The organism is Okeania sp. SIO2C2 (assembly GCF_010692625.1).
GTDB classification, from domain to species: Bacteria; Cyanobacteriota; Cyanobacteriia; order Cyanobacteriales; family Microcoleaceae; genus Okeania; species Okeania hirsuta.
In genome coordinates, this window is the sequence record NZ_JAAHGM010000004.1 from 1 (window position 1) to 57,671 (window position 57,671).

Genomic DNA, 57,671 nt, shown 5'->3' on the forward strand with positions numbered 1-57,671 from the left:
CCTATGATTTTCAGGATGATAAATAATTTCAAAAACAAAGATAATTCCAGTATGAATTCGGTCTTTAAATCTTAATTTCAGTAGTTAGTGTAAATATTACGCTAACTTTTTTTGTCCAAAGTCCAATAATCATTCTAGCAATTGATTAATCCACAATCCAATTCAATCAAAATTCTCAAATCATTTGCATATTTGCATATAGTGTATAATTTGGTAATTATTGCTGATTTAATCAGTATGATTGATGCCGTTGCGTAAGTCCTGATAGTTTTAGATAGAGATGAGAATGCTGCAATTAACATATTAAATAAGGCATTAAATGAGGTGCGTATCATCTTGTCTGCTTGTGGAGGCTTAGATATTAATCAACCAGCACTCGCAAGAAACTTCTTTGTTTGAAAAGCTACCGTTATTATCTCCTATTTAACGAGAGAGAACTTCACAGTTTAGGATAATACTAATTAAGTTTGAGTGGGTGAAGCTAGCTCTCCGTTCTACTTGATTTATTAAGTACATTCCTCTTCTGATAATTTTCAGCAGAGGATTTAAACTATTGGGCAAGAAGTATACTTTCTTAAGTATAGATTTAAGTTCAAATTCAGCAAATTCATGGAACAGAGAAGTTTGAAAAATTACACAGGATTAGGAGATAAACTGCTAATATCCCTCAATCTCCGTTCTGAGGAAGTAGAGCGAACCTTGCTAATGTTTGCGGTATATACTCTTACTTCTGTCGGATTAATTTGGTTAGAACTAAGTACAGTTAGTTTATTTTTAGACCAGTATGGTGCTGACAAACTACCATGGATATATATTGCCAGTGCTGTTATAGGTTCAGGTCTGGGTTTTGTCTATTCTTGGCTACAAAAAATCATGCCTCTGCGTCGAGTAATAATAGTTATTCTATTACTAATGGCAGCACCTTTGTTTTTATTTCGGTTTGGTATTGGTATCGAAAATGTACAGATAACTGGTCTGAGTTTAGCTTTTCTGACTACCTTTATGATGTGGTTGTGGGTAGAAGCTTGTTATTTGCTCAACGATCTGAATACCTCAATCACAGCTAATCAGTTATTTAACATCAGAGAAATTAAGCGAACATATCCAATAATTAGTAGTGGTTTTTTAGTGGCAGGAGTAATTAGTGGATTTTCTCTACCTTTAATACTATACTTTGTTGGACTGAGTAATGTTACAATAATATCTGGATTAATGATAGTATGTGGTTCAGGAATACTGTTATTTTTGTCAGAAAAATATCAACAATCTTTTCCTGACTCTAGCCGTTGGATACCGGAAGAAGACGAACAAGAATTTTCTACAAGGAACATTCAAGGACCTCTACAAGGTTATATACTCCCATTAATCATCTTTTTTGTAATAGCAGAAGTTCTCTATGTATTAATAGACTTTCAATTCTTTTATCAACTAGAACTGCAAAACCCAACAACTGATGGAGCAAGTCAAATAGCAACTTTCTTAGGTTTATTTGAGGGAGTTTTGAGTACCTGCCAAGTAGCAACTCAATGGTTTGCCTCTAGTCGTCTAGTAGAAAGAATCGGAGTTTTTGGTACAGCGATGATACTACCACTAGGGGCAATAGCTTTAGGCTTACTTTCTTTTACAGGTGCAATAACAGGATTATTTTCAGTATTTATAGGATTAGTAATTCTGAGATTTTTAGATGAGTTATTACACTATACGTTGATTGAAACTACTGGACCTGTTTTATTCCAACCTCTGCCTGAAAATATTCGCAGCGATGTTCAAACAATGGTAAATGGGGTGGCAGAACCATTTTCTACAGGCTTGAGTGGATTAATAATACTAGCAATTCTCTGGTTATGTAGATTAATATTAAATCCTAGTCACAGTGGGTTTCAAGACCAGCAGGGTCTGATATTTGTAATAGCAATTCTGATATCTGGTTTCGTATGGTTGGGAGTAATATGGTTAATTAGAAGTCAATATATTGGCTTGCTAGTAAGAAGCGCTGGTAAAGGAAGACTTGGTGTCTTGGATGTAGATATGCGGGCATTGAAGCGCTCGGTAGTAGAAACTTTGCAAAAAGGTACAGCAGAAGAAGATAAACGTTCCTGCATTGAGTTACTTAGTCAAATAGATAAAAAAAATGTAGGGGAAATACTGGCTCCACTTTTGCCGGTTATGTCATCTGAATTACAACATCAAAGTCTCGAAGTAATGTTGAATCATCCTAACCCAACTTATCTCGAACAAGTACGTTCCCTAGTTCAGACATCTATACCACCAGAAGTATTGGCTTTGGCTTTACGCTATATTTGGCTGACAGAATCAGAGCCAGAGATTAATCAAATACGACCTTATTTACAACCTTCAGTCGATCCAGTGGTAAGAGGTACTGCCGCAGCTTTAATTATGCGTCGAGGCGATCGAGGACAAAAAGCTGAAGCTACTAATGTTTTACGCAGGATGATTACTTCCAAATTAGAAAAAGAAAGAGTTATGGGCGTTCGTGCTTTGGGGGAAGCAGATTATTTGCAAGGATTACGATTGTATGTCCCTAGTTTATTACAGGATGAATCGTTACGAGTGCGAAAGTATTGCATGGATGTAATTGCTGCTACTCGTTTGGAAAGCTACTACCCCTCTTTATTGCGAGGTTTGTCTTACAAATCTACTCGGGAAGCTGCGTTACAAGCATTGGTGAGGTTAGGTAATGATGGGATTCCGATGTTGGTAAAGTTGGCAGATGATTCTCATAAGTCAGATTTGGTCAGATTACAGGCTTGGAATGCTATTGGTGAAATTGGTACAATTGAAGCGCTGGATGCTCTGGTAAATAGAATGATGACTACCTGGGGTATAACACGCCGTAATATTCTGCGCAGATTGTTGACAATGCCAGGGGAAGTTGGAATTGAGGGGGTACTTGAACGGGTAGGTCGTAGCGGTGTAGAAATTTTAATTGAGCAAGAGTTGATGTTTATGGGGCAAGTTTATGCAGGTATAGTAGATTTGTCTGGAGTGGATATGACTTCTACTACTACTTTATCTCCTATCGTAGAGGAGGTTAATGGAAAACTGAGTACTGATTATACGCAAATGTTACTTCGGGCATTAAAATTGCTGGAGTTAGATGCTATAGAACGGTGTTTCTTATTAATGAAGTTTCTCTATCCATTGGGAGCTATTCAGGCAGCAGCTTTTAATATTAAGTCTGACTCACGTTCAAATTTAGCCCGTGGTTTAGAGATTTTAGATAATACTGTAGATATTTCCTGTAAGCGATCGCTGATTGATATTTTGGATCAAAACAGTTATGAGGAAAAGTTAAGTAGTTTGTCTGAGATGGTGGTTTATAAACTAATGGCTCCTAGCGAACGTTTACGGCATCTGTTAAATTTACGTCATTTTCTTTCTGATTGGGCTTTGGCTTGTTGTTTGCAGATGGCTCGTGCAGCTCGTTGGGGTTTAACTGCAGAGCAAACTTTAGTTTGTTTGCGTCATCCTACAGGTTTTGTGCGGGAGGCGGCTTTAGCTTATTTACGGATGGCATCTCAACGTGCTTTGGTTGAATTATTACCTAATTTGAGAAGTGACCCAGATCCTCTGGTAGCTGCTCAAGTAGAACAAATGATTGTTGAATTTGGTATTGGTTAACAATAGCAGGGTAGTTATCGTAATTTGGATAAGTAGATAGGCAAATTTGTTTGTATATCTACTATAAGAATACTCAATCTACTTGACTAAAATAATTTTCAAAAAAATCAAAGTCTCTCCCTAAAGTAGATTTGGTTATTGAGGTAATTAGCCTATAATCTACTAATAACTAGAGATACATTTTCTGTGCCGATTTTGCCTACTTCGGTTATGAATTATACCAATTTGGAAAAAGAATGTTACGAATAATCAGGGCAATTAAATGACTTTATAGGAGATGTCCCTTGAAGTAAAAATATCAATTCTGACCTAATAAATGGTATCAAAGCTATTTATTCTGTAAGTCGCCAATCTGACAGCTCCCCTACCTGACTCCTGACTTCCCCTCCTGGGAGGGGGAGGGGCGAGGGGTGGGTTGACTCCTAAGAAATAACCTATTTATTTGTAGCAAATATTTATCAATTTGGTATTATAAGGGTTTTCACATAGATAGACTACAGTAGCCAAAGCATTTTTCTACTGCCTCTGTTGGTGCGCATTCCCTCTCTTGGTTGACATTCTCATGGCGAGGAGACCTCGCCGGATTCCAACCGCTTGCGTCTGTCGCACCCCGTGGGGTCGCGCCGCTACTCCATTTTCTCTATCCCCTAAGCAAAAATAATTTTGTAGTCTACTTAAATGAAAAGCGCTGTAAATTAATTTTGTGGCGTTGTACAGTGACGAATAATACCAAATCCGGGTATAAAAAAAGGCTTGTCTTATCTCTCAATCCTATGTATCGTATAAAACTACCATTTTTTTTATACCCTCTTACTAGGGTAGATTTGGTATGATTTGAGATTTTTGATGAACAGGATTTTGGATTAATCAATTCCTGTAATGATTAATGTTAGGTTTTTTTTAGTCAAAGTCTAAACTATTTTTTGGCAATATCATTCCATAATATGCAACACCAATTTTGTATATATACCAGATACTTCTGATAACTTGCAGCAAGTATAAAAATTAAATCTCTTTTCCCTTTTTTTTCAAATACTTCTGTTTACCTTTTAGGTGACTTGTACAAAAAGTCTATTGATATGATTAATTTTAATTATGGGATAGTGTAAACTAAAGAAATGCAAGGTCATCTATCAAATGTTATCTGAACATTATTAACCATTAAAATTTGCTCAATAAAACGTGATTATTAAATTTGTTTATTCACCAAAGGGAAGGGTGTAAATGTTATGCTGACAAGTGTAGAGCGTCTTTTATTTATTAGAGCTGTCCCAATTTTTAGAGAATTAAGAGATGATTTCTTAGTACGTTTAGCTTCTGTTATGGATGAGCTATCTTTCCCTAGTAGTTATAGCATTTTTACTGAAGGGCAAGAGGGAAGGTCTCTTTATATTGTGGTATCTGGTAAAGTTAGAGTTCATTTGGCAGACAGGGAGTTAGCAAGGTTAGAACAAGGAGCTTGTTTTGGTGAAATGTCTTTGTTTGATGCTGAACCTCGTTCTGCTTCTGTAACTACTTTAGAAATTTGTGAATGTTTGATGTTAACTCAAATGCAACTTTATGATGCAATTGATGAAACACCAGATATTGCTATTAATATTATTCGTCTGTTGTCTCGTCGTATTCGTGAACTAAATCAAAAAATTAATGCCAGAGAAAATAGTATAGCTACTACTAAAGTAGCCGAGTTTCGTTAGTTCACCAAAATATTCAGTAAATTGGTTTTGTCTAAATAAAACCAACATCGCTTATGCTTACAGCACTTTTGAGGATGGTGAGGTACAGTAACAGCAATGAGTGAACCAATTTCTCATATCAGTTAAAGTCACTTGCTCAATTGCTTCCATTAATGCTATTTCGAGCATCATCTCTAGTACGAGCCGCAACCCCTCGCAAATATTCTTTAATTTTTGACCAACAATTTTCAATTGGGTTAAATTCAGGAGAATATGGAGAAAGATATAGCACTTTTATTCGGAGCTTCTTCAATTATATTTCTGATTTCCTCAACTTGATGAGCTGGTAAATTGTCCATTACCAAATATGCACCTGGCCATAAATTAGGTAATAAAACTTGTTCAATAAAAACTTGAAAAACATTTTTACCGAGAAATTGTGGGTATGCGCCTCCCCTTTTCAGGGGAAAAAAGAAAAAATTTTTCATGATTAGTCAATCCTCTTGTTTTCAAGGAGAGGTAATTATTAATAATTAATTGTTGAATTGTACCACTATCAATGGTGATCATCCCAGAAAAACCAGACAAAGAAATTGTACCAATTAATGTTAAGTTTGTTCCTCGCATCATCGGGACGAGTATCATAAACTCTATTTCCTTTGGCAGAACGGCCATAGGTTCTAGTCATGGCTAAATTTATAGCAGTTTCATCTAAAAAAACTAGGTTTTTTGCCTGGATATCTCGAACGTTTTCCCAATAATCAAGCCTTTTTTCCAGATTTTTTGTGGTTCCAGCTTGAGCTGTGCGAAAAGTTTTTTTTCGCGTCAAGTTGAATTTTTGAAGTTCAACACACAGAGTAGAGCTACTTACTGAGAAATTGTGGGTATGCGCTTCCCCTTTTCAGGGGATAATAAATAAAAATTTTCATGATTAGTCAATCCTCTTGTTTTCAAGGAGAGGTAATAATTAATAATTAATTATTAATTGTTGAACATAGTCTCCATCAATTCACACAATTTCTGGTTGGTCTCCTCTAGACAAACATTGATCTATTAGAGACATTGCTAAGTCTGGTTTCTTGACAAATTCTGGGTGTTTTTTTCCTTTGGGAAAAGAATCAGCTTTCTGATACAAAGCTATATCTCAAAGCAGACTTTTAACTCGATCATCAAGATTAGTTGTAACTACGACTACACCATTATCTGTTTTTCCTATTTCTCCTAATATATTGTCGCCCTACTCCTGCAGTTAAATTACCACTTCTTGCTCCGTCTTTACGCTGAGGAAACCTCAGCGCAGGCGGTGCGCTTTTTCTGTGGCCTGAATCGTCTATAATTAAAGCAAATAAACCAGAAGGTTTTGTTTGACGACATTCCCACATCACTTGAAGACAAAGCTGATTCACAACATCTACGGACCAATTTGCTCGAGCTAAAAAATGCCGTAATTTGTGGTAGGTGTGACCTACAGAGCATGTTCGCAATTTGAGACAAGTTTTTTAAGAGCCATTTAGCGGTTGATAGTCTCGACTTTCCCTTTTTTACCCATTGTACATGCATCATCAGTTTCTGATGATGTGGGATGAATAGAAATGTGATCAGACAACATCGACTACTTTAAATCCAAACCAGTCAACATTCCTAAAACTACTATATTACTTGATAATGGATACCACCCCGAAAAGATAATAGAGGAGTTAAAGAAAATTTATCCGGCAATTATGTATGACCAAGATTCGGCTTAAACTATCACCAAAGCCATCAAAGTTAGAGAAAGAGAATCTTGGAAAAAAAGGGTTTGTGCCAGTTAAAGCATTCCGGGGTCATAGAAAGAACCAACTCATGGATGGAAAGATGTAAAAGCTTGACCAAAAACTTTGTTTGCGCAGCATTCCGCAGGAAAAGGACTCTTAACAACGCTACAGTTAAGATTAATTTGTGCTTTATTCGACTGATGCTTAAGAGGTTGACATCACATATATACCACTCAGGGGTTCTATATACGCTCCAATGCTACCAGACATAATATCATACCTTGATTCAGCAACACCGTAATCATTTATTCCCAATTTTTAGGATATACCTAATATAAATACTTAATTATCCTCCTTTTTATCATACTATTTTTTCTATTACACAAGCTAGGCTGGGAATGTCGAAAATTATGACTAGAATAGACGAAAAATAAATGGATAACAATAAGGTTTATTAGGATTATTTATCACATTGAGAATGGCAATAATTGGCATGACAAAACTAATAATTGCTAACAAAACTAATAAAGGAATACCAATAAGCAACCAGATCAATATACCGAATATAATAGCGTAAATATAAATGTTAATATGAAAATTCAAAGATTCTTTAGCATTACTTTTTACAACCGAATCATTAGTTAAGAGTAAAATAGCTATTGGTATCCCAACAGATACAATAGTTGTACTCAAGAAAATTGCTCCATGACATAAAGCTGATAGAATTTTTCTTTTGTCAGCATCCATTAAATATTTCTCCTGATTCAAATTAGATATAGCAGGGAACAGAGAACAGGGAACAGTGGGAAAAATATTTCCCCTTATTAGGATCATTATCAGTCTATGTCCTAACCTACCTGTATATTCCTATATTTGTTTTTTCAAACCAAAAAATAATAGGCAGAGGCCAGTAATTTAGTGGTTATTAAATTGACTTAAGTCTAATTATAGCTCTGTTGTTTGTTTTGTTTTCTGGCGGATAGGAATTTCAATTAAAAATTCTGTTCCTTGTTTTGGTGTAGAAGTACAATTTAGTTTGCCTTGATGTTTTTCAATAATAACTTGTTAACATACGGATAATCCTAGACCAGTACCACTGCCTATAGGTTTCGTAGTAAAAAATGGGTCAAATATTTTCTGAAAAACTATTTCTGTCATACCTATACCATTATCCGAAATAATAATTGCTACTTGTTGAGAAGATATAGATTTTGCACTAATTTTAATAGCTGGTAAATTGTAAGCATTCAGCCGTCAGCTATTAGCTATTAATGGCTTTAATAGATAATGAGCGGAAAAATCTACTATTGTCCATGGAAAAAAAATCCCTTAGTAGACGATACTGGAGGTGTAGAAAAGTATAAAAACCTGGAAAAATTAAGATGGAGTGATGCCGAATTAGTATCAGGAAAAATTCTTAAGATTAAGGGTTTTCCTAGAGAGAAAAAAGTCAAGTTATTCTGGGGTACTGTTTCCACAAACACCAACAGAATATATAGTGACTAATGACTGGAAGCAATTCTCTACAGATGATGTAGAATTTGAGTGACTTGCCTAGATGGAAAATAGAAGAGTTTCACAGGGAAATCAAGCAATTAACAGGACTTGAGGAGTGCCAATGTCCTAGAGCCAGAATTCAAAAAAACCATATTGCTTGTGCCATGTTAGTTTGGAATTATTTAAAAATTCAAGGCAGGAAAAGAGGGAAAACTATTGATAAAATCCAAAATGAATTATGATCAAATTATTGAATAAATGAAATTAAGTATCCAGTAATAAAATTGTACATACTTTGAATTATAGAGTGGAGAAATGAAGTATAAAATCAACGGTTTTTAGGAAGATTTGATCGACAGAAAAACAGGAAGCGAACGCTACAATATTTAGTCCGATAGCATAGATTAGTATACGCTATATATAGTGTATTTGCGTAAGTCCTGTATGTTAATTTTATTGAGGTAATCGCCCTTTATTTTTAAGCGTTAGCGGAGCTTTGCGTCAGCAATCGTTCTGTTTACCATGCGCTATATGTAGTGTCTTTGCATAAGTCCTGAACTTATTGTTAATTGCCTTTAGTTTTTTAGGGCTAGAAAGTTCTAATAACTTGGATATTAATGGTATTAAAGTTCCTGCTGTGAATACTGATATTCCCGCAGTTATTGCTTTAACTATACCTGATAGCCAATAGGTGGGATGCTAGAGAGTCCAAATTGCCATTAAGTAGGTCATTCCATAGGGAACAATAAATGCACTAAACAAAACAAATATTTTTGGATAAGGTACATTCTGTCGCTTCTGAATCAAATAAATTAAAGAAATAGGGATTGAAAAGTAAGCTAAGATAATGAATAAATCTGATAGCCATACTAATCCTGATTGCCAAAGATAATAATGTCCGTGAGGAATATAGTTTCATGTACTCCAAATATTTGATAAGAATTCCATATAACTTGCCTCTCTTCATAAATTATTTAATTCTTGAGTTTTAACTTGTTTAATATTAGCTTTATTCTATTTATTTGTTTTTGATTTTAAAGTGATATATATAGTAGTTTTAGTGCGGATTATATGATAATTATAAATAGATAAAATATTATATAGCAATCCTATTTCATTTGTGAAAAATATCTTTTAATTTAGGGAACAGGCAACAAGGAATAGAAGTAAAAGTTTCAGAGTTTTGATATATCCTGATATTTTTTACAAATGATTTCTGATTGCTATAGTATAGATAAATATATAATATGATTAATTGTTGCCTATTTTAGGAGTTAAACTAAATAATGTCCATTGAAATTGAAACAGAATTGCAAACAGCCGTAGATAAACGGCGTAACTTTGCAATTATTTCCCATCCTGATGCGGGTAAAACTACTCTTACAGAAAAACTTTTGTTGTATGGAGGTGCTATTCACGAAGCTGGTGCAGTAAAGGCTAAAAGAGCGCAGCGTCATGCTACCTCTGACTGGATGGAAATGGAACAACAACGGGGTATTTCTATTACCTCAACAGTTTTACAATTTGAATATCAAAACTGTCAAATTAACCTTTTAGATACTCCCGGTCACCAAGATTTCAGCGAAGATACATATAGAACTTTAGCTGCAGCAGACAACGCTGTAATGTTAGAAGATTCTGCTAAAGGTTTAGAACCTCAAACTCGCAAATTATTTGAAGTATGTAAGATGCGAAAACTACCCATTTTTACATTTTTTAATAAGATGGATAGACCAGGGCGAGAACCTTTAGAACTCTTGGATGAAATAGAAAAGGAATTAGGTTTAAAAACATATCCTGTAAATTGGCCTATAGGTATGGGCGATCGCTTCAAGGGAGTTTTTGATAGGAGAAAGAAAGAAATTCATCTGTTTGAGCGTAGCGTTCATGGTAGTAAAGCTGCAAGAAATACGGTAGTAAATTTGGGCGACCCTCGCATCGAAGAATTACTGGAGCAAGACCTTTATTATCAACTTAAAGAAGACATAGAATTGCTGGAAGAATTAGGTTCAGATTTAGATTTGGAACAGATACATAAAGGTGAAATGACACCTGTATTTTTTGGCAGTGCTATGACTAATTTTGGGGTGCAATTATTCTTAGATGCTTTTTTAGAATATGCTCTAAAACCGGGTACTCATAAAAGTACAGTAGGTGAAATTTCTCCTACTTATCCAAATTTCACTGGATTTGTATTTAAATTGCAGGCGAATATGGACCCAAAACACCGAGATAGGGTGGCATTTATTCGGGTTTGTACGGGAAGATTTGAAAAAGATATGACTGTTAGTCATGCTAGAACAGGTAAAACAGTTCGATTATCTCGACCGCAAAAGTTATTTGCTCAAGATAGAGACTCTATTGAAATTGCTTATCCAGGAGATATAATTGGTTTAAATAATCCAGGGGTATTTGCTATTGGAGATACTATTTATAATGGCAAAAAATTAGAGTATGAAGGTATCCCTTGTTTTTCACCAGAAATATTTGCTTATTTAAGAAATCCTAATCCTTCTAAATTTAAGCAATTTCGGAAAGGAGTTAATGAGTTACGAGAAGAGGGTGCTGTACAAATTATGTACTCTGCAGATGAGGCAAAAAGAGACCCTATTTTAGCTGCTGTTGGGCAACTTCAATTAGAGGTTGTTCAGTTCCGAATGCAAAATGAATATGGAGTTGAAACTAATGTGGAAATGTTGCCTTTTAGTGTAGCGCGTTGGGTTAATTCTGGTTGGGATGTGCTGCGACAAGTTGGTAGGTTATTTAATACTGTAGCTGTAAAAGATAGCTGGGGGCGACCTGTTTTATTGTTCAAAAATGAGTGGAATTGTCAACAGGTAGAATCTGAGCATCCAGAGTTAAATTTGAATACTACAGCTCCAGTTGTTTCTGGTCAGGAACCGGAGTCTTTATAGAAACTATTTGATATCTATATAATTATGGTGGTCAAGTCTTTTCGCGCATCAATTTTGAGGAAAAATCATCTGAAAGAGTGTTGAATTTTTTGTATTATTTCTCTCCACATCTTACCTCCTGTCTCCTGTCTCCTGTCTCCTGACTCCTAGCTAAAAAAACGCGCATATTTATGAAGATGCCAAATTAGTTCTATAAGCAGAAGGAGGAAGAAGTTAGAAGAAAATGTTCAATTTCTCAGGTAATGTTTCACTCTATTTTTGATAGAGAGCTACCATTTTTCCAATTTGTTGAAATAATTCAAGTCAGGAGGAAGGAAGAAGTTAGAAGAAAATGTTCAATTTCTCAGGTAATGTTTCACTCTATTTTTGATAGAGAGCTACCATTTTTCCAATTTGTTGAAATAATTGGTAGTGCGTCAAGGAAGTGTGGGGAGAGCTGAGAAAGAAAGTAGGAGGAATAATTGTAGGGTGTATATTTATTGTGCTTGTCTTTATGCTGTCCTAATTTCTTGGTCCAACAAGCTTAACAACTCGCACTTTTTGGGCGACAAAAATGCGCTCAACCTTTATATATCACTGCTGACTGATTACATAAGCCTGCCCTACTTACTTATCCCACACTTTACGCTCTGCACAACCAAATAATTCAAGTCAGGAGGAAGGAAGAAGTTAGAAGAAAATGTTCAATTTGCTACTTAGTACTTTACTTTTATTCTTCTTCCTGATTGTAATTATAAGTTAGGTTAAAACACTATATAAATAAATATTAAAACTATAGTGCTACACAATATCACAATATATAGATATATTTTTTACTGAATAATTAAGGTTTAATATTATGTCCGGATAAGAGGGATATGGAAAAAACTTATCCTCTTGCTTAAACAGTAAATCTGTCTATTTTCCCTACTCCCCTACTCCCCTACTACCCCAGGGCTGTTTCAAAGTATTGTAGATTAACGATGAGCGGGAGAACGGGAGATGAGAAGTTCGTAGAACAGTGAAATTTACAAAAATTTGCAGATTTTTCAGCCAATAAGGGTTCGTTTTGCTCTTACTAAAATGGTGAAAAGTCAACTTTTAATCATAAATTAGAAGCCTCCATCCCCGTGTCTCGGTGTCTAGTGCGTCCCCGTGTCTGTCGAGAATGAAACAGCCCTGCCCTACTCCCCTACTCCCCCGCTCCCCCGCTACCCTACTATCTGAATAATAAGTATTCAACCGGACATGATATAAGGCTTCTTCTTTTTTGAATAAATCAAGGCAAACTATCCTATTTGTTTTCAGGAAAGGTAATTATTAATTATTAATTGTTCACAAATTTCTCAGTTATTTTAACCACATAATTATCGGGAGCAATATTAATGCTGTCCCCATTTTTTGAAGCACTATGGGTAAATGTGAGGCAAAACTAATTTCCCCTCTCTGTTGCGAATATCACAATAGTCATTTCATTTTTTGAAGCACTCGATGGTGAGTCTGAGGCAAAACTAATTTCTGCTTTCTGTTGCAAATATCGCAATAGTCATTTCATTTCCTGAAACACTCGACGGTGAGTCTGAGGTCAAACTAATTTCTGCTTTCTGTTGCGAATATCGCAATAGTCATCTCATTTCCTGAAGCACTCGACGGTGAGTCTGAGGTCAAACTAATTTCTGCTTTCTGTTGCGAATATCGCAATAGTCATCTCATTTCCTGAAGCACTCGACGGTGAGTCTGAGGCAAAACTAATAGAGTTAGTTTATGCAATTTTACCTAACCTATAACTGTAGGGTCTGACTCCCTATAATAGACTGTAAAAATCTTTTTTTTATCAGTTATTACGACAGCAAGATTGCTAAATTAAAATAATATAGCTTCTTCAAAATCAATATAACTGCAACTCTTTTGGTTTCAGGAAAGTTATTTGACAAATGATTTAAACTGGCTATAAATTTACTCAAATCTTGCCAATAATTAACAATGAAACGAAATAAAATTATTACTCTATCAACTATATGTTTACTAACTCTAGGAATTGCAGAATTTTCTAGACAAAAATTAATCACAGCAGATTTATCAGGAGATATTAGTATCACCCTAGACAATGCACTATTGAAACAAGCAGAAAAAAATATTAACTATCAAGACATTACCTTAGATTTAGTTTGTCAAAATTCTCAATGCGAAACAGAAATATGGGGTTTTGCTCCAACATTTAATCAAGCAGACCATGATGGTATTGTTGACATTATCAAAAAAGATAAAACCTGGCAGTTGGAAGTAAAAATCAATATTAATCCTGACCCTTGGATCGGCGGTGGAACAGCTAAATATTTAATCGAATTGCAAACTGATAAAAAAGATAAACAGCAGATAGTTGGTAATTATTCAGGTACCTTTAATCAACAACTTGTCAGTGGAAAAGTTACAGGAAATATTACGCCTTACTTGCCCAGAAAAATATCAAACCATACACCCATCTCTGCCAGAGAGCATCCACGACTAATTTTCCGTCAAAATCAACTTTCAGAATTACGAGAAAAAGCCAATACTCCTATAGGTAAAGCTATTTTGGCTAGGCTCGAAAATACTCTACAACAAAAAATATATTATGAAGCTTATGTTCCCAATGGTGGATATCATGCAGCAGGTCATTGTTTCCTATCCCTATTAAAGGATGACCCTCAAGCAGCAGAGACAGGATGGCAAATAGTAGAAAAATCCCTGAATAACCCTGGCCCACGATTGTTGGAACACGGCCCTATTGTGGCAGGTGTCGCTCTAGCCTACGACCTTTGTTATAACGCTTGGGATGAACAACGGGTACAAAAAATTACAGACTGGTTAGCCCAACAGACAAATCTCTTAATTTCAGGTACTCGTGGTAAAGGTTGGAACCCTACTGCTTGGAGTAATTGGAATGGCAGGGCGCGGGGGGCTGCGGGTTTGGCGGCATTGGCTATTTTATCTGAACCGGAACAGTTTTTTTCTCAACCTACTGATGTGAGACGACTGTTGAAAATTTCTGAACGGAATATTCAGCGTTATGTTGATACTGCGGTGGGCGATCGCTCTTTTGGTACTGAGGGAGACCTTTATACTATTGAACCTTGGAAATTAACGCTTCTACCATTTTTTCAAGCTTATGAAAATGTTCTGGGCAAAGATTTGGTGACAAATTCTAATGCGGAATGGTTTTTATCTCACTATGTAATGCGGATAGTTGGGGAAAAGGGTGATGTGTCGATGCCTACTTACGGACGTCATCGTCTGGCTCCGGTAAAGTCTCTATTTTCTCTTGGGTGGAATAGCGTACCGGAAGAATTTTTGCCTGGGGTGATGTGGTTTTTTAATCGTCATTTTGGTTGGGAGGGCGATCGCTCTTTTGGTATTGGTATGAATTTTCCTCACCAGGCTGCTTTTATTCTGGAGGCTTATCCTGAGAGTTTAATGGGTGTTTCGGATGGTTCGCCGGAAAATTTTGTGGAAAGGTTGTTGAATTTTAATTTCTTTACTGGTTTAAGACCAAAAAACCCCGCAAAGGTATTTGGGCGGGTATTGGTGGATGATGAAAAAGGTTTTTATCTGTTTCGTAACAAGTGGCAGGATAAAAATGATTTTGTGGCAAGTATTTATTTGAAGCAACAACCTTTGAAAAGTTCGTGGTCGTTTCCGGAGGCTGGTGGTTTTCGCATTTGGGGTTTGGGAGGACGTTGGGCGAGTGCTGGTCCTGATAATGCTAAAAGAGAGGATGAAAATGTTGTGGTTGTGGGGGAGATGGCTGGAAAAGGAGCTGCTCAACCAAGGTTTTTTGAGGGAGAGATGGATGGATCGGGGGTTGTGAGTATGGATATGGATAGTGTGTTTGAAAATAATGCTTTTGAGTCGTTGCGGTCTTTTGCTGTTGACTATAGTGGGGTGTCGGGTGTGCCTGGTTTGTTTGTGGTGGTGGATAGGTTTTCTGGGGATACGCTGGAGAAGGTTTGGGTAATGCATACTCAAGAGCAGGTGGTTGTTGAGGATAATGGTTTTCTGTTAAAAGCTGATTCTGGGGCGACAATGAGGGCAACTTTTGTTACGCCTGCTGAGGTTAAGGTTGATGTTGAGGAAACGGAGAGAGGTAGAAAAATATTAGCAAGTGGGGGCGATAATTTTTTTGTGGTTATGACTGTGCAAAATGGTATTGCTCCGGAGATTGAGATTTCGGGTAGTCGTTTAGATGCTGAGGTCAGGGTCGGGGAAAGGATGATTTTGTTTGGTGAGGATAGAGTAATTTTCGGGAAGTAATCCCAGAACTATTAGATCCCACATTTTGTACTTCAAATTGTAACATTGAAAGTCGCATAAAGACCGGTAGCTTGGTAGGTATTTATACTATACAAATCATCTCAATTACTTTTTTCGTTCATCAAATTCTGAGTAAACAATTACAGCGGTTTTCATTTAAGTAGGGTTTGCGCTCAAAAGTCTTTTGGTAGGGGTGGGTTGACTCCTGACTCCTTCTTCTATACTACATTTTGTGGTGCGGAATGTGGGTTAGATATCTCCAGAAAAGAGGGAACAGGGAACACTTAACTGGGAAGAGATAGAAATAATTGATAATTTACAGATAAGAATTGATTTTATTTTTTGGCGTTGGTAATTTGAGGTATGATACCATGTCCAGATAAGAGCGCGATAGAACTCCGTCACCTTTACGCTCCCCGAAAAACTTTATCTTTATACTCGGGGTTTCTTCTTCTTTCTTTGCTCCTGACTCCTGAGTTCTGACTCCTGACTCCTAAAGAATTAAGATTCATATCATACAGTAATTTACCAACGCCTATTTTTTATTCTTGGAGATGTCTATTTAAAAAAGTTTTCCTAAGCATTGCACACCGACAATAAACAAAATTATAAAAGCAATGGATGCAATTAGTCCTATCATATCTATCTGATAATCTGAAAGCTTTGCTTGACCAGAACCGATCAACTTGGGTATCCTTAACAAATCAACCAGTATTAGTCGCCCCGATGTCTGGCGATCGCTCTCATCAACATATACTACCTCATCATCCAACTCTTCCAAATCATCTTCATGGAATCCCCTATCGCGTAGCTTATACTCTAAACCCAACGGTGTATCTAAACGTGCATAATACTCAGCAACAGCACGCTGATTATGCTGTTTCGTCAAATAAGATACTACTATCATTACCAGAATGCCTGGAATCAGATATAACGGGTAGCTTATTTCTATCGGCAGAAACACACCTTCACCCGAAGATATAGCCAGTTCATATCCAATAGCACTGTAACCTTTTTGCATTAACTCCGCTGCATATCCGATACCCCATGGCAGAGAAGCTAATCCATCAACAAGTTCTATCTTTTGTACAATGTAAAATAGCGGAAACATTGTCAAAACAGATGACACAGCTCCCCACTTAGTAAGTCTACGCCAGAATATAGAGAAAAATACCGCCACACCACACAGACTTCCTAAAGGCTCAACCAGCGTTATATAATCAATCAAATTTCTGTTCGCAGATGCTCCAATACAAGCTAAAACCATCACCAACATTGCAAAAATCTGAGTGACAATCAAATAATGTTGAGCTGAAGCATTCTTAACCAAGTATTCTTTATAAAAGTTCTTTGTCAGAATACCTGATAAACCGATCAGAATACCATCCAAAGAAGACATAACCGCACCGAGGACTGATGCTACCATCAGACCTTTTAACACAACTGGTAGTAAATCTCCTGCTGCGTATGGGAATACCTTATCCGGAGATACACTTAACATTTCATTACCACCATAAAGAGCAATGGCAAACAATCCAGTAAGTCCCCAACCCACAGTACAGAAACGTTTGATTAAACTGCCAATAACCGACAAACGCGCATACATCTCGTTACGAGCAGTAAGTGAACCTCCCATGCTAACCAGTGGTGCCGACATCAGACTAGCTATTAGAAACCATATAACCCACCAAATACCAAATCCCTGTCCGCCTTCTGTAGATATTAACTCGGTAAAGCGATCGCTAATTCCGGCATCTAATGCAGCAATACCGCCAGCTTTATTTATGGCAAAAGGTATCATCAGAAAAGAAAGAATTACTATCAGCACTCCCTGAAAAATATCTGTAGCGTATGCTGCTACAATACCACCCATTAGTGTGTATATCAGTGTAGGAATTGCTATAACATAAATAGCTGCTGTTTCACTAATCCCACCACCTGTCATTACTTCTATGACGATTGCTGCCGACTTCAGACCTAATCCCATTGATATCGGCCCAGTGAGAATAATTATTGTTTTGAAAAGAACCCCCATTAAACGCCCAAATCGCAGGTTGAACATATCAACAACAGTAACAACCCGAAGACGACGAGCAACCGGTGGATAAATCCAGAAAAAAGGTGTTAGAAGAATCCATGTCAGACTAAGCCACATTCCCGACATACCACCTTTAAAAGTAGCTGTAGCAACACCCATTGGATGATTGGCACTGGTTCCGCCAGCAAAACCACTTGCTATCAGCATCCATAAACCGATTTTCCTTTTACCCAGCAAAAATCCTCCAGAATCTTTAATCCTGCCCATTGCCCAGATTGCTATCCCAAACATTACGACCGCGTAGATACCTACAACTACCCAATCCTGCCACAGAAGTTCAATTACAGCTTGTGATTGAGATATTATACTCATAGTTAAGGTTGGCATTTGACTATTTTAGAGATGTCTAATAGTATTATCCTGTAAGATAGGGAAAATTTTACCGAAAGATTAAGGTATAAAGCCTCTCCATTCATGAAGAAAAGACAAAACAATTCCTTTTAGTCAATCCTCTTATTTATTAAGAAGAGGTAATTATTAATTATTAATTGTTGAACCCTCTTTGGTAGAATTATCAATCACATTTTTGATTGTATCTCCCTGCATTTCCAGATCCATTTCTGTCATAAGTTTGGCAATCTGTTTGGCAAAATAATATACTCGTTTCAAATACTCAATAAAATCTGATTCAAGGCCAAACGTAACCAAGCGATTCGGTTGGTCAGCGGTTAAACGCATAGCCAGATGAGTATGTGCTTGGCTAGCCAACTCGTTAATTTGTGGTTTCATTGCCACTACCTGGGCAGCTAACTGCGGATCGGAGGAAACTACTGATTTGAGCGCCTGGTCTACAGCAAAACAAACTTCCTCATGCAGAGACTTTAAAACCGTTTGGGTAGCATCACTAAACTGAAGCTCATGGTGTAGCCGATGATTGCCAATTTCAACCACATTAGTCTCAATAGTATCCCCGATATTTTCAATATAGTTGGCAATCTTCAGGTACATAGATAAAAGTTCAGATTGTTGGGTCACTAGGGTTTCCAAACTCAACTGACCAAGGTAAGTTACAATCGCCCCATAAAGTCGATCAACCTCATCATCCATTGCTCGTAGTGCTGCCACCTCATCACTGGTCCCATCCTCCACGACTGGCAGACAACCGCGCACCATCTTCAGGGCAATATTTCCCACTTGCCCTAACTCCAAACGAACCAGATCTAAGGCCAAGGTGGGAGTAGTCAGTAACATCTTATCGAGATATTTAGGTTGGCTTTGCCGAACTGTGGGAGATTTTGCCGGCACCAAATGTTGCACCAACTTGGCCAACAGGGGAGCAAACCCAATAAAAATGAAAGCATTGGCCACATTAAATAAAGTATGAGCATTAGCAATTTGGCGTGGGGTTTCCACTGCTAGCTTGGACATACCTTCGAGGGAAGATGAAACAGGTGTCAGCCAACGTACCGTATCGGCTAACTGAGCAATCAACCCAACCCAAAGCAGAACACCCAAGATATTAAATAAAACATGAGCGATCGCTGCCTGAACCGCTTCTGAAGGTTTGCCGATCGCCGCCAACATCGCCGTAATGCAAGTACCAATATTTGCACCAAAGACCAGAGCAATTCCAGCTTCGAGATTCAATAAGCCTTGACTTGCCAAAACAATCACTAAGCCAGTGGTGACAGCAGAACTTTGTACCAAAGCAGTAAACACCGTGGCAATAGTAATCCCCAGTAAAGGATTTTCTACCTGCTGCATCAAGCTAATAAAAGGAGGATAAGTTTGTAGGGGACTGGTGGCAATCTTCATTAACTCCATGCCATAAAACATCAGACCCAACCCCATCAACAGCACACCATACTGGCGGGAGTATCTTCGCTGGGAAATTAGTTGCAAGACAAAGCCAATGGCAAAAAGAACTAGGGCCGATCGAGTAATTTTAAAGGCAATAATCTGAGCAGTAATGGTCGAGCCAATATTGGCCCCCATAATTACCCCAATTGATTGAGGCATGGTCATTAATCCGGCAGAAATAAAACCCACCACCAAAACCGTTGTCACTGAGGAGGATTGAAGCACTGCTGTGATAAATGCTCCAACCACTAAACCATTCCAACGATTCGAGGTCAGTTTCGCGAGCATTCGCTTCATAGATTTGCCCGCCACTTGCTTTAAGGACTCGGTCATTTGTTCAAGTCCAAATAAGAAGAATGCGAGTCCTCCACAGAGACCCACGGTAATTTGTCCGAATTCTAAAAGACTAATTGAGTTGGTTGGTGTCATTCTTTGTCATAGTTATTCAGTGTATGGTGATTGTTAATTTCTGAACTATTCTCATACTAAATAATTCCATTATTCCTAGTGCCTTTACTGTATCTATAATACCTCATATACTGGTTCAAAAAGAGACATCAGAAAATCTAGCTGCCAAACCATTATATTACACAGAAAATGCTTCGACCTTCAACAACTATCCTGAATATCAAAAAGAATTGAACAAGGCTAAAAAGTTAATTTGATTATTACCAAATTCTCAAGGTAAACAAAATTTAATCAATGCATTAACTATTCATATTCTTGTTGATTACTTATTTGATTGTGCCAGTAGCAACCTAGAATTTCAAAATAAAAAAGAGTGTACTTTAAACGGACTATTAAAAATTACCGATATTTCACCTTTTGCTAAGCAAACAGTTAAGCAAGTCAAAGAAGGAATTCCAATTAGTATTGGTTTCATAACAATACAGCCAAGATGTAAGCTCAGCTATCAGCATTCAGCTATCAGCTTTTGAACATATTCAAGAAATTACTAAGGTTAGCTGAAGACATTTTTTTTATAAGTTTTAATTCTACTTTGGAGACTAATTCCTCTTTTGAGCTGATAATGAGCTAATAACTCATAGCTGATAGCTGACGGCTGAATGCTTACGCCAAGATTAATAGAATATGCCATCAAATGGTGTAAATCTGTATTGCCTAAAATTTAGAATTCTGTATCTCAATGAATAGTGAAAAATTCTATATAGCAAGATGAAATGATTCGTGAAAAAAAGACTGTAGGGGTTTGATTTTCAAATCCCATTTTCTCTTGGTTTTGGATAGCAAACCTTTAAGACAAAATACTAAAATATATTTATAATTTTTATATAGTAATTCCCAAAAAGCGTAAGGTACAAAATTCTAGATTTTAGGAAACACTTAACTGGGAATAGGCAATAGAATAGAAATAAAAATAGGTGTACTTCCAAGTCGTGAGAAAGGCTATATAGAACCTCTGAAGGTATCTCTAAAAACTTAGGCAATACAGAATTATGAATATCTTCATTCTCAAAAGCTCCTAAAAAATCAGTGGGTCAAAAGATTTTCACTACCATTTTTACAAAAATTGTGATATTTTAAAGCTTAGATGGAGTCGTTCGCCCATATGCATGACTTTTTATTCAACAAAAAAATAGTATATTTTTGATTGCAATCAAAAATATTGGGTAGTGCCTGTGCGAAAGTGTGGGAATGGTAATATAATTATTGTCCTTAAACACTTTCTATGATCATGGAATGTCCTCTCTGTGGCCATCAGAAAACTCATAAACATGGAAAGACCAGTAAAGGAAGTCAAGGATATGATTGTCTTGAATGCCGACAAACTTTTCCTGCGGAATACTGGGCAAACACCGATACTTTTGATACTCTCTACCATCGTAGAAAAATTCAACCTGAACAGATGCCCATGGTTCTACTCGCTGACGTTGAGGGCAGTAGTTGAAGAGGGATGAGTCGAAAGGGTGAATTGAGCTGATCATACGGTAGTTAGTTTAGTAACAGCTGCTTCTCAAAAAGGACAAATGATTGATCTAGCTGATGTCGAGAATATCAATACCTCACAAATCAGCAGTGACGAGTTTTGGTCATTCGTCCAAAAAAAGCGAGTGGGTAATTCTGGGGTCTTCCCAGAATGTAAGACGCACTCAAGACACAAAAAAACTCTCAGATCAATGAATTGACACAAGGGGATTGTGGGATGGGGATGACTCAAGCATCCAGAACGTGGATTGATTTTGGCCACGCTTAGTCGGAAAACACAGTGACCAGTTCACCCTAGAATTAACCGCCAACACAGAAGGGAAAACTAATTGTCAACAGTGGCATACAGATGATTGGGGTGGGTCTCAACGAGTTTGGCCCCCAGAAGTCCAGCAGATCATCGGTAAAGACCAGACTCAACAACTAGAGCGCTAAAGGGAATGTCAGAAAGCAGATAGGTCGGTGGCATCGCACCCCAGAATAAATTTGGTCAGGAAGGGGAACAGACAAAGATCACAATTAGGTTAGCGTTCGCGGAGCGTGGCGTCAGGCGTATCGCCTACTTTAATTGGATTTGGGTTCATAGTCGCAAGAAAAATACTGCTGCCCAAAGATCGGGGTTGGCCATCGCCCCTTGGGACTGGAATGATATAATTACTTATCCCACACTTTGCGCTCTGCACTACCAAATATTGTAGAAAAGAATATCAAGAAAAACAACACCTTTAGAAGTTCTATAAATAATGTTCCATCTAATCATCCGTGAATCCGTGTCAAAAATCTGTGTTTTGCCTTCCCTATTTCCCGAATTACTACTTCCTACTCCCTACTCCCTATTCCCTAAATAAAACAAAATGATTAAAATTATTCATCTTTCTGACATTCATATTGGTAGTGGTTTTTCCCACGGTCGTATCAACCCCAAAACAGGTTTAAACACTCGTCTCGAAGACTTTATTTCTAGTCTAAAACTTTGTATAGATAGAGCAATTTCCGAACCAGTCGATTTAGTATTATTTGGTGGAGATGCTTTTCCAGATGCTACTCCCGCGCCATACATAAAACAAGCTTTTTCTCGTGAATTACGTCGTTTAGTAGATGCTCAAATTCCCACAGTATTATTAGTAGGAAATCACGACCAACATTCCCAGGGTCAAGGAGGGGCAAGTTTAGGTATTTATAGTACTTTAGGAATACCTGGAGTAGTGGTAGGCGATCGCTTAGAAACTCACAATATTCAAACTAAAAGTGGTGCTATTCAGATTATTACTTTGCCTTGGTTAACTGCTTCTAGTTTGATGACAAAATCTGAGACTGAAAGTTTATCTATGGGTAAGGTTAATGAGTTATTAATTGAAAAATTGAAGTTGGTATTAGAAGCAGAAATTCGCCAATTAAATCCAGAAATTCCGACGGTACTTTTAGCTCATTTAATGGCAGATAGGGCGAGTTTAGGTGCGGAACGTTTTTTGGCTGTGGGTAAGGGTTTTAATATTCCTGTTTCTTTGTTAAATCGTGATTGTTTTGATTATGTAGCTTTAGGTCATGTTCATAAACATCAAAATTTGAATAAGTCTAATAATCCACCAATTATTTATCCAGGTAGTATTGAAAGAGTAGATTTTAGTGAGGAGAAAGAAGAGAAAGGTTTTGTTTTGCTTGAATTAGAGAAAGGTGCTGTTAAATGGGAATTTTGTTCTTTGCCTGTGCGAAATTTTTATACTATTAAAGTTAATGTTTCCGAAGCAGAAAATCCACAAGCTGAATTGTTAAAATCTATTAGTAAAACTCAGATAAAAGATGCTGTAGTGCGGTTGATTTATCAGTTACGTTCCGAGCAGTTAGATTTGATTGAAAATGGAGTATTACATCAAGCTTTAAGTGAGGCACATACTTATACTATTCAACCAGAATTAGTCAGTCAGTTAGCAAGACCTCGTTTACCAGAATTGGCAAAAGATAATAGTATCCATCCATTAAAAGCATTAAAAACTTATTTAGAAAGTCGGGAAGATATTCAAGATATTCAGGAAGAAATGTTAGAAGCTGCTGCTAAATTACTATCAGATGGAGTAGATTTATCGGCAGAAAATTCAGAGAGTCAGTTAAGTTTGTTTAGCAAATAGGCATTTTCAGGGAATAGGCAAAAGGCAACAGGCAACAGGGAGAAATAATTGATAATTTATGGATAATAATTGATTTTATTTTTAATTTTGGAGATGCCTAATAATTGCTCTTTCTATTCTCCCTTTTTCCTTACCTTTACTAATAGGACTCGTTTCAATAATTGATAATTGATAATGGATAATTGATAATTACCTCTTCCTTTTAGGGAGAGGATTGAATAAAAGGAAAATTTTTTCTCTCTTGGTCGATTGGATATGGCGAGGAGACCCGCTCTTATCAGAGCCGCTCCGAATGGCGCCATCCCATCCTAACGGACTGCTCCGCAAACGACCGCTTGTTTCTCCTTTAAAGGAGAGGCATTTTACCTTAATTATTCGGTAAAAATAACCCGAAAAGTTTTTTTAACTTTGTCTAGCAGAAGTCCCGCACCATAGTTGACTTGGTGTCGGGATAAATGCGTCCTAGCCCTGAATCATTTTGTCTACTTCTAAACGTTTATCTTCAATATCATCAGTTGACATCCTCCCCGGCCTAAAGGCGTGGGGATTCCTACTAAGCCGTAGCTCCTCGGCGGGTTGACGCTTCACCGGGTGCTGCTTCCTTGGCGGTAGTCTAACGCTTCCCTCCACGTCCGTTTAGAGTTTCCGAGTGCCCCCCGGCAACTAATGACACAATAGCATATATTCAATTCACTTGCATGCTCAAATAAAAAGTCGCCCTACAAGGGCGAGGCTTTAAACCCAATTTTTCGGTAAATTATCTATGAAATCACTGATTACCTGCGTCATTGTTTTCTGTTTTTTTACTGCATATAATCTCAACTTATCTAATCTTTCTTTGCTTATTCGACAATGTAATGATTCTTTCATAATTATATGTTGCATTTATGTACACAAACTATTTTCATAGATATGTGGTCGAAAAGGAAAAGATAGATGAGAATAGCCTACCAATACAAGCTGCGTCCAACGAAAGAGCAAGCAGAAAAAATAAACAAGACATTAGATATGTTGCGGTGTCAATATAACTATATGTTGGCAGAAAGGTTTGATTGGTGGGAGCAGAATCGTTGCCCGATTAATTCTTGTCCTCTGATATGTCATCTTCCCGCTCTTAAAGACCAAGCAACAAGATTTAGTCAGCAAAAGTCATTAACTCAATTAAAGGTAGATAGACCTTGGTACAAAGAGATTCATTCCCAAGTTTTACAAGAAGTGTCAAAAAGAGTTGAATTAGCTTTTGATAGATGGTTAAAAGGCGATATTAATGGTAAAGGATTAGGTAAACCAAGATTAAAAGGAAAAGGTCAGTATAAAACATTTACTTATCCTCAATTTAAACAACATCATTTTGTTAATAACAAAGTCAAATTATCTAAAATTGGTGATGTTAAGGTGATTGTGCATAGACCTATCCCAGACGGATTTACTATCAAAACAGTATCAGTCACTAGGAAATCTAATGGTTTTTTTGTCACTTTCAGCTTAGAAGACAAGTCTGTACCTGAAATTAAACCAGATATTAAACGAGGTGAAATGGTAGGTATAGATGTAGGTCTTATAGATTTCTTTGTTACTTCTGATAATGAATCAATTGCAGCTCCTAAATACCTGAGAAAGTCTGTTAGCGAAGCTTTGCGTCAGCAAAGGAAAACTCAAGTCAGCACAAAGGAAAGTGTCCAGAAGAAAGAAAGGTTCTAAACGTAGACAAAAAGCAATTAAACAATTAGCCAAGAAACATAGAAAAGTAGCTGATACTAGAAAAGATTTTCACTTTAAAACTGCTAATAATTTATTATCTAAATATGACATTATTGCAGTAGAAAAGCTAAACATCAAAGCCATGATTAAATCTAGATTAGCTAAGTCTGTACATGATGCAGGTTGGGGAAACTTCAAGACTATATTAACTAACAAAGCCGTTAGCGAAGCTCCTCTAAAAGAGGAAAAAGCTGGTCAGTTAATTGTAGAAGTTAAACCTCATGGAACGTCAAATGAATGTAGTAATTGTGGGCATAAAGTCAAGAAAACTTTGGCTCAAAGACAGCATCAATGTCTTAACTGTAATTTATCAATTGGTAGAGACTTAAATACTGCAATTAATATTAAAAATAGAGCCAAAGTATTGATTAAAGACTTGCTACCAGATACATCAAGCCCGGCAATTCCCGGCAAAAGTCGGGAAAACCGTTCATAGCAACGTGACAGCGAAACCATCAACGCAGGCGGTATCGCGCTAACGCGCCGCTTCGCTAACGCAATGCTTCGAGGAAAATCCCCAAAGCGCTATTTTTTTACTTATTTATGGCCTACTCATAAGAGTATTTATTTTGCGCTTTCTTTTTCTTGACTTGGCAACCATTAGGGATGACTCAAAGTCGGGATCGAAATAACGCTATACTCAGTTGTCAGTTATTTTCTAACTTCTATCATCACACTATTTTCAGGAAATTGCCAGGGATTATAAAATCTAGTAATGCACCAATCAAATTTGAATCATATAAAAGTACTCAATTGAGCCTATTCTAAATCAATTGGACGAGGCCGGACTCCTTGTTGGCTCAGTTTATGTCTACATAGTAGAGTCGCGCTCGTAGCCCACTTTGTAGCTTGTCTCAAAGTCGGGAGTATGTCACCCAAATCGATATCCAAAACCTCTAACTGTAACAACATACTCTGGTTTACTAGGATTTAACTCTAATTTTTCCCGTAACCAACGAATATGAACATCAACAGTTTTACTATCCCCAATAAAATCTGGTCCCCAAACTTGTTCTAATAATTGCTCACGAGACCAAACTCTGCGTGGATAACTCATAAATAGCTCAAGTAAGCGAAATTGTTTGGGGGAAATTTTCACTTCTTGACCTCTAACAGTTACTCGACACTCTTCTGGATAAAGAACTATATCTTTGTACTGGAGCATAATTGGTTGAGGTAGTTGACCTAGACGTTGGCGACGCATCAGAGACCGACAACGAGCCATAAATTCCCGCATCCCAAAAGGTTTAGTCAAATAATCATCCGCTCCAGCTTCTAAATAAAAAGCACAATTATTCGCACTGCCTCTTGCTCCTAAAATCATGATTGGTATAGAATTGCCTTGATGTCTCAACATCCGACATAGGTCTAAACCATTAATTGAGTCAAGAATTAGAAGATTGAAAGAAGGTTCACTTTGAATGGATGAAAAATTCTGAACCGTAGGAATTACACTACATCCGTCTGGAGCAATAACTACTTCACAACCTTGTTCTTCTAGAGCTAAAGCTAACATATCCCGAAATAGCTCTTCAGATTCTAATAGCAAAACTTTGCTAGTTGTTCTAACGATAGGAGGCTTTAAAAAACTTTCGCTTAGATCGGGGGAAAACATAAATATCACTTTTGATGTGTTTGACAGTAAATCATTAATGTTGCCTGAGGTGAAAATTTAGGCGATCGCTAATTTTGTAGCTAATTAACTTCATTAATGCTCAACCATCCAACAGCTAAAAGCACTGGATTTTTTATCCATTTATACAACGCATTCTGACTTTGAAATATTGCTGTTGCTATACTAATAGTAGAAATAGCGGGGCCTGCTCTGTTGTCAGGCCATTGGTCGTTTTTTGGGAGAGGTATCAAGTTAGTAAGCATTGCCCACTTCCATATTGCATTGTTGTGCTGGATACAAAACTTGGATGTCCTTATATTATGTCTAATAGGTTAAACAAAAGTTAACTCAAGGTTATCAAAAGGTTAAATTATTTTTTCATGACACGCCCTAGAGTCTGTCATCAATTAGAACTATAAGCTTTGTGAGTCAAGGTTTTTAGCGTCTGGAGTATTTCCAGGCCAAAAGTTCAAAACTCTTGCTACATAGCACTTTCAGATTTAATTGATGACACGCCCTAGCTATCAGCCGAAAAATTGGTACATATACAGCACTTACACACGCATATCAAATTATACACAATCTGCAGGGGCGTTAACGATAGTTATGGGCAAGCTTTCGGCCGTTTGCTGACTCATAGCTCCGATAGGAGGGGTAAAACATCCCCTTTTTGTTCCGGAACAGTTTTTCACTATTGAAATGTCAAGATTGAGAAATTTAGGAGTAAAAATATCCCCATTTTTGTTCCGGAACAGTTTTTAACCATTGAAATGTCAAGATTGAGAAATTTAGGAGTAAAAATATCCCCATTTTTGTTCCGGAACAGTTTTTAACCATTGAAATGCCAAGATTGAGAAATTTAGGAGTAAAAATATCCCCATTTTTGTTCCGGAACAGTTTTTAACCATTGAAATGCCAAGATTGAGAAATTTAGGAGTAAAAATATCCCCATTTTTGTTCCGGAACAGTTTTTAACCATTGAAATGCCAAGATTGAGAAATTTAGGAGTAAAAATATCCCCATTTTTGTTCCGGAACAGTTTTTAACCATTGAAATGCCAAGATTGAGAAATTTAGGAGTAAAAATATCCCCATTTTTGTTCCGGAACAGTTTTTAACCATTGAAATGTCAAGATTGAGAAATTTAGGAGTAAAAATATCCCCATTTTTGTTCCGGAACAGTTTTTAACCATTGAAATGCCAAGATTGAGAAATTTAGGAGTAAAAAACATCCCCATTTTTGTTCCGGAACAGTTTTTAACCATTGAAATGTCAAGATTGAGAAATTTAGGTTATATTTAACAAATTAATTTCTATTTAAAGTTTGATTAATTCTCCTACTTATATTTAAGATAAAAAGTATAAATAATTAAAAAATGTTACTACAATTAAGTACCTGGTCTGAAGTCGAAACTTATTTGGGTCAATCTCAAGGTATTATTCTGCCAATAGGCTCTACGGAGCAGCATGGACCAACAGGATTGATTGGCACAGATGCTATTTGTGCAGAAGTTATATCTAAAGGTGTGGGAGAATCAGTTGGAGCATTAGTCGGACCGACGATTAATGTAGGTATGGCATTACATCATACTGGTTTCCCAGGTACAATCAGTCTGCGACCTAGTACCATGATTCAAGTAATTCGTGACTATATAGTTTGTTTAACTAGGTCTGGGTTTACCAAATTTTTCTTTATCAATGGCCACGGAGGCAATATTGCAACTCTGAAGGCTGCCTTCTCAGAAACTTATGCTCATTTGGCTGATCTAAATATTGCCAATGGGGAGTTGGTCAAGTGTAAGGTAGGAAACTGGTTTATGTGTAGCTCAGTTTATAAATTAGCTAAAGAATTATATGGCGATGGAGAAGGTTCTCACGCTACACCTAGTGAAGTAGCTTTAACTCAGTATGTTTATCCAGAAGCTATTAAAGTAGCACCACTTTCAGAAGATGTAGCTAGTGGTTATCCCATATATGGTGCTGCTAATTTCCGTTACCGATATCCTGATGGTCGGATGGGTTCAAACCCTGCATTAGCAACCCCTGAACATGGTAAGCAGTTTTATGAGTTGGCAGTAAAGGAACTGAGTAATTCTTACTTGCAGTTTGTAAATAGTGATTAGAAATAAGGAAGAAGGAAGAAAAAAGAAGGAAGAAGGAAGAAGGAAAAAGGAAGAACAGTTTTTCAGCATTTACAGCAGATTGCAGGTATATGGGGTACATATATTAATGATAAAGTCTTTGTAGTGCGGGCATCTTACCCGCCACAGATGTAACCCACCAAGATGAAAATCTTATTATACCAATTCCTTTTGAGAAAAGAGATTTATCATCTTTCCCTGTTCCCTATTCCCTATTCCCTGTTCCCTTAACTTAAAGTACATTTAATCTATATAATTTTCTACTTCAAATCTTTACCTAGTTTAAATTACGATCTAAATTTAGATATTAAGGGTTGCAAAAACTGAAATTTGAGTTAATATGGAATTCATAAACCAATCAATTCTATCTAGCAAAACCGATACATAAAATCAGTAAAATAATAGACAAAAAGCTAATAATATTACTTTTTTATCACTTCTTACCTAAAAAGTATGTTTTGAAAGATTACTTTATTCTTACTGACAAGAATAAGCAGTTCCTCTAATGTAAAAGTATGGAGAAAAAACAAATAACTTCTCTACCAAATGTAGATATTAAGTTTCAGAGGTCAAGATTGTGAACAACCAATTAAAAGTTTCCCTAGTAGGTATCTTAGCAACCGTTGGTCTCTGGGGTTTCATACCTCAATCAGAAGCCAAAGCAGAACAATTAGAAACTACTGACAAAGTAGTATTTACTTGTGTTTCAGTAAACGCTGCAGAAAATCAATATGCTACTGTTCCTCAAATAGTTCGTGAAACACGGGATACAAGTGAGCCTGGACTTTTAGGCGGATATCCCCTAGTCAAACGAGAAGTTATTCAAGTCTCCTCTAAACCAATGATTGTGTGGACTGCAACTCTCTCTTCCGACCATCCCAAAGGTGCTTATACTCCTGACCGTCGTTGTCAATCTGTTAGCACTCGTCTAACTAACCTTGCTTATGCCCTGGGAATGGAAACTTTTGCAGATATCAGCAACATTGGAGTTGTAAACTATGAGCAAGTAGTTTATGTTTCTCCAGAAGAAGAGCCTAGCTTCGATAATGTAGTATTCACATTAAAGCCAGGAAATCGTGAGAAATCAGAAGAGATTATCACTCAATTTAAGGATTTCGGACAAGGTACTGCTAGTGACGAACCTATCTACGAATAAGTAAATGGTTTTAGTAGAGATGTTGAGGGGATAAGTAAGCAAATAAATTTTCCCTCTTCATTCCTTATTTCTGAACTATCTAGTTGCTGAACTATTTAGATTGGATAATGTTGAGAAAAGGCTAGTTGAAAATAAGCTTCTCTTCTCAATTAAAACTATAATAAATAGGAAATATCCGATCAAAATCTGTAGACGATATTCTCAGGCACTAATGGCTTAGTTTTCTCTAAGTTTGTGTCTGTTTTAACTACTTTATTAACTAATTTCTAATTTCATTCTCAAAATTATACTTTCTAAAATTAAGTAGCCTCTAAAAAAGTAGTTAATTATGGGATAATAAAAGAGCGCATTAGCGTTAATTTGTTTACCTAAAGAATCTCAATCAATTGTCAAGAGGAAAAAAAATGAAAGTTACAACTACTAAGACTTTATTTACTGCAACATTAACAATGTTTTGTGCTGTTAGCTTAAGTGCTACTCCCACAAAAGCTCAAGAAAAGTCAGTCATAAATGTTACAGGTTCCTCAGAACAATTGTTGAGTACCAGTGCTAATAGTTTACCCAAGGATAGAAGTACGAGTTTAACTCAAGAATCTACTACTAGAGGTAGACATGGATTATCTAGAAGTACACTAGATGATGTCACGAATAGCATTAACCTCCAAATGCGTAAAAGTAGAGACCCGAAATGGAAAAGTGAGAAACAATGGTTTGATGAAAAGTGGGATTCTTTGTCTGTAGACTTTTAGTAACTTGGGCTTTTAATTAATTGATAATTCTATAAACTGGAATACCCCAACTTAGAGATTCCATTTTTTTGAACTGCTCGACAGATGGTTGAGAGCCATCTACAAAATTAAATGCTCCAATTCCAGCGATGGGATATTTTGAGCGCCCGTTAATACCAATTAACTGACCTTTATTGTTTAAAATCGGTCCACCACTCATGCCACTTTTAATATCATTGGTATAACCTAATTGATATCCTTGGCTGAGGGTGCGACTGGGTAACATTTCTACAGCTCCTAAAGTTAACTGAAAAGCACGACTACCCCAAGCACGGGTACTACTCATTTCTAAGGAGTCTGGTTGATGCCAATTGGGAAAACCTGCTGCAATAACAGTTTCTCCTACTGAAAGTAGATTACTGTTGGCAATTTCTACAACTTGATAAGGGCGATCACTAGTAAATTGCAATAATGCTACGTCCAAATTACCCATTTGAGGAGATGAAATTAGGGTGGCTTGATGAGTCATCCCATCTCCACTCATAATTGGGTAAAGTTTATGAGAGTTATTCTCAATTACATGATGATTAGTAACAACGGTGTAGGTATTACCTTGCCGTTTAATAATTACTCCAGAACCAGCACTGTTGTCTGTAAAAATTCTCACGGTGACTTGTTGGGCAATATTAGATACTAATGATGGAAATTGTTGTGAATCTACTTCACTGGGTTTTGTATAATAAGCTGAGTTTTCTACACTGGTTTGAGAGTAAGCACTAGGTACAAATGTGGCAAGACAAAATAGTGAAGCTCCCAAAATTTGACTACTCAACTTGAATATTGATTTATTATTCATAATTATTAAAACTTTTTCAAAAAAAATACTTAAATTCCACTACTACCACCCAATCTATTTCAATAAATTTGAAAGTGTGGTGACTCTCTCCCACATTGGTTAGTGCCAGAGATCGCTTCTGATTTTTTCAACATATGAATGGTTTTTAGTAATTTAATTAATTACTTAAATCAAAAATAGGTATATATATTGATTAAGTTCAGCCCAGTCACAAATAACTTCGTAATATAGTCATAGCTTAAGTTCAATTTATTAAGCCAAAATGACTGTGAGGAACTGATTCGGTATTCTACACTATAGCGGTAACAAACACACATTATCAGAATAAAAATTTGGCAAATTTTTTTGTTAGGATTTTATTTGGCCTTTATAGCAGAAGAAAGAAGAAAGAAGAAAGAAGGAAGAAGGAAGAAGGAAGAAGGAAGAATCTTACATTGTCTTAGTTTGAAGCTTTTGATTTTTCCTAACCTTTCCTTCCACTGCTATAATGATAATTATATGTAGTGATTATCAGAAAAAAATCTCAGGAAGAGTGAAGTAGAAGCAATAGCTTAATTAAATACAGCTATAATGAATTGAATTTTATTCAAAATCAAATCAAGACTTTCACCTAGAAAAAAATCGTCAAAATAAATCCCAGAAAAAAAGAAATATCCCCTGATTAAACCCATAATTGTTAAGATGAAATATATCAAAACATCTTGATTAAAACAAAGAACAAATATGACAATTAAAAATTATACTATATAGCAATCCGCGCATAGGTTGCGGGTAATCAAAAAGTAAATAAAAAAACTGAAACTCTTACCTGTTCCCTGTTCCCTGTTCCCTGTTCCCTAAAAAGCAGTAAGATTTTTGACACAAATAAAATAGGATTGCTGTAGATTGACAAATTATTCATAAATGTGTATTCAATTGCTTAGATTAAAATATAATTGAAGACTAAATATGCAATTACCAAATATGCTATCTCGTAGTCCATTAATTATCTTAGGAGCGATCGCTGGAGTTATATTCTCCAGTCAAAGCGCCATCGCCACACAAAAAATAGTAATCAAGCTGGTTGGCCCAATAACAGCATCAATCAAAGTCAAGGATCTGCGAGTATTTGCAGAAACAGGCAAAACTACCAAAACAATTTCCCAAGCCCTCGGAATATCGAAAATTAATCCTAATACAGTTCGTGGCTTAATGACATTAGAAGTGGGAGCTAATGTTAGTAACTTAGCCAAAGTGCTTTATAGTAACCTTGGCCAAAATTTAACCAAAGGTATTGCGGAAGTAGTTCAGACCAGACACAATTACGAAAGCGACAAAGCCTTACGTTCTTCCATAATCTTAGCAGCAGCAGATGACAATCGAATATCAGTCCTGGAAGTTCTAGAGAAATATCCTACCGAAGAAATGCACATAGACGTAGGTAAAATCAATGAAATCGTAGACAAAGTAAAGGGAACTATTGGTAATCTGGAAGAACTTCTCAGATAAGTCTACGATTCTGAAGGTGGACTTATTTTAGCAGTATCTTCTTCCATATGATGATTATGATGTGGCTGGGCAGTTTCAGCATCAACTGTCGCAGCTTCTATATATTGACCATCTATGAGAAATGCTCCTTTCTCAAAACGAACAGCCCAATAATTTCCTGGTTTGTGACTCAAAACAGTTCCTACTTCACCCAAACGTACAATATCAGGGGGACGTAATATCGGCATTGATTCAGCAGTTTTGATGTATGGTGGTTGAATAGCTAACCTTACTTTCTGACCAATAGAAAATTCTTTCTCCATTTCTAATACCCCCAAATATAGTGGTTTGCAGATAAGTGTATGATAAAAATTTACACAATCAAGATACAAAGAGGTTCTAAATTAGCAGTAATTAAAAACCCATAAAACAGTTCTATTCTATCAGTGTACTTACACATTAACCTTATACATAGTGTGCCACTATAGTTAAAACTTAACTATATGTAACGTTTTGCCTAATTTCTAACATATTGAGAATATAGATCAAATTTGACAAATAACCCTACTTCCCTTGCCTTGTAGAAATATTGGATGCAATGTCCTCACTAATGACTACTCTAACACTTAGTTATGAAGAAAAAGTTCAAAATCAAAAAATTACAGCCTGGGTATTAACCAACTTCATTCTCCAAAGCAGCCATAAGTTTACATAAATTTATCGGAAGTATTAGAATAGATATAGTCAAGTATCAAATTGTAGGGGGTAATTATCATGGCTACAGATCGCCGCATTTCCCGGGTTGCTTCATTAATCAAGCGGGAAGTCAGCCAGATGTTGCTCCATTGTATCAAAGATGACCGTGTAGGTATTGGTATGGTCAGCATCACAGATGTAGATATTTCTGGAGATTTACAACACGCTAAAATATTTGTTAGTATCTATGGATCTGAGGAAGTAAGATTCCAAACTATGGAAGGTCTAAAATCTGCTACTGGCTACGTTCGCAGGGAATTGGGTCATAGGATACGTCTGCGTCGGACTCCAGAAGTTATCTTTGTCGAAGACCGCTCTCTAGAACGTGGGACTCAAATTATATCACTTTTAAACCAGCTTTCTGAAGAACGTCAACAACAGGCAACGGAAAATCCTACAGAATCAGATTCTCAGAATATAGAAAAACTTACTTCAGACGGAATAGATTGAAGAAGGAGTCAGGAGACAGAAGACAGGAGACAGAATCAATTGGATGGGAATTTATACCCCATAAAGCTTCGGTATCAGGAGCCAGATGATCGGAGAAAAGCCAAAACATTCTACTGACTCGGTCCTCCTGATGACTGACTTTCAGCTTTTCGCACAACGTCTGCGTCAGGAGAAGGCTGTTAATTACCCATTCCTAAAATCCCGATCACTAAACTATGAATTTAGCAGAAAAAGTTGCTCAGATGGTTGTAGTTAGAGCTTCCGGCAACCTATTTGACAATCAAATTCGTTATCCAGACTGGGAACCTCCCACCAATAAGCTCAAATATTGGCTGCAAGACTTGGGTGTTGGAGGAGTAATTTTTGTGGATGGGAGTGCTATAGACTTGGCAACTCGCATCCAACAGCTTCAGTCTTGGGCAAAAATTCCCCTACTTTTGGCTGCTGATATTGAGGAAGGAGTAGGTCAAAGGTTCGCCGGAGCAACTTGGTTTCCTCCACCAATGGCGATCGCTGCTATTGCTCAAACAAACCCCAAAAAAGCTATAGAGTATGCTGAAACTATGGGGACTATTACGGCTCAAGAATCTGTGGCAATTGGTTTAAATTGGATTTTAGCTCCAGTGGTGGACGTGAATAATAATCCTGGCAACCCAGTGATTAATATTCGTGCTTTTGGAGAAACGACCGAATTAGTGGGTCAACTGGCAACAGCTTTTATTCGAGGGACTCAACAATATCCAGTTTTGACTACTGCTAAACATTTTCCTGGTCATGGGGATACTACGGTTGATTCTCATTTTGAATTGCCTGTTTTACCCCACTCAGAAAGTAGACTGGCAGAAATTGAATTGCTTCCCTTTGTAGAGGCGATCGCTGCTGGAGTGGATTCTGTGATGAGTGCCCATTTGTTGATTCCTGCTTGGGACTCGGAACTACCTGCCACTCTATCCCATAAAATTTTAACAGGTCAGTTGCGCCAAAAATTGGGTTTTAATGGATTAGTGGTGACCGATGCTTTGCTTATGGGGGCGATCGCTAATCGTTATGGTTTGGCAGAGGCTTCGGTTTTAGCTGTAGAAGCTGGTGCAGATATTTTACTAATGCCTTTAGATGCAGAGGTTACTATTAATGCTGTTTGTCATGCAGTTAGTCAAGGCCGTATTTCTGAATCACGGATTGATGAATCTTTGCAAAGAATTTGGCAAGTTAAGACTAAAGTTTATCCTACCTGGCAACCAGGAAGTGAGAAAGGGTCAGAAAATTTCTCAGCCCCTACATACCATTTAGTTGACAAGTTGGAGCAACCACAGGCACAAGAAACTGTAACTAAGATTTTGCATGATTCTCTGCAAGTAGGAGGAAGTTATCTCCCACCAAAACCAAATGTCAAGCATTTACGCAATTTAGTTTTTGTAGATGATATACTCAACAGTGCTTTTTTAGGTAATCATACTCCAGCAGTAGCTCTCCCCAGACAATTTGGTTACCAACTACAAATGATTGACATTAATTCAGAAATCCCAGAAGCTCTTGCCCCCAATCATTTGACTTTACTACAACTATTTATTCGTGGTAGTGCGTTTAGTCAAATAGCTAGTCTAACACAAGCATCTCAAGATTTAATTAAGAAATTATTAATAAATAGTGAATTACAGGGTCTGATCATATACGGTAGTCAGTATACATTGAAACAGTTTTTACCTAAACTGTCATCAGATATACCTTATGTCTTTTGCTATGGACAAATGCCACAAGCCCAAGCGATCGCTTTAAAGCTTTTATTTCAAAGATTTACAAATTTACAAGTATTTCTCTAAAATCTAATAAAACTCGCCTAACTATTGACAAAAAAACATGAAAATGATATATGGAGACGATTGTTTAAGGTCAGGAGGCTAGAGAAATCGTCAATTAGTGACTTTGTAGATAGTATTTCAGAGTACATAGTTGTAATTTAGACCAACAGTAAAAGAAATGTTTTGGTTCTATGACTTTTAGAATTCTTATCAAAAGAACATAACAAATTGTAACTCTGTATACTGAAAAAATTAACATTCATAATCCGGATTTTTGTTCTATATTATTAATAGCGCCGAAAATTACTCAAACTACGCTAAAAAAAAAGGGTGACTATGACTTACACCACAGTTCAATATTCTTTAGACATCATCAGGGATGAAGCAAAAGAACTTGTACAAAAAGGAGTTCTTGGACGTCAGCAACCTATTTATACTCTCTGCCAATACATTCCTGTCAGAGAATGGGCTTGTGTAGAAGGTGAGTTGGAAAAATGTAACTTTCTACTTAGAGACCGAATTGCTGACCTAATAGGCAACGAAAAATGGGAAAACGACTAAAAAAAACTAACTCAGCTAAATTAAACTATTAGCTGGGTTAGGTATAGTATTTTATTATAATTTATAAAGACTTTTTAATCCCTAAATAAACGAAACGGATAAGATTCATCCAAATAGAGATATTTTGACATCCTCTCCAGCCTAAAGTTGTGGAGAAACAAAACCGAACCTTAATTCCTCGGCAGGTTGACGCTTCTTAAGGCTGCTTCACCCATCCCTCTTACTCCTTTCCCGTGAGGAGATTGGGATGGGTTGTGCTTTTTCTTCATATCCATTTAGAATTTGCGTTAGCGCAGCTCCTCTGGAGGAGGCGTACTCCCAGCCCAGAAACTAAATAAATAATATAATGTAGCATATATTCCATTTACTTAGAGCTTGCTGATTAAATCTAAAAGCATTGATATATAAATAATATTTCAGCCTTTTTGAGGTCAAAAAAAGTGCGCCTGTTTCAGCTCTTCATGCTCATGCATAGAGCGTATTTTAGGCTCATAGTTGGGCAGAAACATCAAAGTACAATTCTTACTCCTACCTCCTCTAAATTCTCATTTCTCATTTCTCATTTCTCCTACCTTCGCACATAAGACTTTTTCAGCAAGCCCTACTTACTTTCAAATAACAAAGTCGCCCTACAAGGGCGAGGCGTAACTACCCAATTTTTCGGTAATGTATTATCAGTTTTGAGAGTTTGACTCCTGAAGTTTCTGTAAATCAGCTCGTAGACCAGCAATTTCTTGAGTTAACTCTAGCAAATCTTCTTGTAGGTCTGATGACACAACACCAGAAGAAGAAGTAGAAGTAGGAGTGGAAGAAGCCGTTGTACTATCAGTATTGACCTGAGTATTTTGTTGATTCAAAATTGTATCAACAAAGTTCCTAGCTTCTTGCTCAGTCATCTCTCCTCTATCAGCCCATTCCTCAGTTAGTTGATTGAAATCAGTACTTAATTTATTCAAATTTTCATCTCGCTTACTAGAGTCTTGTACAGTTTCTATGAAAAAGGATGTAGCCCCCAAGGTGACACGAAATCCTTTTTGTAGTAGCTGAGTCAGATGATCAGGATTCATAAGTGTAAGTTAGCTCAATATCAAATATTGACTACTCCCCGGAGGTCAGTCACGGGGATTCTAAGTTGATACTACGCAACACCGATAAATCCATGTTGCTTAGTTTTTTCTTAGCTGACCAAAGATATACTCTTTGGGGACAAGTCAAAGTGCCCCTACACAGTCGGCTTAAGTAGGGGCGTTAACGATAGTTATGAGAAGCAAACGGCCGTTCGCCCCTATTGCTTTCTGCTTACTTTTGTGATTATATTTGCCACGACCTTACAGTCTACAGTCTTCACGCCAATTATTATCGGCTCTATACAAACCACCCTGTCTTGATGCAGTCGCTCTTATGGGAAATCCCCTTTGGCGACGCTGCACCGCTTTATTCTTTTCGGTGACGGTTTCCAATCTCATGGTTTTTCACCATAATTAGGTAGATTGTCACCATCGAAAGATTTAAACGGGCAGACAGAAAAGTTATTGTAGGTGATAATAGCATAGGACAACTAAAGTTGTCTAGTCTAAACGACTCGCTTGTTTTCATCCCCCGGTTAAAACCTATGCTTTATAAGGAACTCCTGAAAACCTTGTGTGGAGTAGGGGAGTAGGGGAGTAGGGAGTAGGGGAGAAGGGAGAAAGAATCATAGTAAATAGGAAAAACTACTTAATTTATCAAAAAAAATCTACTTTTTAATACACTTTTTCTCTGGCAAAAATCTTTGAAAGGCTAGTACATAACTTGTCTATAATGTCTACGTTTTATGTTAAGAAAGATGTTTATAAAGCATAGGGTTAAAACACGGGGGCCTTCAACGTCACTTTTCGGTAATTTCTCTCTTAGTACAGATGAGAAACTGACTGTACTGGATAATATAACGCGGATAGAAGCAAGTGACAAAGTTATTTGAGAATATTTTTAGCTATAAAGTATATTTTCGTAGGTATTCAGCCATTAGCTAGGGCTTGCTGAAAAAGTCTTTTTGTGGAGGTAGGGAGTAGGGAGTAGGGAGTAGGGAGTAGGGAGTAGTTAGGGCTTGCTGAATAAAGTCTTTTTGCTTAGGTAGGAGACAGGAGATAACCTACCCCTAGCCCCTCCCACTCCCAGGAGGGGAAGACAGGAGAAATGGGAATAAGCGAGGAGGTAGGAGTTAAGAATTGCCTCTCAATTTTTCTGCCATAATCATCCCAAAATACTAGCTTTTTGCAGCTCTTACCACCGAAAAGCTGGTACTTTTTTCAACTCTAAAACGCTAAAACCAATATCAGTTAAGACTTTTAGAATTAATCAGCAAACCCTAGTTAAGAGTAAGGATTTAGAGGAATTACAAAGGAAGTAATTGAAAAAATAGTTTCTGAATTTTTCTTTCCTAGTTAATATAAAATGCTAAGTTTTTCAACCTGAGCAGCCTAAAAACTTGCACTTTTTCCGACCCGAAAAAGACTGAAATCTTTATCTATAAATACTTTTATATTTAGGGCTTGCTGATTAAATATCAAAGCATTGACTGATATTGGTTTTAGCCTTTTTAGGTCTTTAAAAAGTACAAGGTTTTCGTCTTCCGGCAGCTCAAAAAGGAGCGGATTTTGGACTGAATATAGCAGAAAAATCAAGGGATAATTCTTCCTACTGCCTTCTCTACATTCCCCATTTCTTCCCCTCCTGAGAGGGGCTAGGGGTGGGTTGTCTTCCCCTCCTGAGAGGGGTTAGGGGTGGGTTGTCTCCTGTCTCCTGTTTCCTACCCCAACAAAAAGACTTTATTCAGCAGACCCTAACTACTCCCTACTCCCTACCTCAACAAAAAGACTTTCCATACACAAACCCTAATTTATTGTTGAAACAGACGCAATTGGTGATTATCATCTACTTTATGAAAGTCCTTTAATAATAACTTCTTCCACACCCAAATTTGTTAACTTCTTTCCAACTTGCGAAACAGCATCTTTTAAATTTATATATATCAATAAATATTTATTTTCTGTCAATTTGTATATCAGTGAACATTTCACAGCAAATGATAATAACTCTTTTTTTGGTATATCATCAAATTCAAACACCTTTTGTAGAATTAATTTCCCACCAAAACCAGGTAAATAGTTTTGTAATTTAACCCATGAATTATGAAAAAAGTAATTGTTATTAAAAGTAGGTATCAAACTGTATATTCGTGGAAGTTCATTGATTGATTTTCTTACATCAGTATGTTTGAACATATAATTGTTTTCTGCTTTAGTTAAATCCGAGACTAAAGCTTCAGCATTTCCTAAATAATTTTCTGGTATGCCAACATTTCTATATCTTAGATTACAAGGAAAAATAAATCGTTTAATAGGAACAACTGACAAAAATTCAAATAAAGCATCGTTTGTGCTATATGCTATTTCTTTATTAGGCTGATTTTGATTTTTCCTCTTAATTAAGTCTAGCTTTTCTTTGGTTAAAATACATTCAATATAACTCCAATTATTCTTATTTTGAAGAAAATATCTCAATATGAAAACAATAAAAGATGTTGAACTTAAAAGTTTATCTTTCCATGATAATTTTTGAAAACTTGCAGCCATAAAATTGTCTATTTTATTAAAATCTATTGTAAATAATGGTTCAGATTTAGCAACATATTCTGGGTCTTCGTATGCTTGAGAAAGATATTCTAATAATTGAAAATATGTTCCACCATCTGCTATGAGATGATTAACAAATAGAGTTATGCCATAATAATTTTGATTATGATTTAAAATTACATATACCAATGGAGTATCTTTATTAATAGCATCTGAAGATTTTTTGGGAATATTGAATTCATTTTTTATATAAGTTTTGGCATCTAATAAATTATCAATATTTATTTCCTGTTCGTTTAGATCAATATGAATAAAAGCAACACCATCTTTTTGTGGGTTACATACAACTTTTAACGGAGAAAACAATTTCTTGACTAATCTCCCTCCCAAAATTGGCACACTATCTAGTATTTTTTGAATTGCTATTTTTAATCTATGAGAATCTATTCGATGTTTATACCAACTTATTACACCAATATAAGGTGCAAGTCCCATTTTGCTATCTAATTTTGAAAGTTGATACTCTTGATGTACATTACTATTTGTTGTTATTAATTCCATTTTTTACCTACTAAGTTCAAGACCAAATCTCTCCACACTTCTACTATCTCAATCATAAGTATTCAAGCGGACATAATACAGTGGATTCCACTTTGGTGAAGTACACCCCTCGCGGGCAAGATCCCCGCACTTGTATTCATTTAATTTAATTATTAATATCTGTACTTCTTATGCGAGGAATATGCTGTATTATTTATTTGCTAGAGATGTAGTATATTTTCTAAAATTAAAAATTTTCAGCCTACTTGCTCTAAATATTGACTAATATCCTCATTAAGCCTAGTAAGTTCAGCTTCAGTAGTAATCCGAATCCGCTCATCTCGTAAAGTAATCAAAACTTTAGCGGCAAAAGGACTAGGCCAAATATTAGGATTGCAAAATATTTCTAAAAAGACATCTCCTGTATACTGATATTCCATAGGTTTCTGTGGAGTTAATTTTCCTGGACTACCAGCAGCAGTTTTTAATTGTTGCATTAATTGAACGATCACACTTTGTAAATTCTTTGCAGCTTCAGGACTAAAATCAAAAGATATAGACCCTTCCACCATATTCAAGGTTAGTTTAGGAGCAAACATAGCAAATTCAATAAATATATACTATTATTAATAATAAACTTTACCATAAAACCTCAGCCTGAAATCAGGTAATTAAAATTGTTCACTTATTTAAGCCTAGATATGATACTCTAATTGCCACCACAAGTTTAGTTAATTTAGGGATTTCCTAACATACTATAAATTTTTTTTCTACATCTATAAAATCTTTACAAAAAAAGTAAAGTATTCAATGAAACTTAAATATCTCTATCCACAAGTACCTGTAATATAATGTACGCTTAATTAGTCATAATAAAGTTCTTAGATGGTAGGTCGTAGGTGTAAATTCAATAAGGAACAGTGGAAACGGAGCAAAAATTTGGGATATTCATTCAAGATCGCTTCAGTCAAATATTCTTATTATACTTAATCATCCGCACATAGTATCACAAATTAATTTAACAATTTAGTGGAGCTAGGGAATGCCCGGTTTGGTAACAGGGAATAGAAAATATACTTGAGCATTAAATATACAAATAATTTTGTCTCCCTACCGATCTATGTTCATCCTAGTCAAAGTAAAAGCTAAATCAGCAGCACTTATTTGTTCATATATTTCAAACGGTTGATGGACCCAAGGATTATCTGGCAAATAATCAACATAGTAGTCAGGTTCAAATATAGAGCAAGCCTTATACCACAAAACTGCTGTTTTGAGTTCCTGAATTTCTTGACCATAATTATCCTGAAGCCAAGCGATAGACTTATCTATACTAACTCCCGAATCTACTAGATCATCAGCTAGCAACACATGACTACCTAAACGATATGTAGTCATAGTTAAATTTTTTCCTATGATCATCTTACCCTGTTCCTGGCCTTTAATACCACCATAAGAGGAAGTAGCTAGAATCGCTAAAGGTTTTTTAAAAATGCGAGACAAAATATCTCCTACTCGTAATCCTCCTCTAGCCAAACAAACAATTTGATTGAACTGCCATTGAGATTGATAAATTTTTGCTGCTAGATACTCAATTTTTTGATGATAGTCTAACCAAGAGATGTAAAGATTGCTCATTTTTGAACTTTAAAATAATAGTGATAACCTAAAAATAGGATAGTTTTAATTTTACCTAAAACTGTCACTTGTATTTCAAGCCACAATCATTATATTTTATTAAATAATTTTTTGATCTAGTTTAGGAGAAGCATCGCCCTTCCGTTGTATCTCACACTTCTTAAGAAATGCTATACCAATTTTCTACAAGCTGAAATTTTTGTGTTATTTAAAGGTAAAGGTATGTTATATCTTTCAAATAATTTAGAAAAGGGGTATTTTAAAAAAAAATAAATTTTATGATTATTAGCCAAGCTGAATAGCAAAAATATCAATCTGCTATCCTCAGCCATCCACACCGAATCCCATGAAGTAATCGATTAATAGCTGTTGTATCTTCTTCACTCAAATTATGGTATAAAAATCAACTTCTGAGCTGTTTTCTGTGTTCTTTAGTCAAAATACCAAATCCATAGACTTGGAATACTAACTCTGCAATAATTACTTCTGGTAAAAGGGTTTGATAGTTCATAGTAGTTCATCATAATATACTGTTTATAGTATTCCCAATTTAACAATTAATAACTGTGATAAATAACTTTCCTCTAAGTTATATTTATCTAGAAAAATCGTGACTTATGTCACCATAGTTAAAGCATAATTCTGTAATTTATGCCATTTTTCTATGAAGTTACACTCTATAAAAGAGAATAATTATTAGCAGAATAAGGTCAAAAAAAATCTTCAACAAAATTCTTCAATCCATAGTTACAAAAAAAATAGTATAAGATATTAAGGATAATCATATTAATCAATGGTTGCCAGATTTTTTTGAAAAAAGATACTTGTTCAGCATAATTAAGGGAATAATTATATCATATAACCAATAATTTGAATGTTATACTGAATCAATAATTAATATTAACTGTTACTATTGCCACTGTATAAATATTAAGTACTATATAGCATTCAAAAGTATTGATAAATCAAGCAAATGGCGTAAAAAAAATACTTTAAGTAAGAGTTTAAAAGTATATGAAAAATCAGCAAAAAAAATATATTCCCATAGTAATAATATTAACTATAGCCTTGAATTTCATAATATTAGGATGTCAAAAAAACAGCCCAAAAACACAGAAAATAGATGACAAAAACAATACAACATTGTTACAGCCAAATACTGTAGAAGAAGAAAGTAAATTTCAAGCAAGAAGTTTGGCAATTCGTAAGAAACTAGCAGCCGTAGACTTAAAAGAACTAGATAGTTGGTGGAGACCAAGAAAAATTGGAGACCCTCATAAATATCTACTGCCAGTAATTTTAGCCAGATTAAGTTTAGAAGATACACAAATAGGAAAACTTTATAATCAAGAAAAAACCTGGAAAATTTTATTCCAACTAGATAAAGATAAACCAAGCCTTTATCACTTCCGTAGTTATCTAGATGTGCGAATTTTCTTTTTATTTAGAGATAAAATGCCATCTGATGTATTAGCATCTTACAAAAATCAACTACAACGACCGAAAGTTTTCAACTGGATCAAAACTGGAACAGAAAATCATATGTTTATGCAACGTGCATCTGGTTTAGCGTTGATGGATGGAAGTGGTTGGCCTGTAGAAGACCCCGCAAGTGAAGCCACAAATGAGGCATGGTTGCGAGCAGAGCTGAATAAGTTTTTAACTATTGGACAAGGAGAATTTCATTCTTCCACTTATTATGGATATAGTATTGGTGGATTACTCAATCTATATGATTTTGCTCGCGACCCAGAATTGAAAAAACTGGCAAAAGGTTTACTAGATTGGTATGCAACTAATATGGCACTAAGACTAAGTTGGGGGACTGCTGGAGGTGCAGAAAGTCGGGGTTTCGATCGCAGTACCTGGAATACTGAGTTAGGTGCAGTAGCATGGATGTGGTGGGGAGAAGGCACTGAAGCTGCAGAAAAGATGAGAAATGGTACTGCTAGGTTAGCATTGCCAGCAGCTCTAAGCACATATCGTCCTCCAGAACATCTGAGGGCACTCGCTCGTAAACAAGTGCCATTACCATTTCAGCTCAGAGCAAGTCATCCAATTTACTATAGTTACTCTCAAGGAAACCGCTTATGGGAAAAATTCTATATAACTGAGGACTATAGTTTAGGAACTTTATTAGAGCCTACTCGCAGTTATCAAGTCGAGGGTACAATTAGTGCACAATATACTACTTATAAGTTAGTAGTGCGCGACCCTGAAGGCATTAATAACGCAGTAGTAGGTTTAGGTGGCACTTATCATGGACCCCAAGCAACTGGACGTAGTCCCGGCGATCAATATGTTCAGCAGAAGGGAGCAGTAATATTTCAGTTAATTCTCAGCGATCGAGATTTGCAAGCAGGAGTGCCAGCACAGTCGCATTTAGTTTTGCCAAAGCGTTATGGCGAACCGAGAAAATATAAAAATTGGTATATTTGGCGCATTGAAAATATTTGGCTATGTGCTCGACCTTGGGCAGCAGAGGTAAGTTTACAACCATTATCTCGGAAATATAAAGAATATCAAGCAATGGTTGCTAAAGGAAAAAGGACAGCTTGGGTTACTGATGTAGCAAGAGTAGCTGATATTGGAGATTTTGAAAGTTTAAAACAGGCCTTGGATAAAACTCTCGTTGATGATAGGGAATGGGAGAGTCAAGGGCGTTTAAGTTATTTGAGTTTAGCTGGCGATCGCGTAGTTATGACATATAAGCAAGATGGTGCTATTGGGGACGCAGTAGTTAATGGGGAAAAAAGAATTTTAAAAAATTGGCCTGTTTTAGATAGTCCATACACCAAACAAGAGTTATACAGTGGGTTACTAGAAGTTGATGACCCCAAGTTAGGTAAATGGCAATTAAGAGGTAAGTTAATGGGTCCAGAATGGGAGTAGGGGAGTAGGGGAGATCGGGAAATAGGGAAATAGGGAAATGGGGAGATGGAGACCCACCCCTCGCCCCTCCCCCTCCCAGGAGGGGAATATCGAGAAAGATTTGGCAATGGCGCTTGTGATGGAACATTTTTTTATACCGAATTTAGCGAACTTGATGTTATACCAAATCTCAAAAAGTTTACTATTTATCTTTACAGCGCTTTTCATTTAAGTAGATCACAGTAAGGACGTTCTGGAACGTCCCTACAGGATTTTGATTGTGACGATGTGGTTGATCAATATGAAAACCGCTGTAACTCATGGGGAGATAGGGAGATAGAGAGATAGGGAGACGGTAATCAAACATAGCATTACTATTCAGAAATGCTGTTACAAATTTTTTAGTTATAAACACTAAATATAGCGTAGCACTATAGCTTTAATCCTATTAATATAGTGTTTTAGCGTGAATTATCTGAATATTTTTCCGTGAGAATTTTTTAACCCATAAAGTTAAGTAATTTGATACTTCAATACTTACGATAGAATTTAACAAAAAGTCATAGAGAGAAAATTACTCATGCTATTAAAGTCAACAACTAGACATATTCGTATTTTTGCCGGAGTTATAGAAGACAATGAACTTGTTCCTGATGATCAGGTATTAACCCTCGATATTGACCCCGATAACGAACTTAACTGGAATGATACTGCCGTGCAGCAGATTTACAGAAAGTTTGACGATCTGGTAGAATCTTGTAGTGGGGAAGATTTAACTGAATACAACCTACGTCGTATAGGTTCCGATTTAGAGCATTTTGTGCGATCGCTATTACAATCAGGTCAAATTAGCTATAATCTTGGTAGTCGTGTCAATAACTATAGTCTAGGACTACCAAGAGTAGATATTGACCCTGAAGCTCAATAGGATATTAAAATTTAATCTCTAATATAATCAATCGGGACTTACGCAGAGACTATACATATAGCGACGGCGTTAGGGGAGCTTGGCGTTAGCCAATACCATTCGCCCCTACAAATAGTGGTTTAAAAATCAATTTGCGTAAGTCCTGATAATAATCTGATAACATCACTGTTATCGGATTACATACTTTGATAATGTTGTAAAAATTGCTTCATAGATACCTGACAATTGGCCATAAGTTGACTAACTCCAAATATCAGGAAAAAATTGCTCTAGAGTTTCGACTAAAGCAAAAATTTCCATATTAAACATTTTATAATATAATTTATGAGAATGTTTAAGTTGAGTTAACAGCTAATCTATATCTATACTTAGGAAGTGGCTGTTTGTAATTAGTTTCTTGATTGGTAAAATTACTAAGAGCATTAGAATCAGAAGATTTAAACATGAATGACCTCAAATGATTAAAAACAATATATAATAAAATTAACTTAGTACAACTGACAATCAAGATAATATTTATAGTTTTATCAGTAAAACAGTTTAGGAATTAGATATTTTTAGATAGATATTGAAATTATGCTGAAAAATCAAGAACAAAGACCTAATTCAACTAGCATAAATAATTAAAGATAAATCGATAAATCTAACCGATCAAAGAAATGGCCGAAAGCTGCGAGGACCCCTGATGCAAAACACTATGCCAAAACACTACCTGTGGGTTATAGGTGAAGGGATAAAAACCTATCGGTCAGGAGAAATAATAGTAGATCGTTATCAAGTTCAAGACGATCAAATACTACTGGATACTCAACCAGAAAAAACACCCCAGATGCCCGAAGAAATTCCGGGTGAAATAGAACCATATTTGAGATTATTTCCCTATAGACTTCATATTCCTCAAGTTTATGGAATTTTATCAGTAACAGAAAAAAAAAGGACTCGAGAAATTTGGCTCCTAGAAGGAGGGCCAATTAATTCCAACTCAGGAAGCTTAATGCCAAAAATAGCTACATCATGGAAGGATGCTACACCAATGCGACAGTTAAATTGGTTATGGCAAATAGCTCAACTTTGGCAACCGTTGAATGTGCAAAAAGTAGCTTCTAGTTTGCTAAATTCAGAAAATCTGCGGGTAGAAGGACAATTAGTACGCTTATTAGAGCTACAGGCAGATCAAAAATCTTTGACATTGCAGCACTTAGGTAGATTCTGGCAGAAATGGGCAAGCAATGCTCATCCAGCAGTAGAAAAATTCTTGAAACAACTGTTTCACCAAATGATTGCAGGTGAAGTCTACAATGCCGATCAGCTTATAGTACAACTAGATCAAGCTCTGGAATTATTGGGGCGATCGCAAATTAGAAAAATTAACATTGCCACTGCTACAGATACCGGACCTAATCGTTCTAACAATGAAGATGCTTGTTACCCACCCAGCAAAACAGCCATTAGCTATCCACCGAGTTATAAAACAGTAGCTATGGTCTGCGATGGTATTGGTGGTCAAGAAGGAGGAGAAGAAGCATCAGAGTTAGCAATTAAAGTTTTGTGCCAAAGATTACATAATAATATACCCGAACAAGGCGATGCTCTGACTATAACTACAAAATTAGAAGAATCTGCTTATGCTGCTAATGATGCTATCTATGAGCGTAACGATAACGAGCAACGTCAGGGTCGTCAACGGATGGGGACCACTCTAGTTATGGCACTCGCCCATCTCCATGAACTCTACATAGCTCATGTAGGAGATAGTCGTGCTTATTGGATTACTCCGACTCGATGTTATCAAGTAACTCTAGATGATGATGTTGCGACTCGTCAAGTCAGATTAGGCTACTCTTTATATCAAGATGCCGTCAACCAAATTGCATCAGGTGCTCTAGTACAAGCTTTGGGTATTACGGCCTCAACAAGTTTACATCCAACTGTACAACGTTTTCCAATAGATGAAGATAGTATTTTCTTGATTTGTTCTGATGGTTTAAGCGATAGAAATCGAGTAGAAGAATATTGGCAAACAGAAATATTACCATTGCTAGAAGGGAAAACAAATCTAGCTACAGTGAGAGATAGATTAATAGAAATTGCTAACGCCACAAATGGGCATGATAATGTAACAGTAGCTTTAGTGTATTATCAAGTAACTGATAAAGGTCAGATAACAGAATTGTCTGTTCCACCTGTAAAAGTTCAGCATTTAAAAGTAGAAAAATCACGAAAAAATTCGGAATTTAATTCATCAGATAATCAATTTTTCGACAATAAACCCAAAAATTTTCCATATGACTCAGAATATAAAAGTGGGTGGTTTTACTTGTCAGGAATTCTGATACTTCTGGTATTAGGTGGAATATTAGCATATTTTTTAAGTCCCTTAGCAAAAGAATTAACACCGCCATGGCCTGTAAAGTCTCCAAATAGTAGTACTGTTGCAGCAAATACGGAAAAGCCTAGCCAACAACCAAATCCTACATCTTCTCCTAGTTTATCTTTGGATATAGGTTCACTTATATTGATTAATCATAGCGATCGTTCTCAGGAAAAGTCACAGGAACCGATTGAATTACTAAATAATAGAACAAATAAGAAAGTTAAAGGTATAGTTAGTAATGGTAGTATTCTCGAAGTAACTAGAAAATTGAATCAACCTGAAGAAACTTGGTTAGAATTACAAGTTGTTTGTTCAACTGAAACTCCCTCAAATATTGACCCAGAATTTTCTAATGTTTTATTACAACCAAAAGATAAAGGTTGGATTGAACAAGCCAAAATAGAGAGTAGCTCGGATGTCATAATTTTGGAAAAAAATTCAGAAAAACTAGATGGATGTGTAGAAGATTAGTTCAATTTAATCAATCAATAGACATCTATAGCAATCCTAATTTTGGTTGTGAAAATGTGAAAAAATGTCTGGCAATTAGGTAATATTATGTGACCCCTTCTGGGGAGCTACCCTTACAGTAGAACAGTTATAATTAGGTTCATAGTTGTGCTTTAGCCCTAAGGCCAATATTTACAAGGGTTTTCATTCCGGTAGACTACAGTAAGGACGTTCCATGGAACGTCCCTATAGGGTGCGTGATTGTGATAATGTGGTTCATCAATATCAAAAGTTCTGTAAAGGGCTAAAGCCCAACTACAAACAAAAATTCTATTATAACTATTATTATAACTAATTAGCCCACATTTGGAACTTCAAGAGCGTATCATTAAAAGTAGTATATGAATCTGTAGCTTGGTAGGTATTTATACTATGCAAATCATCTCAATACTTTTTTCGTTCATCGATCTTCCTAGTAAAAAATTTACGCATAAATACTTGCTCTGATGATGACTCAATCACGGCAGCTATAATTTTCTTCTAAAATTCTGTCTCCAGTATAGCTGTCTCCTGACTCCTTCTTCGGTTGCTACATTTTGTGGTGCGGAATGTGGGAATTAGGGTTTGCTGAAAAAGTCTTTTGGCAGGGGTAGGAGTCAGAAGTCAGGAGTCAACCCACCCCTCGCCCCTCCCCCTCCCAGGAGGGGAAGTCAGGAGGAATTGGGGATTTAGAGGAGGTAGTCGGATATATTTATCCCTTTATTTTTTTGCCGTAGTTAGCCCAAAATCCTAACTTTTTGGTCGCTCAAGCTTAAAAAGTTGCACTTTTTTTTCGTTCTAAAAAGGCTAAAACCTTTATCTGTAAATGCTTTTAGATTTAATCAGCAAGCCCTAATTATCCGAACATAATATTATAATATCAAATTCGGTTGAACAACCTCACTCCTTGGCCATTATTAGATTTTTGACAAATCAAATCATTACTATGGTGAAAAAAATGTAGAAACATTCTATTGAAATGAAAGTCTCTACAATGTATGAAAATTTATAAAGATATTTACTACAATTTGATATAAAAAATATCAACGACTACTAATTTCCATGTAGCTTAAAAGCCAATTTGCCATAGTAGCACGGCGTGCTTGCACAGGAGTAAATTCTCCTATTTTATAACCTTTAAAACCCAACTTTTGCTTCAGTAACTGTTTATTTTCTTTAGGAATAGAACGAGTTAACTTGACAGTGGGCGGGCGAAATTCAATAAAATTAGGAGGTTCTAGATATTCATCTCGCCACTCCGGTGCGACACTAGAAGCATCCCATTTATCAGTATTAGCATCATAGCGATAACCAAGATAATACCAAACTAACTGATTAACAGTATTATCATCAATTTTTTCATCAATAATTGCCTGAATAGTTTCTTTATTCAGTGGTGGTAGTTCAGACATAAAAGCTGACTCCATTTAACTTATTTTTATATAATTATATTATGATATAGTAGAAGGAAGAAGGAAAGGGCGCAGACAGATCAAAAGCTTAAAACTCAGGCAAAGCAATATTTTTCCTTCTTCTTTCTTCCTTCTGCTATACTTATCAATCAGGGAAACAAAAGAAGAATAAAATGTAGAGGCACTCCACGCCTCTACCATAATTGAATTATTGTTAGTTAGCTATTTACTTAAAATACCTTCTTTTTGTGCCATTGATAACATTAAATCTACTACTCGACAAGAATAACCCCATTCATTATCATACCAAGAAACAACCTTAAAGAAATTGGAGTTAAGTTCAATTCCAGCACCTGCATCAAAAATACTAGAGTGAGAGTCGCTGGTAAAATCAGTCGAAACTACAGGGTCTTCAGTATATCCAAGAATACCCTTCATCGGTCCTTCGGCAGCAGCTTTCATCGCTGCACAAATTTCTTTGTAGCTAGTTGACTTCTCGCTCTTGAAAGTTAAATCAACTACAGAAACATCTGGAGTCGGAACCCGGAATGCCATACCAGTCAGCTTGCCTTTTAATTGTGGTAAAACCAGAGTTACTGCTTTTGCTGCACCAGTAGAAGCGGGAATAATATTTTGAGCTGCACCACGTCCACCCCGAAAATCTTTTTTACTCGGACCGTCTACAGTTGGTTGAGTAGCAGTCATAGCGTGAACAGTTGTCATTAGACCTTCTGCCAAACCAAAATTATCATCAATAACTTTAGCAATAGGGGCTAAACAATTAGTAGTACAACTAGCATTAGAAACAATAGTATCTTCGGTAGGCTCGAATTGATCGTGATTAACACCCATCAACAAGGTTTTTACCCTATCTGGATCTTTTGTTGGAGCTGAAATAATGACTCGCTTTGCGCCTGCTGCCAAATGATTTGAAGCACCGTCAAAAGTGGTAAATAATCCTGTAGACTCAACTACATAATCTGCACCTTTTTCTTTCCAGGGCAATTCAGCAGGGTTTCTAATCGATACACAGGGAATCAACTTTCCGTTAATAGTTATGCCATCATCGGAGGCAGTTACTTCCCCTTGGAAACGTCCGTGAGTTGAATCATATTTCAATAAATAAGCTAGGTTTTGTGGTGGTACTAAGTCGTTAATTCCCACAAACTCGATTAAGTCCGGGTAGTTTAGTCCAGCACGGAATACTAGACGTCCAATACGGCCAAATCCATTGATGGCTACTTTTAAAGGCATGGATACAACTCCTATATAGCTAAAAGTTTCTATAAGTATTAGGACTTACCGATTAGAAATTATCACAAGGACAATTAGTCTAAATTATTCTTTTCCATATCTTAAGAATCTTTAGGCCAGATGACGGAGGCATTATGGGACTTCTAGCAATTATATTTGGGTTGTGCAAAAAATATCTCGGAATTAGGAAACGAGCAATAAACAGGCAACATCTAATATCATGTCCGGTTGAATACTAACACTTAGGAGAAAGGAAGACAGAGGACAGCTATGGTATTTGCGCAGCATTCCGGGCCGAAAGGCAGAGGGGAAAGAAAGGTTGAAAGGGAGAAGGTTTTTTGGTCACGTCAGCAGAACGAAGTTCTATCGCGCTATTATCCGGATTTGAACTGGAACCTGCCCCTAGGATTGCACCATTTTAGCTGTGTCAGTCCACTACAAATAATTTTGACAGAGAATATTCACTCCTGGTCATTTCAGTTATAAGTACCTCTGCAATAAGGAGACTTGAAACAATGAAATTTATTCTTTCTTGGTCGATTGGATATGCTGAGGGGACCTTAGCATCCCTCGACCGCTTTTCATGCCCTTCAAATGGGAGACTTTGGACTTCATTTTTTGGTAAAGCTGAAATCAGTGAAAACTACTGGGTAAATTTACAGTAATTTTAGCCTGATTATTTCTGCTAACCAACTATTTCTTTCATATTGCCAGATATTGCTTTTAAAACTCCGTGATTTTGTGGAAATAAAATCATATAAAAAATCTAATTATTCTCAGTGATTATTCTTAAAATTTTAGCTGATTTTAGATAAATTTACCGATAAAAACATTAATTAAAAAATCAAAAAACCTCTAAATAACTTGTAATTTACTCAAAAAAAATAAGGCATAATATTAATAGTTAATTAATGGAAATATAAGATATAGAAATGAAAAAAATTACTATACCAGCAGTTTTAGGAGTAGAGGGTTTAGCTCCTGCAAAGGAAATTAGAATTAAATTGAAGCCTAGAAAAACTCTTAGTCATGGTAACATTAACCAATTAGGTACAGGTTATATCCTTCAAGGTAATGAACAGGAAGATTTTGGTTCCCAGAGCTTTTCTGTTGAGACTGATAACTAATCACTGAAATAACCCCTTGAAACAGGATAAAAAAGGAAGGAAATTTATGATTTTATTACCTCTTGGGATAAAATGAACTTATCACAAACATTAATGAGCTAACAGAAACCCCGCTTTGTGAGGTTGAGAAATCCTGTGCTGTCTTTTCATAACAGCGTAGGGAGAATGTCAATGGCTGAAATTATTAATCAATTCAAAAAAACATACAATACAGAGGAACTGAGATGAACCCAAATAGTTCAGAATTATCCGCGACTAAAAAGATTTATGCTTTGCTAGTAGGTATCGACCAATATGCACCAGATTCAGAAGTACCTAAATTAAATGGCTGTGAAAACGACATTAAGGCCATAGAAGCCTATCTCACAGAAGAAATAAAAGGAAAAGAAGAAAGAAAATGGGAATTATTTGAACCGAGAGTTCTGATTAACGAACAAGCTACTCGTCAAGGAATCATAGATGGTTTTCAGCAGTACCTTTGCCAAGCAGGAAGCGATGATATTGCCCTATTCTACTATTCAGGACATGGTGGCCAACAAAAAGCCCCAGAAGAATTATTGTATCTAGACCCAGACGGCTTAAATGAAACCTTAGTTTGCTACGATAGCCGTAGTCCAGGCGGTTATGATTTAGCCGATAAAGAACTCAGGTATTTACTAGCTAAAGTAGCAGAAAAAGAGCCTCGTGTTATTGTAATTTTTGATTGCTGTCATGCAGGTGCAGGAACTAGAAGTGTTGAAGGTACACGCCTAGCTCCAGACGATACCAGAGATCGCCCTTTATCTACCTTGATTTTTGCACAGGATGAAACCTTTAACAATTCCCTATCGACTTCATCAAAAGTTGAGAAGAAAAAGACAGGGTTAGATTTACCTAAAGGAAGGCATATTCTCTTGGCAGCTTGTTGAGATTACCAATTGGCACAGGAATATAAAGGAGATGATGGCGAACGTAGAGGCGTTTTTTCTTACTGTCTCCTGCAAACCTTACAACAAACTGATGGTCGTTTATCTTACTCTGATTTAGCTAGAAATGTAGCAGCTTTGGTTAAGAGCAAAGCTCAAAATCAAGTTCCTCAACTTGAAGCAACTAACCCAGAAGACTTAAAAGAATCCTTTTTAGGGGATGCAATTCCGGAACGTCCTTTTTATTTGACTTTAACCTACAACACAAAACCTAAAGAGAAGGGTTGGCAGATTGATGGTGGAGCATTACAGGGCATTCCGAAAACATCTAAATCTGCTAGTAAAACTACTTTATTAGCTATATTTCCTGCGGGAAGCACTGCTGATGATTTAAAGGAAATATCAAAAGCTGTTGGAGATGCTAAAGTGACTAAAGTATTGACCACAAAAAGCAAGGTAGAAATAACTCAAGGAAATTTAGATGAAAATCAAAGTTATTGGGCGGTTATTACCAGTTTGCCTATAGAAAAATTAAAGGTTGACATTCAGGGGAATTTGACAGAAGAAGAGGGTATAAATTTAGCAAAGCAAGCTCTAGAAGAAATCAATTCTGGTCAAAAATCTCTATATGTTGAATGGGTTGAAGATTCTACAGAAGCTAAGTATACTCTGCTAGTGGATAAAGGACAATACTTGATTAATCAAAGAGGGACTCCTGTGGTTGCTCCCATTCCTAAAAAACCAGGTTATAGCAAAAATGCTGCTGAGGAAGCAATTCTAGCTTTAGAAGCGATCGCTCGTTGGAAGAATTTGCTTGAGTTAAAAAGTCTTAAGAGTAGTATTAAAGCTAATGATGTGGAGATGGAAATTACTAAGTATGGTTATTGGTATTATGATGATGATGATGAATCTCAGAGTGAACCTTCTGGAGATTCAGATAACTTGATTGTAAATGCTTCTGAGCAGTGTTTAGAGTATAAATATGAAGATGGGCAATGGAAAAGTCCATTGATCAAAATTAAGGTCACAAATCATAGCAACCACAAATTATTTTATGCTGTTTTCTTACTTTCAACTGATTATTCGATAGAGCCTAAGATCAAGTATTCTGCGGAACCGGAAAACTCTTGGGAGGATCAAGAAATTACAATAGCACTTCCAGGAGCGAATTCAGATGAGAGCAATAGTTTTGAAAGTTTGGTGCCTCTCGAGATTCCAGAAAATTTTCTCGAAAATGGGATAACTGAGACCAGAGATGTCTTGAAGCTGATTGTGAGTAAGACAGATTTTAATGCCGAACTACTAAAGCAAGAAGGACTAGCACCTCCTCAACAGACAAGATCGTTGTCAGGTGCTGAAGGAACACTTGAGAGTTTAATGCAGCAAGTTTCTACCCGTGCGGTGGGAAGACCTAAGAGAAAAATTGATGATTGGATTACGAAAGAAGTAGCAGTTACTATTGTCAAACCCAGAGATGCGGAACAAATACAATCAGATCGCAACGCTAAATTAATGAATGGAGTTGAAGTACAATCTCATCCCAGTTTGCAAGCAAAAGTAACTCTAACTACTATCTCTCAAACTACACGAGATGTGGGTAATGTGATTACACCATCCCTATTCAAAGAAGAACCAGGAGTAATTGAATCATTTCAATTTACCAACAGTCGTAATAGCGATCCAGGATTAAGTGCTGTGGAATTATTGGATGTCAATGATATTAACTTGGTTACCAAAGAAGCACCTTTAAAGCTAGTGGTTGACAAACCCTTAGAAGAGAATGAATATATTTTACCTTATAGTTATGATGGTGAATTTTTCTTGCCTCTCGGTCAGGGTGTGAAGAAGGGAGACAAAACAGAAATTACCTTGGAACGTTTATCTAAACCAACTACCAGTAGTCGTAGTCTAGGTGGTTCAATTACAATTTCCTTCAAAAAATTCAGGAGTCAAAAATTCGGAACTTCCTATGAATATCCGATTTTAGCATCAGCAGAGGTGAAGCAAGAAAATAATCGGGAAAAGGTGAGTTATGAGAAAAATATGGAGGAAGTTAAGAAACAAGTTGATTCTGCTCAGAAAATAGTTCTCTACATTCATGGTATTATTGGCGATACCGAAACTATGGTTGGTAGTGTTCAAAGGGCAAAAGTAGAAATAAATGCGGAAAAACGACCTCTACGGGAACTTTATGACCTGGTTTTAACTTTCGACTACGAAAATCTCCAGACAACTATTGAAGAAAATGCGCAGTTGCTCAAAAAACGTTTGGAAACTGTAGGTTTAGGAGCAAATCATGGCAAAGAATTACATATTGTTGCTCACTCCATGGGAGGATTAGTTTCTCGCTGGTTTATCGAACAAGAAGGAGGAAATGAAGTTGTGCAACATTTAGTGATGTTGGGTACTCCCAATGGAGGTTCTCCTTGGCCAGCAGTTAAGGAGCTAGCATCTGTTCTGTTGAGTTTTGGTATGAATAAATTCCCTGCAATGCCTTGGCCTGCGAAGGTCGTAGCGGATTTAGGGGGTAAGATTATAGAGGCAAATGATAATTCTCTTGCTCAAATGCAACCTGATTCAGAGTTTATTACGAAACTTGCTGAGAATCCCGATCCTCATGTTCGTTATACTATTATTTCTGGAGATCGATTGATGCCAACATCGAAAAAACAATCTAGTTTCTTAGAAAGGTTTAAGGCAAAACTTTTTAATAATCTAGTTACTAATCTATTTATTGATGGTTTGGTTTTTGGTGCGGAACCTAATGATATTGCGGTGCATCTAGCAAATATTAAAAAAGTGAGTAGCGATCGCTCTCCTCAACCAAGGATATTACCGGATGTTGCTTGCGATCATTTGACCTACTTTACTTCAAAAGCAGGATTGGAAGCTTTGGTAGATGCTTTAAGTAATTAATAATTATAGTCCAGTAGGGTGTGTTAGACGGCTACAATTTAGATTGTGAAAGGGATTTAACAATCCGTCGTAACACACCACTTTAGTTTTCCCTTTGTCGGTGCGTTACGCTTCTCTAACGCACCCTACTAGACTGACACGCCTAAAAATGTAGGTTGGGTTGAACGGAGTGTTAGCGGAGCTTTCCGAAGGAAAACCCAACAAAACCTTGCTACTGTTGGGTTTCCTTCCTCAACCCAACCTACGCCTGGACTATCCGTTTTTAGGGAGAGGTAATTATCAATTATCCATTATTGAAGACTACCTTCTCTATAATTTCCATTTCTCCTGTCTCCTACCCCTACCAACAGACTTTGATTTAGCAAACCTTAATTATTCGGTAACGCACCATTTAGTTTTTCCTCTGTCGGTGCGTTACGCTTCTCTAACGCACCCTACTGGACTACTCCCCTATTCCCTATTCCCTTATGGTAAGAATTAAGCGAAATTTAGCAATTATCATTGGTATCGATCAATATACCCATATTCCTAAACTGAAGAATGCTGTTTATGATGCTAATTCTGTAGCAAATGTTCTTCAGGAAAAATAC

Annotated in this window: 41 protein-coding genes and 3 pseudogenes (1 of these 44 running past the window's edge); 25 read left to right on the plus strand and 19 right to left on the minus strand. The window is 36.5% G+C overall.

The window, feature by feature from the left end:
• Positions 1 to 609: 609 nt before the first annotated feature.
• The gene (locus tag F6K18_RS03665; RefSeq protein ID WP_287518775.1) at positions 610 to 3,642 is read left to right on the plus strand and encodes a HEAT repeat domain-containing protein; all 3,033 of its coding nucleotides are present in this window, start codon (positions 610 to 612) and stop codon (positions 3,640 to 3,642) included.
• 1,229 nt (positions 3,643 to 4,871) lie between these two features.
• A complete protein-coding gene (locus F6K18_RS03670; RefSeq protein WP_124146367.1) occupies positions 4,872 to 5,339 on the plus strand; it encodes a Crp/Fnr family transcriptional regulator in 468 nt (155 codons plus the stop codon).
• A gap of 136 nt (positions 5,340 to 5,475) precedes the next feature.
• Here F6K18_RS03670 and F6K18_RS03675 read toward each other — a convergent pair.
• The 6 genes and pseudogenes from F6K18_RS03675 to F6K18_RS03705 form a co-directional block, all read right to left on the minus strand.
• Positions 5,476 to 5,806 (minus strand): annotated as a pseudogene (locus F6K18_RS03675) (transposase).
• Positions 5,807 to 5,874: 68 nt separating this feature from the next.
• Complete coding sequence (locus F6K18_RS03680; protein ID WP_287518778.1) at positions 5,875 to 6,147, minus strand: hypothetical protein; 273 nt, start codon at positions 6,145 to 6,147, stop codon at positions 5,875 to 5,877.
• A gap of 180 nt (positions 6,148 to 6,327) precedes the next feature.
• Positions 6,328 to 6,453 carry a hypothetical protein gene (locus F6K18_RS03685; RefSeq protein ID WP_287518780.1) on the minus strand — a complete coding sequence of 42 codons (126 nt, stop codon included), beginning with the start codon at positions 6,451 to 6,453 and terminating at the stop codon, positions 6,328 to 6,330.
• A 64-nt stretch (positions 6,454 to 6,517) separates the two neighbouring features.
• Positions 6,518 to 6,802 carry a hypothetical protein gene (locus F6K18_RS03690; protein WP_287518782.1) on the minus strand — a complete coding sequence of 95 codons (285 nt, stop codon included), beginning with the start codon at positions 6,800 to 6,802 and terminating at the stop codon, positions 6,518 to 6,520.
• A gap of 684 nt (positions 6,803 to 7,486) precedes the next feature.
• Positions 7,487 to 7,906 carry a DUF4870 domain-containing protein gene (locus tag F6K18_RS03700; RefSeq protein ID WP_353735007.1) on the minus strand — a complete coding sequence of 140 codons (420 nt, stop codon included), beginning with the start codon at positions 7,904 to 7,906 and terminating at the stop codon, positions 7,487 to 7,489.
• A gap of 231 nt (positions 7,907 to 8,137) precedes the next feature.
• Entirely contained in the window at positions 8,138 to 8,323 is a 186-nt protein-coding gene (locus F6K18_RS03705; RefSeq protein WP_353735011.1) for an ATP-binding protein, read from the minus strand.
• A 42-nt stretch (positions 8,324 to 8,365) separates the two neighbouring features.
• On the opposite strand from F6K18_RS03705, the pseudogene F6K18_RS37235 reads away from it, so the two are divergent.
• The 4 genes and pseudogenes from F6K18_RS37235 to F6K18_RS03725 form a co-directional block, all read left to right on the plus strand.
• A pseudogene (locus tag F6K18_RS37235) lies at positions 8,366 to 8,811 on the plus strand (IS701 family transposase); the annotation flags it as partial.
• Positions 8,812 to 9,131: 320 nt separating this feature from the next.
• Positions 9,132 to 9,260 carry a hypothetical protein gene (locus F6K18_RS03715; protein ID WP_287518786.1) on the plus strand — a complete coding sequence of 43 codons (129 nt, stop codon included), beginning with the start codon at positions 9,132 to 9,134 and terminating at the stop codon, positions 9,258 to 9,260.
• Between the two features lie 595 nt (positions 9,261 to 9,855).
• On the plus strand, positions 9,856 to 11,484 hold the full coding sequence (locus F6K18_RS03720; protein WP_287518788.1) for a peptide chain release factor 3: 1,629 nt from the start codon (positions 9,856 to 9,858) through the stop codon (positions 11,482 to 11,484).
• A 1,962-nt stretch (positions 11,485 to 13,446) separates the two neighbouring features.
• A complete protein-coding gene (locus F6K18_RS03725; RefSeq protein WP_287518789.1) occupies positions 13,447 to 15,753 on the plus strand; it encodes a hypothetical protein in 2,307 nt (768 codons plus the stop codon).
• 562 nt (positions 15,754 to 16,315) lie between these two features.
• Here the strand turns inward: F6K18_RS03725 and F6K18_RS03730 are convergent.
• Together F6K18_RS03730 and F6K18_RS03735 are read right to left on the minus strand one after the other, a co-directional pair.
• On the minus strand, positions 16,316 to 18,178 hold the full coding sequence (locus tag F6K18_RS03730; RefSeq protein ID WP_287518791.1) for a sodium:solute symporter family protein: 1,863 nt from the start codon (positions 18,176 to 18,178) through the stop codon (positions 16,316 to 16,318).
• Positions 18,179 to 18,328: 150 nt separating this feature from the next.
• On the minus strand, positions 18,329 to 20,080 hold the full coding sequence (locus F6K18_RS03735) for a Na/Pi cotransporter family protein (RefSeq protein ID WP_287518794.1): 1,752 nt from the start codon (positions 20,078 to 20,080) through the stop codon (positions 18,329 to 18,331).
• Between the two features lie 1,261 nt (positions 20,081 to 21,341).
• On the opposite strand from F6K18_RS03735, the pseudogene F6K18_RS03740 reads away from it, so the two are divergent.
• The 4 genes and pseudogenes from F6K18_RS03740 to F6K18_RS03755 all read left to right on the plus strand — a co-directional run bounded on the left by F6K18_RS03740 (position 21,342) and on the right by F6K18_RS03755 (position 25,921).
• A pseudogene (locus F6K18_RS03740) lies at positions 21,342 to 22,296 on the plus strand (IS1 family transposase).
• Positions 22,297 to 22,452: 156 nt separating this feature from the next.
• Entirely contained in the window at positions 22,453 to 23,724 is a 1,272-nt protein-coding gene (locus F6K18_RS03745) for an exonuclease SbcCD subunit D (RefSeq protein ID WP_287518796.1), read from the plus strand.
• 936 nt (positions 23,725 to 24,660) lie between these two features.
• Complete coding sequence (locus tag F6K18_RS03750) at positions 24,661 to 25,425, plus strand: transposase (protein WP_287518798.1); 765 nt, start codon at positions 24,661 to 24,663, stop codon at positions 25,423 to 25,425.
• Positions 25,400 to 25,921, plus strand: a complete 522-nt coding sequence (locus F6K18_RS03755; RefSeq protein ID WP_287518800.1) for a transposase — start codon at positions 25,400 to 25,402, stop codon at positions 25,919 to 25,921. The genes F6K18_RS03750 and F6K18_RS03755 overlap by 26 nt, the downstream gene beginning before the upstream one ends.
• 435 nt (positions 25,922 to 26,356) lie before the next feature.
• Here the strand turns inward: F6K18_RS03755 and F6K18_RS03760 are convergent, their stop codons facing one another.
• Entirely contained in the window at positions 26,357 to 27,100 is a 744-nt protein-coding gene (locus F6K18_RS03760; protein ID WP_287518802.1) for a response regulator transcription factor, read from the minus strand.
• Positions 27,101 to 27,180: 80 nt separating this feature from the next.
• Positions 27,181 to 27,363 (minus strand): hypothetical protein, encoded by a 183-nt coding sequence (locus F6K18_RS03765; protein WP_287518804.1) that lies wholly within the window; start codon positions 27,361 to 27,363, stop codon positions 27,181 to 27,183.
• Positions 27,364 to 28,475: 1,112 nt separating this feature from the next.
• Here F6K18_RS03765 and F6K18_RS03770 point away from each other — a divergent pair.
• The 3 genes from F6K18_RS03770 to F6K18_RS03780 all read left to right on the plus strand — a co-directional run bounded on the left by F6K18_RS03770 (position 28,476) and on the right by F6K18_RS03780 (position 31,145).
• Positions 28,476 to 29,222: a creatininase family protein gene (locus F6K18_RS03770; protein ID WP_287518805.1), complete on the plus strand. Its 747-nt coding sequence runs from the start codon at positions 28,476 to 28,478 to the stop codon at positions 29,220 to 29,222.
• A 595-nt stretch (positions 29,223 to 29,817) separates the two neighbouring features.
• Complete coding sequence (locus F6K18_RS03775) at positions 29,818 to 30,396, plus strand: COP23 domain-containing protein (RefSeq protein WP_124147497.1); 579 nt, start codon at positions 29,818 to 29,820, stop codon at positions 30,394 to 30,396.
• Positions 30,397 to 30,800: 404 nt separating this feature from the next.
• Positions 30,801 to 31,145 carry a hypothetical protein gene (locus tag F6K18_RS03780; RefSeq protein WP_287518807.1) on the plus strand — a complete coding sequence of 115 codons (345 nt, stop codon included), beginning with the start codon at positions 30,801 to 30,803 and terminating at the stop codon, positions 31,143 to 31,145.
• 16 nt (positions 31,146 to 31,161) lie between these two features.
• On the opposite strand, the gene F6K18_RS03785 is transcribed toward F6K18_RS03780, so the two are convergent.
• Positions 31,162 to 31,980, minus strand: coding sequence for a serine protease (locus F6K18_RS03785; protein WP_287518808.1), 819 nt, complete (start codon positions 31,978 to 31,980; stop codon positions 31,162 to 31,164).
• Between the two features lie 948 nt (positions 31,981 to 32,928).
• Here F6K18_RS03785 and F6K18_RS03790 point away from each other — a divergent pair.
• Positions 32,929 to 33,468 (plus strand): alpha/beta hydrolase, encoded by a 540-nt coding sequence (locus F6K18_RS03790; RefSeq protein WP_287518810.1) that lies wholly within the window; start codon positions 32,929 to 32,931, stop codon positions 33,466 to 33,468.
• A gap of 2 nt (positions 33,469 to 33,470) precedes the next feature.
• On the opposite strand, the gene sipA is transcribed toward F6K18_RS03790, so the two are convergent.
• Entirely contained in the window at positions 33,471 to 33,770 is a 300-nt protein-coding gene (sipA, locus tag F6K18_RS03795; protein WP_287518813.1) for a regulatory protein SipA, read from the minus strand.
• A gap of 451 nt (positions 33,771 to 34,221) precedes the next feature.
• Here sipA and rbfA point away from each other — a divergent pair, with 451 nt between their 5' ends.
• The 3 genes from rbfA to F6K18_RS03810 all read left to right on the plus strand — a co-directional run bounded on the left by rbfA (position 34,222) and on the right by F6K18_RS03810 (position 37,013).
• Positions 34,222 to 34,653, plus strand: coding sequence for a 30S ribosome-binding factor RbfA (gene rbfA / locus F6K18_RS03800; protein WP_287518816.1), 432 nt, complete (start codon positions 34,222 to 34,224; stop codon positions 34,651 to 34,653).
• A gap of 215 nt (positions 34,654 to 34,868) precedes the next feature.
• A complete protein-coding gene (locus F6K18_RS03805; protein ID WP_287518818.1) occupies positions 34,869 to 36,473 on the plus strand; it encodes a glycoside hydrolase family 3 N-terminal domain-containing protein in 1,605 nt (534 codons plus the stop codon).
• 315 nt (positions 36,474 to 36,788) lie between these two features.
• A complete protein-coding gene (locus F6K18_RS03810) occupies positions 36,789 to 37,013 on the plus strand; it encodes a DUF4327 family protein (RefSeq protein WP_124147504.1) in 225 nt (74 codons plus the stop codon).
• A gap of 674 nt (positions 37,014 to 37,687) precedes the next feature.
• On the opposite strand, the gene F6K18_RS03815 is transcribed toward F6K18_RS03810, so the two are convergent.
• From F6K18_RS03815 to F6K18_RS03835, 5 genes are all read right to left on the minus strand, one after another.
• A complete protein-coding gene (locus tag F6K18_RS03815) occupies positions 37,688 to 38,080 on the minus strand; it encodes a hypothetical protein (protein ID WP_287518819.1) in 393 nt (130 codons plus the stop codon).
• Positions 38,081 to 38,341: 261 nt separating this feature from the next.
• The gene (locus tag F6K18_RS03820) at positions 38,342 to 38,479 is read right to left on the minus strand and encodes a hypothetical protein (RefSeq protein WP_287518820.1); all 138 of its coding nucleotides are present in this window, start codon (positions 38,477 to 38,479) and stop codon (positions 38,342 to 38,344) included.
• Between the two features lie 1,452 nt (positions 38,480 to 39,931).
• The gene (locus F6K18_RS03825; protein ID WP_287518821.1) at positions 39,932 to 41,188 is read right to left on the minus strand and encodes a hypothetical protein; all 1,257 of its coding nucleotides are present in this window, start codon (positions 41,186 to 41,188) and stop codon (positions 39,932 to 39,934) included.
• Positions 41,189 to 41,424: 236 nt separating this feature from the next.
• Positions 41,425 to 41,766, minus strand: a complete 342-nt coding sequence (locus tag F6K18_RS03830) for a hypothetical protein (protein ID WP_287243523.1) — start codon at positions 41,764 to 41,766, stop codon at positions 41,425 to 41,427.
• A gap of 511 nt (positions 41,767 to 42,277) precedes the next feature.
• Complete coding sequence (locus tag F6K18_RS03835) at positions 42,278 to 42,805, minus strand: phosphoribosyltransferase (protein ID WP_287245174.1); 528 nt, start codon at positions 42,803 to 42,805, stop codon at positions 42,278 to 42,280.
• Between the two features lie 1,014 nt (positions 42,806 to 43,819).
• On the opposite strand from F6K18_RS03835, the gene F6K18_RS03840 reads away from it, so the two are divergent.
• From F6K18_RS03840 to F6K18_RS03855, 4 genes are all read left to right on the plus strand, one after another.
• On the plus strand, positions 43,820 to 45,697 hold the full coding sequence (locus F6K18_RS03840; RefSeq protein ID WP_287518822.1) for a hypothetical protein: 1,878 nt from the start codon (positions 43,820 to 43,822) through the stop codon (positions 45,695 to 45,697).
• Positions 45,698 to 45,742: 45 nt separating this feature from the next.
• Positions 45,743 to 45,922 carry a hypothetical protein gene (locus F6K18_RS03845; RefSeq protein WP_287518823.1) on the plus strand — a complete coding sequence of 60 codons (180 nt, stop codon included), beginning with the start codon at positions 45,743 to 45,745 and terminating at the stop codon, positions 45,920 to 45,922.
• A gap of 334 nt (positions 45,923 to 46,256) precedes the next feature.
• A complete protein-coding gene (locus F6K18_RS03850) occupies positions 46,257 to 46,604 on the plus strand; it encodes an NAD(P)H-quinone oxidoreductase subunit M (RefSeq protein ID WP_124142856.1) in 348 nt (115 codons plus the stop codon).
• 697 nt (positions 46,605 to 47,301) lie between these two features.
• A complete protein-coding gene (locus tag F6K18_RS03855) occupies positions 47,302 to 49,449 on the plus strand; it encodes a protein phosphatase 2C domain-containing protein (RefSeq protein ID WP_287518824.1) in 2,148 nt (715 codons plus the stop codon).
• Positions 49,450 to 50,510: 1,061 nt separating this feature from the next.
• Here the strand turns inward: F6K18_RS03855 and F6K18_RS03860 are convergent.
• Complete coding sequence (locus tag F6K18_RS03860; RefSeq protein ID WP_287274197.1) at positions 50,511 to 50,879, minus strand: DUF1823 family protein; 369 nt, start codon at positions 50,877 to 50,879, stop codon at positions 50,511 to 50,513.
• A gap of 222 nt (positions 50,880 to 51,101) precedes the next feature.
• The gene (gap, locus tag F6K18_RS03865) at positions 51,102 to 52,133 is read right to left on the minus strand and encodes a type I glyceraldehyde-3-phosphate dehydrogenase (RefSeq protein WP_287518825.1); all 1,032 of its coding nucleotides are present in this window, start codon (positions 52,131 to 52,133) and stop codon (positions 51,102 to 51,104) included.
• Between the two features lie 932 nt (positions 52,134 to 53,065).
• Here gap and F6K18_RS03870 point away from each other — a divergent pair.
• From F6K18_RS03870 to F6K18_RS03885, 4 genes are all read left to right on the plus strand, one after another.
• Positions 53,066 to 53,260, plus strand: a complete 195-nt coding sequence (locus tag F6K18_RS03870; RefSeq protein ID WP_287518826.1) for a hypothetical protein — start codon at positions 53,066 to 53,068, stop codon at positions 53,258 to 53,260.
• Between the two features lie 224 nt (positions 53,261 to 53,484).
• A complete protein-coding gene (locus F6K18_RS03875; protein ID WP_287518827.1) occupies positions 53,485 to 54,168 on the plus strand; it encodes a caspase family protein in 684 nt (227 codons plus the stop codon).
• A gap of 9 nt (positions 54,169 to 54,177) precedes the next feature.
• Complete coding sequence (locus tag F6K18_RS03880) at positions 54,178 to 57,081, plus strand: peptidase C14 caspase catalytic subunit p20 (protein ID WP_287518828.1); 2,904 nt, start codon at positions 54,178 to 54,180, stop codon at positions 57,079 to 57,081.
• A 467-nt stretch (positions 57,082 to 57,548) separates the two neighbouring features.
• Positions 57,549 to 57,671: the beginning of a caspase family protein gene (locus F6K18_RS03885; protein ID WP_287518830.1), read on the plus strand. The gene runs 4,785 nt beyond the window's last position; 123 of the gene's 4,908 nt are visible here — the first part of the coding sequence; it begins with the start codon at positions 57,549 to 57,551; its stop codon lies beyond the right edge, outside the window.

Excerpts from the sequence above, each read along its gene's own strand:
- F6K18_RS03665 (WP_287518775.1), top strand. The coding sequence starts at position 610 with ATGGAACAGAGAAGTTTGAAAAATTACACAGGATTAGGAGATAAACTG.
- F6K18_RS03670 (WP_124146367.1), top strand. The coding sequence starts at position 4,872 with ATGCTGACAAGTGTAGAGCGTCTTTTATTTATTAGAGCTGTCCCAATT.
- F6K18_RS03700 (WP_353735007.1), bottom strand. The coding sequence starts at position 7,906 with ATGATCCTAATAAGGGGAAATATTTTTCCCACTGTTCCCTGTTCTCTG.
- F6K18_RS03720 (WP_287518788.1), top strand. The coding sequence starts at position 9,856 with ATGTCCATTGAAATTGAAACAGAATTGCAAACAGCCGTAGATAAACGG.
- F6K18_RS03725 (WP_287518789.1), top strand. The coding sequence starts at position 13,447 with ATGAAACGAAATAAAATTATTACTCTATCAACTATATGTTTACTAACT.
- F6K18_RS03730 (WP_287518791.1), bottom strand. The coding sequence starts at position 18,178 with ATGCCAACCTTAACTATGAGTATAATATCTCAATCACAAGCTGTAATT.
- F6K18_RS03735 (WP_287518794.1), bottom strand. The coding sequence starts at position 20,080 with ATGACACCAACCAACTCAATTAGTCTTTTAGAATTCGGACAAATTACC.
- F6K18_RS03745 (WP_287518796.1), top strand. The coding sequence starts at position 22,453 with ATGATTAAAATTATTCATCTTTCTGACATTCATATTGGTAGTGGTTTT.
- F6K18_RS03750 (WP_287518798.1), top strand. The coding sequence starts at position 24,661 with ATGAGAATAGCCTACCAATACAAGCTGCGTCCAACGAAAGAGCAAGCA.
- F6K18_RS03760 (WP_287518802.1), bottom strand. The coding sequence starts at position 27,100 with ATGTTTTCCCCCGATCTAAGCGAAAGTTTTTTAAAGCCTCCTATCGTT.
- F6K18_RS03765 (WP_287518804.1), bottom strand. The coding sequence starts at position 27,363 with ATGCTTACTAACTTGATACCTCTCCCAAAAAACGACCAATGGCCTGAC.
- F6K18_RS03770 (WP_287518805.1), top strand. The coding sequence starts at position 28,476 with ATGTTACTACAATTAAGTACCTGGTCTGAAGTCGAAACTTATTTGGGT.
- F6K18_RS03780 (WP_287518807.1), top strand. The coding sequence starts at position 30,801 with ATGAAAGTTACAACTACTAAGACTTTATTTACTGCAACATTAACAATG.
- F6K18_RS03785 (WP_287518808.1), bottom strand. The coding sequence starts at position 31,980 with ATGAATAATAAATCAATATTCAAGTTGAGTAGTCAAATTTTGGGAGCT.
- F6K18_RS03790 (WP_287518810.1), top strand. The coding sequence starts at position 32,929 with ATGCAATTACCAAATATGCTATCTCGTAGTCCATTAATTATCTTAGGA.
- sipA (WP_287518813.1), bottom strand. The coding sequence starts at position 33,770 with ATGGAGAAAGAATTTTCTATTGGTCAGAAAGTAAGGTTAGCTATTCAA.
- rbfA (WP_287518816.1), top strand. The coding sequence starts at position 34,222 with ATGGCTACAGATCGCCGCATTTCCCGGGTTGCTTCATTAATCAAGCGG.
- F6K18_RS03805 (WP_287518818.1), top strand. The coding sequence starts at position 34,869 with ATGAATTTAGCAGAAAAAGTTGCTCAGATGGTTGTAGTTAGAGCTTCC.
- F6K18_RS03810 (WP_124147504.1), top strand. The coding sequence starts at position 36,789 with ATGACTTACACCACAGTTCAATATTCTTTAGACATCATCAGGGATGAA.
- F6K18_RS03815 (WP_287518819.1), bottom strand. The coding sequence starts at position 38,080 with ATGAATCCTGATCATCTGACTCAGCTACTACAAAAAGGATTTCGTGTC.
- F6K18_RS03820 (WP_287518820.1), bottom strand. The coding sequence starts at position 38,479 with ATGAGATTGGAAACCGTCACCGAAAAGAATAAAGCGGTGCAGCGTCGC.
- F6K18_RS03825 (WP_287518821.1), bottom strand. The coding sequence starts at position 41,188 with ATGGAATTAATAACAACAAATAGTAATGTACATCAAGAGTATCAACTT.
- F6K18_RS03830 (WP_287243523.1), bottom strand. The coding sequence starts at position 41,766 with ATGTTTGCTCCTAAACTAACCTTGAATATGGTGGAAGGGTCTATATCT.
- F6K18_RS03835 (WP_287245174.1), bottom strand. The coding sequence starts at position 42,805 with ATGAGCAATCTTTACATCTCTTGGTTAGACTATCATCAAAAAATTGAG.
- F6K18_RS03840 (WP_287518822.1), top strand. The coding sequence starts at position 43,820 with ATGAAAAATCAGCAAAAAAAATATATTCCCATAGTAATAATATTAACT.
- F6K18_RS03845 (WP_287518823.1), top strand. The coding sequence starts at position 45,743 with ATGGAGACCCACCCCTCGCCCCTCCCCCTCCCAGGAGGGGAATATCGA.
- F6K18_RS03850 (WP_124142856.1), top strand. The coding sequence starts at position 46,257 with ATGCTATTAAAGTCAACAACTAGACATATTCGTATTTTTGCCGGAGTT.
- F6K18_RS03855 (WP_287518824.1), top strand. The coding sequence starts at position 47,302 with ATGCCAAAACACTACCTGTGGGTTATAGGTGAAGGGATAAAAACCTAT.
- F6K18_RS03860 (WP_287274197.1), bottom strand. The coding sequence starts at position 50,879 with ATGTCTGAACTACCACCACTGAATAAAGAAACTATTCAGGCAATTATT.
- gap (WP_287518825.1), bottom strand. The coding sequence starts at position 52,133 with ATGCCTTTAAAAGTAGCCATCAATGGATTTGGCCGTATTGGACGTCTA.
- F6K18_RS03870 (WP_287518826.1), top strand. The coding sequence starts at position 53,066 with ATGAAAAAAATTACTATACCAGCAGTTTTAGGAGTAGAGGGTTTAGCT.
- F6K18_RS03875 (WP_287518827.1), top strand. The coding sequence starts at position 53,485 with ATGAACCCAAATAGTTCAGAATTATCCGCGACTAAAAAGATTTATGCT.